Raw genomic sequence first — 57,671 nt, forward strand, 5'->3', positions numbered from 1 at the left:
CCTGGCGGCCGTAGGGGTCGAGCAAACGCCAGCTGACCCAGCCCGAGTTGGCCGGGCTCAACGTCTGGCGGTCGAAGAACAGCCGGTCGCCGGCGTTGGCGGTGAAGTGGTAAACATCGGTTTCGTTGCTCGGGTCGAGGCTCGCGGTGAGCGGCGTGCCGGGTGTCACCGCCACGCCGTCGGCGAGGTTCAGGACGCGGAAGCTGTAGTTGCCGGTGGTGTTGCCATTGCCCCGGACGCGCAGCTGATAGCTTCCGGCCAGCGGCACGTCGATCACCGGGTTGGCGTTGCCGAACTCGTAGGAATCCGAGTAATAGGTGCTGCGATCGGCGATCTCGGTACCGCGCGGGCCGAGCAGCGACCAGTGAAACTCGCCACTGTTGCTGGGCGCAAAGCTGTCGAAGTAGAGTCGCGTCGGACCGCCGACGGCAAAGACGTAGTCGTCCACCTCGCCCGCGGCGCTCAGCGTGCCGCTGACCGCGGCGCCCAGCGTGATGGCCGTTCCGGTCAGCGCGGCGACTGGAGTATTGCCCGCGAGGGCAATCTTGAAGCTGTAATCGATAGCGCTGCTTTCCCAGCTACGGCCTTCGACCAGCAGGGTGTAGGTGCCGCCAAGGCGCAGGCTGATACTCTCCCGGTCGGCGAAAGGCTCCGGCCCGAAGACCTGCAAGCCGGTCTCGTCGAGCAGCCGCCAGTACGGGTTGCCGGCGCTGAGCGCGATACGGTCGAACAGCACCTGGTCGCCTGCGCTGGCGGTGAACTGGTAGACCCGAGTCATGCTGCCCGGGCTGAGGGTGCCGCTGACGTCGCTGTCGTAAGCGACGACACTGCTCGCAGTGGCCAGGTTCAGCAGACGGAAAGCGTAGGCACCAAGGCTATCGAGATTGCCGTCGACGGTCAGGGTATAGGCCCCGGCGGCCAGGCTCAGGAGCGGATTGCCGCCGAATTCGGCGGCGTCCGAATACACGAAGCTGCGCCCGGCGACCTCGCTGCCGCGTGGCCCGACCAGGCTCCAGTTGAAATCGTTATCGTAAGTAAGCGAGTCGACGAGCAACTGCGCCGGCGCCGCCAGCGTGAAAGTGTAGGCCTGGCGCTGACCGGGATGGTCGAGAGTGCCGTCGACGCGAGAATCCAGCGCCAGCGACGCGCTGCCATCGACGACGCGCTGCAGTTTGAACTGGTAGTCGCTGGAACGGGTGTTGTAGATGCGGCCTTCCAGCGCCAGAACATAATCGCCCGCGTCGGCCGCGGTGAACACATCGACGTCACTCGTGAAAGCCTGCGGCCCGTAGACCAGGCCACCTTTCGGATCGAAAATGCGCAGCGAGAAATTGTCGCCGGACAGTCCCAGGCTATCGACGAAGAAGCGCTCCCCGGCAAGCGCAGCGAAGCTGTAAAGCCGCGTCTCCGTGGCCGGTGCGCTGCCCGGTGTACCACCGCTGGCACCGGCATCGCCGAGCGTGCCAGTGACCGTCGCGTCTAACGCGACTTCCTCCGCCGCGGCCAGGTCAAGCACGCGAAACGCGTAATCCCCAACGCGGTCGCCCTCGCCATCGACGCTCAGCGTGTAGCTGCCGGCGCGCAGCAGGATGCTGGTATTGCCCGCCAGCTCGTAGGAGTCCGAATACTGGAATCGCCGGTCGGCAAGCACCGTGCCGTTGGGACCGGTAAGCGACCACAGCAGCCTGTCATCGGCGGTCAGCGAGTCGAAGACGACCCGGGTGTCCGCGGCCAGCGTGAAGCTGTGGATGTCGCGTTGGCCGGCCTGCGCGATGCGCCCGGCGACCAGCGCCCCCGGGGCCATCGGCTGCGGCACGGCTTCGTCGAGCAGGGCGACGTTGAAGCTGTAACTCGCGCTGTCCGTGGTATAGGCACGCCCCTCGATGAGCAGCGTGTAGCTGCCGTCCACAGTGAGCGTCCTCTCACCGAGGTCATTGTTCATGGACGTGCGATCGACCACCGTACGACCGTAGGGATCGAGCAGGCGCCAGTAGATGTCGCCGGTGTTCGCAAAGCGGTCAATGAAGAAGCGCTGGCCAGCCGCGACACTGAAGCGGTAGGCGTTGGTCTTGTTGCCTGGATCGAGCTGTGCGTCGACCGTCGTTCCCGGTGTCAACTCCTGCGCCTGCGCGATATCGATCAAGCGGAAACTGTAGGCGCCGATCTTGTCGGCGACACCATCGACGCTCAAGGTGTAGTCGCCCGCCCCCAGATCGAGGGCGACGTCGCCGCTCCGCTCGTAGGAATCCGAAGCGTTGAAGCCACGCTCGCTGACCACCGTGCCGCGCGGTCCTTCGAGCGACCAGCGCATGCTGGCATCGTTGGTCAGCGAATCGAACACCACGCGAACCGTTTCGTTCAGCGTGAAAGCGTAGCGATCGGTCTCGCCGGCGACGTCGATCGAGCCATCGATCTGGGTGACCGGTATGCTCGGCGCGCCGTCGAGCAGGATGCGCGGTTCGAGCGCCTCGAAGTTCAGGCGCCCGGCGCTTGCCGGCAGCTCGCCGGCCGCTGGCCTGAATGCCTTGGCCAGAAACCCGCTCAGCCACGCCAAACCACGACCACGATGACTGCGCTGTGGTTTCCTCGCTGCCGACCCGCAGGTCGGCGACGGCAAAATCTCCGGGCGCGCTTTGCCATCCATCAGCAGTACGACCGTAGTGCGATCTCGGTATCCATTGTTCCACTCCTCCAGGCCAGCTGGCACGAACACGGCTTGGGGCATCGCGTCCCTGGCCACGCTTCGGCCTTGGCGCGCGATGCTTGAGCCTACGGTTCCAACACTCAATCTTGACGTCAGCAACACGGCTCTCGCAGCAGGAAGCAAGACTGCTTATCGCGGACGACAGGTTTTAGAACTATAAGCAATTCCTATACCTGAGTGTGTGCGAAATTGCACACTCTTGTTTAATCAACGGTTCACCCGAATCGCGCAGACATCCCGGCGCAGCAGATGTAAGGAACTCCGACAGATCGCGGGCGCCTGCCCGAGCCTCAACGGCAGACGATACAGCGCCCGAAGTGCCAGCAATGGCTTGCGCGGCGCCTCGACTTGCCGCCTGTCCCCCGCTTACCGCGAGCCCTTCCCGGCCCCCTTGAACAGGCAGCCGAGCAGCCATGCAATCAGTGCGAAGGAAAGACCGCTGACCAGCAGGAACACCAGCACGGCGAGCGGAGCGGCGAGCAGCCAGGGCAGCGCCGTATCGTGGTTGTTGGCACGCGAGAAAACGCGATCAAAGGCGAGCGCTGCCGCCTGGTAGCCGAGAGGCAGCGCGCAAAAGGCAGCGACCACGCCTTGCAGCAGCGGACGAGCAAGCTCAGAGCCCACCTCACCAGTCGACCGATCCTTGCGGGTCGCACGCCACCCGCGCACGAGGCGCAGGATGAGCACGCACAGACCGACAAGCAGAAGGCCGCCTACCGCCAACAGCAGCGGCAAAAGCCAGCGCTCGGCCCGCCCGACCCACGCCAGATCGCGAAGCGGGGCCGGCGACGCGGCTGCGCCAGGTGATGTTGGCGCTGGTGCCACGACGGTGTACGCTGCAGCCGCTTGCGCTGCAGGCATTCGCGCCGGGGACGGCTGTCCGCTGCGGGTATCGGTCCGCCCAGCTTCGCCGCACTGCTCGCTACCCGGCGGCCGGATCGTCCGCGCCGGCGGCGGGCAAGCTCCGTCAACCATGAACGGCACGCCGTTCAACTCGCAGATCGCCGCGTTGCGTAGGCGGCATTCCTGCTCGGGAGTCGGCACGTCGGCACGGCCAATGCCGACGGCCAGCCAGGACAAGACGACCGCCAGCGAGAGGCTGGCAAGCGGCCCGGCGAGACGATCGGCATTGACGTTCATCAGCTTCACCTGGCAAGTCTCAGTAGTGTTCAGCTTCCGCGCCGCGAAAGGACGAAAGGACGAAAGGACGAAATGGCCTCAGCCTATATCACTTCATCATCAAGCGAAACGCAGGCCGGCGGCCAGCGCCGGCTCGCAAAGGGCGCGCCCGTTCGCGTCGTAAAAAACCGTGGTGCATCCCCTGTTTCGTTCGCGTACCATCGCTGTATGAGCATCGAACAAGACCCACCGTTGCCAGAGCCGGATCGCGTATCGAAAGCGATGCTGTGGGAGTTTGTCAAGCTCGCCGACTATCGTGTTCCCAGCCCCGCCGGCGCGAGCGCGGCGCTGGAGAAATGGACATCACTGAGACAGCTTTTCCGGCGCGACGAACAGAACCAACAGGACGAACAGGCGCCGGTCAAGTCCGAGGACGAATTGCGCCACTTGTCGCAGTCGCGCTTGCACCGTCTGGCACGGCCGATCGACTGGCGCGGCGCGGCGGCAGCGCTGGACGCTGCACTGGCCGATTGGCTGCAGGCCAGCAATCCCGCCACGGCGGTCAGGTTCGTCATCGGGCAGCCGCATTGCGGCCACCCGGAAATCCTTGCGCATTGGGCCACCCGCCACGACGCGATCCGGATCGAGGCGCCCAGCAGCGAGCAGATTCTTGGCGACGACAGTGCCTGGCTGGAAGCCTGGCCAGCGATTGATCGCCTGTGGGTGCTGGCGAATCTGGAGCATTGCTATCTGCGTCACGCCAACGGCCTGGGACTCGTTCGGCGCCTCCTGGAACAGGCGGCGAGTGGTGCTCTGGGACGCGGTGTGATTGCTTGCGACAGTTGGGCCTGGGAATATTTGCAGGAAGTCTGGCCGCTCCCGCAGCCGGGCGCGCTGACCCTGCAGGCTTTCGATGGGCAGCGCCTGTCGCACTTTCTCGCCGAGTTGATGCCGTGCCCGGTGCGTGATCGCCTGCGCTTCTGTAACGCCAGGACGGGCAATGAAGTGCACCTGGAACTCGGTGAGAACAACGCTGCGGTGAGCCCGGAAATCAATCAGCTTGCCATTTATAGCCGCGGCAATATCGGCTGTGCCTGGAACTCCTGGCGGGCGTCATTGCGGGCAACCCCGGATCAGGGTGAGGACGGCACCGAACAGGCCGGCGAGACCCAAGCCGGCGCGGATTGGGGTGCCGAAACCGTCTGGGTGTCCGCGGTCCGCCAAGAACCCGTCCTGCCGGCCGAAAAAGGGGAAGGCCTGGTCTTCATCCTGCACGCGCTGCTGTTGCACAACGGCTTGCCGGCAACACTGCTGCCCGAGTTGCTGCCGCAACCCGGGCACCGCATCGCGTCCAGCGTGCTGCAGTTGCAGACCCAGGGCGTCATCGCCCTGGCCAATGGTCGCTGGCAGATCAGCGCGTCGGCCTACGCCGTGGTGCGCGAATTCTTGCGTCGGCGTGGTTTTCTGCGCGATAACTTCTGAGGTCTCGAGCATGGAAGTGCCACCACTGCAACAACTCTTCAAAGACCTCGGTACCGGTACGCTGCTGGAATTGCTGCTGATCGTTGTTCTCACGACGACGCTGATCGTCAGCGTGCAGAGACTGCTGCCATGGCTTGCCGAGCAAATGCATGGAAAGCACCGTCTCTACTTGCTGGCCATCGTGCCGCTGCTACGACTGGGCATCCTGGTGGTCGCTTTCCTGTGGATCGTGCCGCTGATCGTCAAACCGTCGCTGCAGAACATGGTGGCCCTGTTCGGCACCATCGGACTGGCGCTCGGTTTCGCGATGAAGGACTACGCCAGCAGCCTGATCGCCGGCATCGTCGCCGTTGGCGAAATGCCCTATCGCAACGGCGACTGGATCGAAGTCAACGGAATCTACGGCGAGGTGACGCATATCGGCATGCGTACGGTGCAGATCGTCACCGCGGACGATACCCTGGTCAGCATCCCCCACCTGCGCCTCTGGAGCGATCCGATTTTCAATGCCAACTGCGGTCGCCCGCAGCTCCAGTGTGCTGCCGATTTCTATCTCCATCCCGCGCACGACGCGGCGGCGGCCAAAGCGGTACTTCAGGACGTCGCGCTGACCAGCCCCTATCTCTATTTCGACGACCCGATCATGGTCGTCGTGCACGAAAAACCCTGGGGCACCCACTACCGCTTGAAAGCTTATCCGATCGATGCGCGCCAGCAGTTTCGCTTCATCAGCGACCTCACCGTTCGCGGCAAGGCCGCCCTGCTGCGACTCGGTGTCAGCTTCGCCACTGTCCCGGCGGTTGCCGGCAAGCAGGCCTGACTTTCACTCACCCGCACAGCGCTTACGCCGGCGCATGAAATAGGCGCCATCGGGCGGGCCTGCCGATCGGGAAAGCGAGGCCACATGGGCGCCGGCTGAATGGGCTGCTTGCGCCGTGCGCCAGTTCCCCCGCCGGGTTGAGGTGGGCGAAGCACTCCCCGATCTGGCTGATCGAGTTTTTTCGGAGGTGCGCTTTCTCTTCGGCCAGTTTCTGGCAGCCAGTCCGCTTGCGGGGCCGACGCGACAGCAGCGAGTACAAGCCGCCGGCAGCCATTCCGGCCGGTGACGGTTGCGACAATAAACTGGATGGTGGTTCAGCGCCGAACCCGAAGCCCACCAACCGGCCCAAGATTGCTCAGCTCCCAGGGCGGAGCCCGTCACACCGGCGGCTTGCCAGCCACTGCTTTCGACTAACGGTCATGACAGTCGAGATACCCCGGATGATGGAAGTCATGACCGTCCCCCCTCTCACTTGCAGTGCGCATTCCGGCATGCACGCCGGAATCGTTCGCCGGGCAGCGAGCATGCTCCCTGAATTCCCCGCCTCACCCCCGGCCCTTCTCCGGCAGGGGGAGAAGGGAGGTTCGTGAGTCGCATATGCGACTTGCACATTAACCGAGCACCGTGCCAAGGCCCGCCCTCGCCGATGCGGCGGCCACCTCGCACTGCCCCCCCATCGCGGAAGCGATAAGCTACACTTCCAGCTAGCAGCCCTCCGCCTCAACCGGCACCGAATTCACCGAACTCACCGCATTCACCGGACTCATGCTGGCGCAAGGAGACACCGATGAGCACCAGTAGCGACGGCAACGGCAACGGCTTCGATTACGACGTCTTCATCAGCTACGCCCGCAAGGACAACGAGACCGCGAGTGCAGCGGAGGGTGGCTGGATCAGCATGCTGCACCGTGCGCTGGAGGTGCGGCTGAATCAGCTGCTGAGCGAAGACTCACGGGTCTGGCGCGACCCACGCCTGAGCGGCAACGACGTGCTCCAGGCTGAGCTGATCTCGACCGTGGCCAGGACCGCGGTACTGGTCGCCATCCTGTCCCCCCGCTACCTGGGCTCCAGCTGGTGTCGCGACGAACTGAGCACATTCACCGAGGCCGCCAACGACAACTCGTCGGCAAGGGGTAGCAAATCGCGCATCTTCAAGGTCATCAAGACCCCCGTCGAACTGGATCAGCAGCCCAGACCCCTGCGGGAATTACTCGGCTACCCGTTCTTCAGCGAAGACCCGGAAAAGAAGCGGGCGCGTGAATTCTACCCGGACTGGGGTCCACAGGCGCGGGAAGAAGCCGCCGCCCGTATCGACGACCTGGCCCACGAGATCCGTGACCTGTTGACGCTGCTCAAGCCGGGTGGAGCGGCACCTCGCTCCGCTCCCAGGGGCAAGGTCTATCTGGCCCTGACCACCTCGGACAAAACTGACCAGCGCGACCAGCTGATGCGCGAACTCAAAGACCGCGGTTACGAAGTCGTCCCCGACCGTCAACTGCCACAGACCGATAGCGAGTTTGCAAGCACAGTGAGCGAGGCGCTGCAAGGCGCCGTGTTGTCGCTGCACCTGATCGGAAAACCCTACGGCCTGGTGCCGGAGGGCAGCGAACGTTCCATCGCCGAGCTGCAAGTCGAACTGGCCGCACGCCACAGTACCGCCAACCCGGAGTTTGGCCAGTTTATCTGGTTGCCGTCCGACATTGCGGCCGGCGAATCGCGTCAGCAGGCATTCATCGACCGCCTACGCAATGACATCGACCTGCAGGACGGCGATGACCTGTTGGAAACCCCCTTCAGCGAGTTCCAGACCGAGCTCAACAGCCGCCTCGACGCCATCGAACAGGGCCAACGCACCGCCAGCGGCGCCGGCGCACAGCCCGCCACCGCGGCCGACGATGGTCTGACCCGCATCTACCTGCTCTACGAGCAGCGCGATCGGGAGGCCATCAAGCCGATCCGGAAGCACCTCTTCGAACTCGGCTACGAAATCGAGAAACCGGTTTTTGACGGCGATGAGGCCGACATCGCCCACGCCCACAGCGAGCGCCTGAAATGCAGCGACGCCGTGCTGCTGTACTGGGACGCGGGCAGCGAAGCCTGGCTGGACAGCAAGCGCAGAGACTTGAAGAAGGCCCGCGGTGACCGTGCTGGACGAGGGTTCGCCAGCACCGCCGTCTATATCGGTGATCCGCAAACCGATGCCAAGGAAGACTTCGAGACCCGCGAGCTCCTGACCATTACCGCCGGCGGCGAGTTCTCACCCGCCAGCCTGAGCGACTTCCTGCGCCCGATAGCGCTCGGCAGCAACGCCGACGGCGGCATTGGTGAGCCGCATGACTGACCACCGCGACAACCCATTCCCGGGTCTGCGCCCCTTCGAACCCGAAGAAGACTACCTGTTCTTCGGCCGCGAGACCCAGACCCGCGAACTGCTGCGCCGTCTGCGCCGAACCCGCTTCCTGGCCGTGGTCGGCACCTCCGGCAGCGGCAAGTCCTCGCTGGTCAAGGCCGGCATGCTGCCGGCCCTGCACGGCGGCATGATGAGCGGTGCAGGTGGCCACTGGCGTGTCGCCGTGATGCGCCCCGGCGGCGACCCCATCGCCGCACTGGCCACGGCCCTGGCCTCACCGCAAGTACTCGGAAGCTCCCAAGAAGGGGCCCGCGGCGGCGCCGATGCCGACCCGGGCGATCAGCAGGCGATCGCCATTCAAACCAGCATCCTGCGCACCACCCTGCGCCGCGGCACCCGCGGTCTGGTCGACGCAGTGACCGAACAACACCTGCCGTCGACCGACCGGCTGCTGCTGGTAGTCGACCAGTTCGAGGAGCTGTTCCGCTTTCGCGATGATGGCGCTAGCGATTCCGACGCCGTGGTGGGCGAGAACGCCACCGCCTTCGTGCGCCTGCTTCTCGCCGCGGCGCGCGCCCCGGCGACCAGCACAGAGCAGGGAGGCGGCGCGTCGATCTACATCGTCATCACCATGCGCTCCGATTTTCTCGGCGACTGCGCCCAGTTCCGTGACCTGCCGGAGGCGATCAACGAAGGCCAATACCTGATCCCGCGCCTGACCCGCGACGAGCGCCGCAAGGCCATCACCGGCCCGATCGCGATCGCCGGCGCCAGCATCGAAGCCCGCCTGGTGCGCCGCCTGCTCAACGACGTCGGCGACAACCCTGACCAACTGCCGATCCTGCAACACGCGCTGATGCGAACCTGGGACCAGGCCATCGTCGAACAGCAGGCCGCCACCCTCGACCTGGCGGACTATGAGGCCATCGGAGGCATGGCCGACGCCCTGAACCGGCACGCCGAGAAGGTCTATGCGGAGCTGGCCGACGACCACGCCCGCGAGCTAACCGCACGCCTGTTCAAGGCGCTGACCGAGCTGGACGAGCACAATCGCAGCCGCCGACGCCCGTGCCGCATGGATGAGCTGTGCCGGGTCACCGATGAGACGCCGGAGGATCAGCTCTCCGCACTGCGCGAAGGCCTGAAGGCGGTCGCCGGACAGCTCAGCCCCGCCGAGACCGGGCCATTTTCCCAGTCCCTGCTGCTGGCCATTCAGGGGACCACCAATGCCGGTCAGCTCTACGCACTGCGCGAAGGTCTGGAAGTGGTCGCCGGACAGTTCAGCCCCACCGAGGCCGGGCCATTTGCCAAGTCCCTGCTGCTGGCCATTCAGGGGACTACCCAATCTTGGCAGCTCTCCGTACTAGGCGAAGGCCTAAAGGCGGTCGCCCGCCAGCTCAGCCCCGCCGAGGCCAAGTCTGCTACGCAAGCAATGACTCAAGCCATAGGCTGGGCCAAAGACTCTATGCAACGCTGGCAATTTCGCCAGAGCCTGATGATTCTCGTTGATAAACTGCAGGCCTCGGCAGAAACCACCCTGCTGTTGTTTGAGATTCTGAAGAACCCGGTACTGGACCCGGATTTGGAAACAAGCTCGCTGGCAACACTACGCAAACACCTCGCCGACCCGGCATCACCGGAACCGGGTGTCTGGGCTCTGGTCGCCCTGGCCAAAAAGCGCTATCCCGAGATCGACCTGTCCAGCCGCGCTTATCTCGCACCGTCCATCGCCCTGCGCGGCATCAGCGAGGCGGACAAGGGCCACATGGACCAGGCTCTGGCACTCCTGGCCGAAGCACAGGACCTCGACCCGGACCTGGCCGTCCCTGCTGACGTTTTGGACGCCCTGTGTCACTCCGGCGCCCTGCATCGCCGCGCCTCCGACGTACTGGCCTTCTGCAATAAAGCGGTGGAGCTTTCCCCGGAGAATGGCAGCTTCCGTGACCATCGCGGTCTCGCCCGCGCCCTGACCGGCAAGACCGAAAAAGCGATACTAGACTTCAGCGCCTACCTGGATTGGGGAAAGAAGACCGGCCAACCCGAGCAGGCCCTGGACCAGCGCCGGGAATGGATTGCGGAACTTGCGGCCGACCGGAACCCGTTTACCCCGCCCGTGCTGGCCGGCCTGAGGGAGCAGCAGGATTGACCATGACACCGGCAATGACTGAGGCCTCCATGAGCCAGCCCCCGCGCCAGCCTCCCTTGAGCATTCACGCCCTGTGGCTGCCCGAAGATGAGCCGACCAAGACCGACGGCACGCGCTCGCCCTGCGCGGTGACGCAACTGGCGGAATCGCTGTTCAGCAACTTCACCCGCGCCCTCGGCGCCCCGCTTGATCGCGGCCTGAATATCCCGGTGCGCTTTCATCAGGGCAAACCGCCGCCGGAAACGGTGCTGGACGGCAGTGATCACAGCGTGCTGGTGGTGCTGGTCACCGATCGCATGGTCATCGACCGCGACTGGCAGTTGGGGCTGGAGACTCTGGCCAGGGCCGTCGCCAGGCACGGCTCGCGTCACCGCATGTATATGGTCGCGCTGAGCCCGTTCTCCTTCAATCTGCTCCCCGGGGTGGCGGTCAGCAATTTCATCCGCCTGCAGGGACTGCCGCAAGCCAAACGTGCCGTGCGCCTGTGCACTACGCTGACCCATGAGCTATGCCGACTGTTGCAGGGCTGTGATGAGAAGAAGAACGTCACTGGCGACACCCAGCGACTCGCACCGGCACCGCTGAAGCTGTTCCTGAGTCACGCCAAGGCCGATGGCGAGGCGCTCGCGCAGGCCCTGCGCGACCATATCGAGTCCAGCGGCGCGATCGAGAGTTTCTTCGACACCAATGACATCGACCCCGGCTTCGACTTCCGCGTCTATCTGGAAGAGCACGTCGCCCGCAGCGTGCTGGTGGTACTGCAAACGGACCACTACGCCTCGCGTACCTGGTGCCGGCGGGAGCTGTTGTGGGCGAAGAGCAAGGACTGCCCGGTGGTGTTGATCAACGCGGTGAAGGAGCGTGAAGAACGGGCCTTTCCCTACCTCGGCAATGCCCCACTGCTGCGGGTTGATGGCGACCAGCCGGATTGGCCGGAGCGGGTGGTGGCCCTGGCCCTGCGCGAGGCGCTTCGACGACTGTGGTTCAAGGCCCAGCTCGCGCGTCTGGTCGAGCTGAACATGGTGCCAGCGGGACTTCATCCCAGCCTCGGGCCACCGGAAGTGCTCAATCTGATCACCGGCGCGTCACCAGGGAGGCTGCCGGCCGGAACCCGTGGCCTGATCTACCCCGATCCACCGCTGGGCAGCGAGGAGCGCGCGCTGCTGTCGCTGGCGGCACCGGGCCTGATCTTCACGACGCCGACCTCTTGCATGAATGCCCTGCTGGAACCCGGCTCCCCTCCCCAACTCCAGGGGATGCGGGTCGCGCTGTCGATCTCCGACAGCCCCGACCTGGCCGACTACGCGATGGGACCCGCGCATCTGCAGGATGCGATGACCGAACTGGCGCGCTATTTGCTCAATCAGGGCGCCCACCTGGTCTACGGCGGCGACTTGCGAGCGGAGGGATTTACCCAGCAATTGCTGGAGCTGGTGGCGGCCTATAACGATGAGTCCGACGGCGAGGCACTGCCCTCACCGACCCACAGCGTGGACTTCGCCAGCCAGCGCCTGAGCAACTATGTCGCCTGGCCCATCTCGCTCAACTACAGCCATGCACAGCTTGCGCAACACTATCTCAAGGGGGTGTTCGAGTTCATCGATCCGGCCGGCGACCTCGACCTGAGCGCAGACCAGCGTGGGCAATTCGTGCCGCCCGACACCAGCGAGCACCGCTATTGGTGGTTCCGCTGCCTGACCGTCATGCGCGCGGCGATGGCGGACGCCACCGACGCCCGTGTCTTGCTCGGTGGCCAGACACGTGGCTTCGCCGGCGGCATGCCGGGTCTGCTCGAAGAGACCCTGCTGGCACTGGAGCGCAAGCAGCCGGTATTCTTGATTGGCGGCATGGGCGGCTGCAGCCGGGTCATCATCGATGCCATCCAGGGAGCGCAACCGCCGGAACTGAGCGTCGAATATCAGACCGACGGAGCGAAATTCGCCGGCTACAAGAAGTTTCTGGACGAACAGCAGACGCAGCGACATGCCGTCCGAGTGGACTACCCGGCAATGGTCGCCCGGCTCAACGCCGTCGGCATCGGCGGTCTCAACAACAGCCTCAGCGACGAAGAAAACCAGGAACTGTTCACCACCCCGCACGTCCTGCTGATGGTTTCATTGGTGCTGAAAGGACTGGCGGCCTGTCGGGCCCGCAGCGCCGCCCATGGTGCATGACCAGCGCATCACTTCAAACCGATCTGAAAGTGCGACCAGCGACCGGCTGATCATTATCACCGCCCGGGAAGCAGCCGGCGACGAATTTCAGGAGGTTTGCAGCTTGGGCAGCAACTCGGACGCGCTAGGCGATGGCGTCCGGTGGGCAATGGTTCATTTCGTCGAAATGGCAAAGGCCCTTGTCGACACCGTCGTCAATGCTCAGATGGAGAACCGCGCAAGGCGGGCGAACGTCTGCGCGATGCACTGGCGCGAACTGCAGCTGCGCGCCGGCGTCCCCTACGGCCGCAACGAGCCGAACGGCGTAACCCTGCACGATCTGCGACGCACTCTGGGAAGTTGGCAGGCACGAACCGGCGCATCGCTCGCCATCATCGGCAAGAGCCTGAACCACAAGAGCCAACAGGCAACGGCGATCTATGCCCGTCTCGACCTTGACCCGGTGCGGGCATCCGTCAACACGGCAACCGCGGCTATGATGGAGGCTGGCGGAATGAAAGAGGCGGTGGAGGTGGTGACCATGCCGAAGCGGGGCGCTGCATAGTCATGCCTGAAATCTCCCGTTTTTTCGGCATCGTCATTTTTCATGAACTGGCGAGAGCATCCGCCAATGCACTTTCATGCCGTCTACGGCGAACACGAAGCACTGATGACCTTGGATGGCAAGGTGTACGCCGGTTCGCTACCGGGCCGGGCGCTGTCGATGGTTCGCGAATGGATGGCGCTACATCGGAACGAGATTGAAGCGGACTGGAATCTTGCGCAGCAGAGAAAGCCGCTGAATCCAATTGATCCTCTGGAGTAACGAGATGATCCTGCACACCACGGAAGTAGCCCCGCTGCCCGACTATCGCCTTTTCCTGCGCTTCAACAATGGCGAAGCCGGCGAAGTGGATTTATCCGCTGAAATGGACGGCGAAGTGTTCGAGGCGCTACGCGACCCCAACGTGTTCGCCACGGCAAGCCAGCACCCGCTGATGCGCACGGCGGCATGGGCAAACGGCGTCGACCTTGCGCCCGAATTCCTGCTCGATCTGATGCGCGCGCAGCAAGGCGACCGGGCCGCGTGATCGAAGATTAGCCGACCGATAAGCGCTACCCAGCCTATGGCTGGCGGACCTGGCCACGAGGAAAAACCCATGAAATGCCCTATCTGCCGACACGGCGAAACCCGCCCCGGTGCCGTGACTGTTCCACTTGAACGCGGTGATGTGGTGATCGTTTTCCGCGATGTTCCCGCGCTGGTGTGCGAGAACTGCGACGAAGCCTTCCATGACGAGGCCTTTACTGCTGCCTTGCTGAAGCAAGCCGAGCAGACAGCGGCTGCGGGCGTGGAAATCGACGTGCGGCGCTTTGCGGTGGCGGTGCTTGGTTGCCACTACAGAGGCATTGGAGGCCAGCGCCCAGGATTGGGCGAAGGCTCAGCCGGCGACCGGCGGGATTGGCCGATCGGAAGGGCAAGACATGCTGCAAATCCAAGAAAAACCGGCGAGTGCTAGCCCGGTGATAGCCCAACAAAAAGCCCGACCTTGTGAGCCGGGCTAAGTGTCTGCTTTACTGGTGCCGCTGGGCGGAATCGAACTGCCGACCTTCGCATTACGAATGCGCAAAAAACGGCGTTTCTTCATGTTGATTTAGATTCACGAATAGGCTTGTTTTTCCATTTTTTCAGATACATGCGTAACATTTGCGTTGCTTTGCGTTGAAGTGGGTTGCTATAATTTGCCTACTGTCTGCCTACTGCACGTCCTTGGTAGGCATCAACGGAGGGCGAACCATGAGCGAGAGAGTCAAATTCACAGCCGGGAAAATCTCGGCCTTCAACTGCCCGGCAGGCTCGAATGCCGCCTTCCTCTGGGACACCGACACAAAGGGACTCGGGCTGAAGGCTTCAGTGGGTGGTTCGGGACGGTACGTGCTCGAAAGCCGCCTCAAATCTGGGGCAAGTATCCGGCTGACCATCGGCGACCCGAAGACGTGGACGATTCAAGCCGCCCGTGACGAAGCCCGCCGGCTACAAACCCTGATTGACCAAGGCACAGACCCGCGCCAAGAGAAGGCCGAACGCGTCGCAGCATCTGAGGCCAAGCGGGAACAAGCGAAACGCGTACGAGCACTGGCAATGGAAGCGTGGCAAGCCTACCTTGGCGCACGCGCCACGCGATGGAGTCCCCGTAGCCTGCTCGACCATCAGCGCCTTTCGGACCCTGGCGGAAGACCCAAGACCCGAGGGCGCAAACCAGGCGAGGGCGACACGACGCTACCGGGAATCCTGCTTCCCCTGTTAAGCCTTCCTCTGGCGAAGATCGACGCTGACGCCGTACGCGCATGGTTGAAGGGAGAAGCCGCACACAGGCCGACGCAAGCCAACAACGCCTTCGTTCGCCTGCGCGCCTTCCTCAACTGGTGCGCCGATCGACCCGAGTACCGCGACCAAGCACGCACTGACGCCTGTCTTACCCGCCTGTCTCGCGACGAACTGCCGAAGAAATCCGCCAAGGACGACTGCCTGCAGCGCGAACAGTTGCCGGCGTGGTTCGCAGCCGTTCGCCAGATACAAAACCCCGTCATTGCTGCCTATCTGCAAACGACGCTGCTAGCTGGCGCGCGCCGGGAAGAGGTGGCCGGCTTGGCCTGGAACGATGTCGACTTCCAGTGGAAGGCGATGACCATCAAGGACAAGGTGGACGGCACCCGCACCATTCCGCTGACTCCCTACGTTGCCGCGTTGCTGGCCGCCCTGCCCCGCCGCAATGAGTGGGTATTCAGTAGCCCCGCCGCCGCGTCGGGAAGGCTTCAGGAGCCGCGCATTCAACACAACAAAGCACTGACCGCCGCCGGCTTGCCGAACGTCACTATCCACGGCCTGCGCCGCTCGTTCGGCACGCTTGCGGAATGGGTAGAGTGCCCCGCCGGGGTATCGGCGCAAATCATGGGACACAAGCCGAGCGCGACCGCCGAGAAGCATTACCGGGTTCGGCCGCTCGACTTGCTGCGGATGTGGCACACGAAGATTGAGACTTGGATTCTGAACGAAGCGGGTATCGAACAATCGACGGACGAGCAAACCGCTCCGCGCTTGGTGAAGGGCGGCCGGAAGTAACCGCCGGCTGCGACTCCGCGCCGCGCAAGTCCATTGCTCCCACTACAGAACTTCTGTAACCTTTACGTTACTAACCCATGTTCGACATTCTCGACTATCAGGCGGAAGACGACCGCGACCCGTTCAAGGAGTGGCTGGCAGGTTTGGCAGACCGGCAGGCACGCGCACGGGTGGCCGTTCGGGTGCAACGCATGGCCGCCGGCAACTTCGGCGACCACAAGCCGCCGAGTGCTGTTGCTGCTGGTCGGTGGTGACAAGCGCCGGCAGCAAGCCGACATTGCAACCGCCGTCCGCTACTGGCAAGACTGGCAAAGGAGAAACGCACAATGAAAGCCGCCCGCCCCCACGATGACGCAATGGTGGAACTGCTCCGCGAAGACCCGGCCTTTGCCGACGAGTACCTGGCCACCGCGCTGGAAGAAGCCGACGAACCCGGCGGGCGGCAAGCCCTGTTGCGCGCCTTGCGCCATGTCGCCCAAGCGCAAGGCATGGAGGAAGTTGCGGAACGCGCCGGCCTGCGCCGTGAAAGCCTTTACCGCGCGCTGTCTCCCAAGGGGAACCCGACGCTTGAAACGCTGCTGGCGGTCCTCTCCGCCGCTGGTCTGCGCCTGGCAGTTGCCCGCCGGGAGGAACACCCAGCCTGACTGAGTTTTGCCGCGCCTATCCCGAGGCTGATCCCCGAGGGTGAACACAGAAACCCCTTCATTCTGCTGGCGCGGCACCCCATTTGAAGGGGCGCAGCGAAGGAGCGCCATTATGAACGTAGTAGTCATCATTGCCGGCCGGGAAGCCATTCCGGTGCGGGCTATTCCGCACGTGACACGAAGGACGATTACTCCGGACACGCTATGCAAATTCTTGGGACACGAGGATGTCCTTAAGAGGCTGCTAGAGGTATCTGTCTATAGCATTCAACCACCTGATGGCTTTGCGCCATACCCACCGACTGCGTGGGACGCCATTTCCGACAGTCTGCAAGACCTCTCGACGAATCTCAAGGCCAAGGAGAACAGCGGCCGCACGACCCGCCAGGACTGGCGCCAGCAATCCCCGCTGAAACTGCCCGCTGGCGTGTTCGTATGGCGTGACGAGTTTGAGCCGGTCTATCGGCGCCAATGGAAGGGCGTTTTTGACGACCGCGCGAGGGAACGTCTCGACGAAGGGCTGGCCGAACGGGCGGGAGAACGGGACCTCTATTTAGACTGCACCAGTGCAGAGCGCGACGTGTTCGTCGAAGGTTTTGAATCCGTATTGCTCACTTCTAGCCCCGATTCCGAAACAGGCGCATCCACCACGGAGAAGGAGCAACCGGAAGCGCTCCCCGCCGACGAGGCCGACCAGCAAGAGCCGGCCGGCGCTGCTCATTCTGTAGTGATCGAGAATGCGGACCTGCCAGCAAGGGGTGCTGATGACACAAAGCAAGCCGACAATCTGGTGGTAAGGGAAACGGTGTCCAAGCCACCATTGCAACAGCGCTTTCAGGAAGAGGAAATCTTGCGGGTAATCTCGGAGCTGGACCATACAGCTACCAAACTGCCAAGGTACACGCCAGGCAAGCCAGGGGTAAAGGCTGGCGTCCGGGAGAAGCTGGGTTTTACCGTGACGGTGTTCGACAAGGCATGGGACCGACTGAGGAAAGACGGCCGGGTTAAAGAGGCTGGCTAGACCGCACTCCACCGACCCTACTCCACCAAATTGGTGGATAGGGGGACTGTTGCGGGGGAGTACATAGGGGCAAATATTCTTTCATTCGCCTACGGTGTTTCGTGTTGAAGCACCGAGGTTTTCCACCTTGGAGAACCAGCGAATGGAAAGCAACAAGACTGAAAGGTACGACCGGAGCGCCGAGCAATTCGCCGCTTTGAATCAAGTCAAGGCGCAAACGGTGCGCGCCCGGCTTTGCCGCACTGGAAGCTACTTCGGAGTAGTTCCGCTGAAGCTGGCAAACGGCAGACTTGCTTGGCCCGCTGTTCAGGTGGCGAAATGAAAACGCTCCCGAACCAAACCGCATCCGAGAGCGCCCCACGCAAGCGCGATCATAACCCTAATCACCCCTCTTCTGACACTTCGCCGCCGCTCGTCACCGGGCAATGCGCGCAGGTGCACAAAATCATTCGCGAACAAGGCCCGGTCCCGAGCTTCACCATGACGGCCGACTACGCAATTCCCGAGGCGGCCGCCCGAGTCCACGACCTACGGGCCAAGGGATTTCACGTCATCACGACGATCTTGCCAGAGTTTGAATTCCGCGGCACCGTCCGGCGCAACGTCGCCGTGTACTCGCTTGGCACGCCGGAATGGCCGGCGCCTGGCTTCCTCGCAGCACCGCAAGCGGCGCGCCAAAGGGGGCTGTTCGATGAACATTAACTCGACGAAGCCCTTGCAGTGGATGAAATTCTGGATCGACGAGAATTTGCGCACGACGGCCAGGCTTTCTACCACCGAATACGGCGCTTACATGCTGCTGGCGCGCGACTACTGGACGGCCGGGCCACCCGGCGACGACGACAATCTGCTCGCGCGAATCACTGGCCTGCCGGTTGTCGAGTGGCGCAAGATTCGGCCTGTAATTGAGCCTCTATTTGTCGTCGGCGGCGGACAGTGGGTTAATCCGAAGATTGACGCAGACATAGAGGCTACGTATGCGGCGATACGGACGAGCCGAGCGCGCTCCGCCGCTGCGACCAAGGCTAGATGGTCGAAGAAGGCGAACCGTAACGGTATCCGTCAAGGAGAACGTGACGGTATCCGTAACGGAGAACGCGACGGTATCCGTAACGGAGAACGCGACGTAATCCTTGACGTATCCGCCGACGGATACCAAGACTTTAAGGGCGCACCCCAAAAGCCCCTAGCCAAGAGAGAGCCTGTTTTTGTGCCCGTCGCCACTGACTCCGACGGAGACAATGCGGCCGGCGATTCTTTGCCTGGTTGGGAGGGTTGCCATGTCTATTGACCTGCGTCCCTACCAGTCCGCCCTGGTCGACAACACCCGCCTTTCCTTGGCTGGGGGAAATCGCCGCGTAGTTGCCTATCTGCCCACGGGCGGGGGCAAGACGCGCACCGCCGCCGCGATCATCTGCATGGCGCTGGCCAAGTCCCGCAAGGTTGTGTTCATCGCCAACCGCAAGCAGCTCGTTCTGCAAACATCTGCAGTGCTCGACGGCCTGTGTATCAAGCACGGCATCCTGCAGGCGGATAACACGCGCAATCTGGACGCTCGCGTGCTGGTGGCGTCGATCGACACGGTGCACCTGCGTGGTCTGCCCGACGACATCGGTCTGATCATCATCGACGAGTGTCATTCTGTCGCCGGGAGCGCGAAGCTCAAGCAGATCATGTTCTCGCGAAACCTGGTGCCGGTGATCGGCCTGACGGCAACGCCGTTCGCCGCCGGCATGGCCGTGTGCTTTCGGCAACGCTGCAAAACCCCCGGAGCCCTACGCAAGCCACCGCAACACGGAGGCGATCTAGCTTCTGGAGGATGCTCGGGCGAGCAAGAAGAGCGGCGAGACCCTGCCGCTGTGCGACTCAGTCGGGCGGCGCTTCAGCCTCGTTGGCGGCGGCAGCCTCGGCGCGGGCCAGCGCCTCGGTATAGTTCCAAGGCATCCACGAGGACGGATCGAGCGCAACGGTCGCCACATGGCGCTGTAGAGTGACGAGGTAGTCGAACGGCTCGATCTGGTGCAGTTCCGCGGTATGAATCAGGCTCATGAACAGGTCGCCGACCCGCGCACCGTTCAAGGTGCGATAGAACAACGCGTTCTTCCGATGCAGGATCGCCTTCTTGAGGATTCTCTCGCAAACATTGTTGTCAATCGGGGCGCCCGGCACGCGCAGGAAGAGCGTCAGCTTCTGCCAGTGGTTCTGCATGTACGAGATCGCCTGCCCGAGCCCCGAGTGAGGCTCCACGAGGTGCTCCGCGAACTGCCTGGCCATCCAGTCCTCGAGCGCCTTCATGCGCGGGGCGCTCTCCTGCTGGTGGAGGAGCAGGCGATCCGGTGGCGAGAGACCTTTCTGCCGCGCCTGCTGATCGGTGCGAAAGACCTCGCGTAGCGTCTTGAGGACGAAGGCGACTTCGTCGGGAAAGGCGTTGGCCACGTCGACGTACTTGCGTCGCGCATGCGGAAGACAAGAAGCGGCCAGGGTCGGATGATCGCCCGGCTTGTTGCGAGACAAGCCATCGGACATCTGGATCGGCGGGTCCGGCGCCTCACGGCGGTCGAGCACCTCGGCGAGGTGTTCGCCGGCATGGCAGGGCCCGGTCTTGAACAGCGCGATTGGACCGTGCGCCGTCTCGGCGACCAGCCCGGAAGTGAACACCCCGGTACGATCCGCGCGGGCGCCCGGCGGCAGCGCCTCGGTGCGCGCCTCCTGGGTGAAGTGGAGAATACGCATCGTCGTATCGTCGTTGTAGAGCACCGACCCCTCGGCCGCCTGCTCGGCCAGTTCCGCAAAGGCCGGCGTCAGGCGTGCCGCCGCTTGCTGCACGACCTCCCACTGGGTCGCCGCCGGCAGCGGGATGGCCAGCGCCTTCTCGAGCCGCTGAATGCGGTGGAACGGCAAGCCGCAGCCGTACTTCAGGAGCGCGATCATCGCCGCGGCGGTCTCGTCGTATTTCGTCTCGCCGACCCCTGCTGGTGGCTCGGCAGTGAACACCGTGCCACAGAGTCCGCAGCGCAACCGTTCCAGTTCATAGACCTGCGCCGCCAGGGGCGCCACCCCGGTCACGCGAACCAGCAGCGCCGGCTCGCGTCGTTGCCCGTACAAGCGGCCCTCACAACCCGACTCGGGGCAGGGATCGCCGTGCTTCAAGCTCGCATGGGCGACCGCGATGCGCGGCGCGCGGGGATAGTCGTCGGCCCCGTTGCGCCCGTGCCCGGGGCGCTTCTTCTTCTCGCGCCGCGGGTCCGTATCGGCCGTCCCTGTCGCCGCACCACCGGGGTCCGTTTCGCCGGCCGCTGCCGGCGGACTCGTCGGGGCGTCCTCCGGCGGACGCTCACCCGTCTTCTCTTCCCCGAGAACCGCGGCCGTGCGCTCGCTCGGCGAGCCGAAGACGATCCGCTGCACCCGCGCCAGCGTGGTCTGCGTCGACTCGAGCTCGGCGGTCACCCGCGCGAGGGTGTCCACCGCCGCCTTGAGGGTGGCCTGCTCCGCCTCGGGCAATGCGCCGTCGCGGGTGCGCTCGACAATGGCGTTGAGCTCCTGAATCGGGATCTGTATCCGCCGAGGCGGCTTCTGCCGGCGCCGGGTCATGCCAGCCCCCCGAGGCGGCGACGGAAGTCCGCGTGCAGCGGGTAACCGAGGACCTGCTTGCGGGAACGGTTCGGGCGATGGCTCAGGTCGTCCTTGCCGCGACCGGTGGTCAGGCCCAGCTCCTGCCAGTTGGCGGCCCGGTAGCAGGTGCCCGCGTAGCGCTCGGGATCGACGAAGGTCTCCAGATAATGCACCGGGTGGCCATAGCGCGTCTGCCAGTCGGCGCCAATCCGGCGCGCGACGCGGCCGAGGAGATGCGAGGCCAGATGCGGAACACGCACCCAGGGCAAGATCAGGAAGCGGCTCTGGTAGGCGATCTCATGCACATGCGCCCGACGCCCTTGTGGCGACCAGCCGATGAAGCGGTCACGCGGAGCGAGGTGGCGCGGCGCCGAGGTGAAGCCCAGACAGGCGAGCGGTCGCCCTTGGCTAAAAGCCACGTACTTGATCTGCTCGCCGACACCCTGCATCGGGCCGAGGTAATGCGCCTCGGCGATCAGGTGATCGAAGAGTCCTTCCAGCGGCGTGCGGCGAACCGCCACCAGTTCGACGGGGCGCAACGCGCCGAGAGGCTGTTCCAGCGGCGAGCGGTCCACTGCCACCAGCGGCGGCCGGCGGCGAGCGATGGCATTATTCGGCGGGCGCTGGCGGACCGCTGGCAAGCAGATGTGCTCGGCCCGGTGCAGGACGAGCAGCAGGCTGCGGCAGACCATGTCGCGCAGTGCGCCATTGGGCTGACGCCAGTCCCAGTGTTCGCACAGGCGTTGCGAGAACGCCCGGCGGCTGGCGTCGGGATGCGCCTTGAGTAGCGCGCGGATGGTTTCGAGGTCGCCGGTAGTAACCGTGCGGCCACGGTAGGAAAGGATCGTGGGCACGCAGACCGTTATACCGGTTCTGCATCTGGAACGCAAGCGTCAGGCGAGCGCGCGCCACTGCGGCATCCCCCCGGCCGCCGCGTAATCGCCTCCCGAGAGCAGCACCGCCAGGGCGTGCGGGGCGAGCACCTGCCCCGGCGAGTCCCGGGGCCAGCAGCGGAAGCGGCCCTGCGACAGGCGCTTCTGACACAACCAGAAGCCTTGACCGTCATAGACCAGGACCTTGACCGCCGTGTGCCGGCGGTTGCGAAAGACGAACAGGGCACCGCTGAAGGGGTCTTCGGCCAGGACCTGGCGCACGCGCCGGGCCAGCCCGTCGATGCCGCAGCGAAAGTCGGCCGGCTCGGCGGCGACCCAGACGCGCAGGCGCGGGGTCAGCGCGATCACGGCCTTGTCTGCCACAGGCTGCGCGCGACCTCGGCGATGTCGCCGCTGGCCGCACGCGGCAGTTCGATGCGCAGCGCTCGACCGTGCCGGTCAGAGAGAACCAGGATGCAGGGAGACGGGGCCAGTGGCAGGCCGAAGTCGAGTTCGACGAAGTCCGCTGAGGGCACCGATGACCGCGAGCCGGCGGCGGGTCGCTTGGCTGTGGCGGTGGCGCTGGCTGTTGTGGTGGCCAGCCGGCGCTTCAGGCTGGTGTAGTCGAGTTTCAGGGCAACGGCGACTTTGGCGATGCCGTGCCGCTCGGCCAGTTCGATTGCTCGCGACCAGAGGTCTTCCGGGATACGCGAACTGCGCGGGCGGGTGCTCCGCCATTTGGCAAGGGCGGCCGCGGCAGCGGCCAGCTGGGGGTCGGACAAGGGAATGGAGGGCGGCATCGGGAGGCCTCTGGATCAGTGAATACGGGCCTACCACGCTACCAGACCGCCCCGGCGATTTCATGCAGCGTTGCCGAAAGGACACTGTCTATTGACCTGCGCCCCTACCAGTCCGACCTGGTCGACAACACCCGCCTTTCCTTGGCTGGGGGAAATCGCCGCGTGGTCGCCTATCTGCCCACGGGCGGGGGCAAGACGCGCACCGCCGCCGCGATCATCTGCATGGCGCTGGCCAAGTCCCGCAAGGTCGTGTTCATCGCCAACCGCAAGCAGCTCGTTCTGCAAACATCTGCAGTGCTCGACGGCCTGGGTATCAAGCACGGCATCCTGCAGGCGGATAACACGCGCAATCTGGACGCTCGCGTGCTGGTGGCGTCGATCGACACGGTGCACCTGCGTGGTCTGCCCGACGACATCGGTCTGATCATCATCGACGAGTGTCATTCTGTCGCCGGGAGCGCGAAGCTCAAGCAGATCATGTTCTCGCGAAACCTGGTGCCGGTGATCGGCCTGACGGCAACGCCGTTCGCCGCCGGCATGGCCAAGCACTACGAAGGAGCTTGGCGGCGCGTTGTTCGAGGATCTGGTGATCGGCGCGACAGTGGCCGATTTGATCGCTGACGACTATCTGGTCGATTGCGACATTTACGCGCCAAGCGAGCCCGACATGAAAGGCGTGCGCAGCTCGAAAAGCATCGACGGCGAAACAGACTTTCGCCAGAGCGATCTGGCCAAAGCAGTCGACAAGCCGAGCCTGATCGGCGACATCCGAGACCATTGGTTCAGGCTGGCCAGGGGTAAGCAAACGGCCGTCTTCGCCACCGACATTGCGCACAGCAAGCACATCGTCGAGACCTTTCAAGCCGCTGATGTCACCGCCGAGCACATCGACTACCGGATGACCGATGACGAGCGCGCGGCAATTCTTGAGCGCTTCGCCAACGGCGCCACAACGGTGCTGAGCAACTGCGCCTTGTTGTCGGAAGGCTGGGACTGCCCGACTGCCGAGGTGATGGTGCTGGCGCGCCCGACGCGCTCCTTGATTCGCTACATTCAAATGGCTGGGCGAGTGCTCCGGCCGGCGCCCGGCAAAGAGCGTGCGCTGCTGCTCGACCACAGCGGCAGCACTGCCCGTCTTGGGCATCCGTGCGATGACTTGCCGCTGGCGCTTGACGACGGGAAGCCCAGAACATCCGGCAGCAAGAGCACCGAGCGCCGGGAATCACTGCCGACGAAAGTGCGCGAAATGCAGCCTCATGAAGCCAGCGAAAATCCACAAGTGCCCGGCTTGCGGATTCGCTCCCGAGCGGCAGAACGAAGTCCAAACCATCGCCGGCAAGCTGGTCAAGCAGGTGCGCAAGAAGCCGGCGACCAAGGACGTCAAGCAGCTCGTCTATTCGCAGCTCCTGTTTCTTCAGCAAAGGCGGGGCTATCGTCAAGGCTGGGCGGCGAACCAGTACCGGACCTTCTTTGATGTTTGGCCGAAGGGATTGGCGGAGGTCGCGGCAACGCCGACGCAGGAGGTCATCAACAAGGTCCGCGCGAACGCGATCGCCTTCGCGAAGCGCAAGGAGGCGGGCAATGCAGCGGCATAGCGTGCGGGAGGCGGCCGCCGGCAAGTGGCCGGGCATCCTCGCCGGCATGGGCTTGAGTGACCGTGCGCTGTCGGGGAAGCATGGACCGTGTCCGATGTGCGGGGGAAAAGACCGGTTCCGCTTTGACGACAAGGAAGGCCGCGGCACGTGGTTCTGCTCGCAGTGCGGTGCCGGCGATGGCGTCAAGCTGGCGATGCTGGTGACGGGCCAGGATTTCCCGGCCGCTGCTCTGGAGATCGAGCGCGCTGCAGGCGTCGTGCAGCCGTTCGTGCGACAGCCGGAGCAGGATGAAGCGGCGAAGGTCCGCAAGTTGCGTCAGACCTGGGCGGAAGGCAGCAAGCTGACGCACGGCGACGAGGCCATGACCTACTTGGCTGGGAGAGACTTAGAGATCAAGACGGTGCCCGATTGCCTGCGCCTGCACCCCGCGCTGCCCTACTACGAAACTCGCGCGCTCGCGGGCAGGTTCCCGGCAATGCTCGCACGCGTCGTTGCTGCTGACGGCACGGGCGTCACCCTGCATCGGACATACCTGCAGCGCGGGCACAAGGCGCCGGTCAGTTCGCCAAAGAAGCTGATGGCCGGCAAGCCTGTTTCCGGGGCCGCTGTGCGCCTTTTCCCGGTGGCGGAATGCCTGGGTATAGCCGAGGGAATAGAAACGGCGCTGGCAGCGGCGCAGATCTTCGGCGTTCCGGTCTGGTCCTGTATCAGCGCGGCAGGCATCCAGAGCTTCGAGCCTCCCGCTGGCGTGCGTGAGCTGATCGTCTTCGGCGACCACGATAGCAACTTCGTCGGCCAGGCGGCGGCGTACACGGCCGCACATCGGCTGAAGCGGAGAGGCTTGGTCGTGACGGTAAAGATTCCGTCGACGGTCGGTGACTGGCTTGACCAGCTCAGCGCGGACGCTGGGCCGCGAGACGCTGGAAATTGCCGGTACGTGCTGCGGGCGCTGCCAGTTATCGGCGAGGGCTCGACACTGCGCCGCGATGCACCGGATACGCTACGCTCCGACGCAAAAACAGGCGCCGGGAAGTCGGTCGACGTGCCATGATGAGAACGGCAAAAACTGCAGCGCACAATGCCGCCGGCAACAGCAAGCATGAAGTGTGCCCCTCTTTGTGCTGTCTGGCATATGACGGGTATAGAGTGCTCGTGGCTCGCAACTTGCTTACAGTGCATCGCACAATGCCTACGGCAAGTCGCCCGCCGCGGGCCACTGGCGTGATTTTCTGCCGCCGTGGTGCGATGAATGCCGGGGCGCAATGAACCAACTTCCAACGATTTGACAAACAGGCGCAGCAACTGCGCGAAAGGCAAGAGGCAACAAGATGAGCATGACGAATCAGTATGAACTAACTCCGCAGCAAGAGAATTTCGCACAGGAAGTCGTAAGCGGCGAGACGCTTTCCGACGCCTATCGGGCCTCGTACAAAACTGCCCGCATGACAGCGAAGCAGATTCACGAAGAGGCGAGCAGGCTGGCTGCGAACCCCAAGGTAGCCACAAGGATTCGAGCGATGCAGGCGGCGGCGGCAGAGATCGCCACGCTAAAGGCAGCGGACATTCTTCGGGAGGTCAAAGCACTGGCCCTGGCCGACATTGGCGGGATTATGAACGAGGACGGGCAGCTCAAGCTGCTGCACGAACTGCCGCCGGAGCTTCGTCGCGCGGTGGCTTCGTTCGAGGTCGACAAGGATGGCGTCGTCAAGTATCGCTTCTGGAACAAGCTCGACGCGCTGGAAAAGGCGATGAAGCACCTTGGCCTGTACGAGAAGGACAACGATCAGCAAGCAAATCCGCTGCGGGAACTGCTCGACTCCCTCGGCGGGGCGGTAATCGGAGTGTCGAGCGGGAAGTCACGGAGGAAGCAATGAAGTCAGCGGCGAGAAGGAAAAGCGATTCAACCTTTCAAACATCAGGCGATCATCCTACCTTGGTTGATGCCACATTGCGCAGCGAGAACGACATGAAGAATAGAAAGAAGTGCATGGCCAACGGCGGGGTTTATCCGAAAGAGCGCTCGACGCAGGAGGCTCAAGAGCCGGAATGGCAAAAGAGCCTCAAGACGGCATGGGACGCCATAACGGGCAACGAAGCGCCGCCGGCAGCCCGCACGAAAAATCTGGCCGCCTTGTCAGGGCCGCGAGACGCGATTGTCGAGCGCAAAAAGAAGAACCTCGACGCGCTGAACTACGCCAAGGGCGGGGTAATTCCCGTGAAGGGGCGCGGAACGACCACCTCAGACAGCATCCCGGTCGTGGTCGCGGGCCGGGAAGTTGGCCTGTCGGACGGAGAGGGAATTGCCACGCTGCCAGCCAAGACCATGAAGACGCCGGGCGCCATCGACGCTATCGAGTCGATCATCCAGGCGACCAACGACGGCAAGCCGCCGGTTCCGACAAAGGCTGGCGGGCGCGCTGCGGGCGGCGTGGATGACCTGGAGAAAAAGAAGGTGGTGCCGGCCGGGGACAAGGGCGCAATCAAGCGCGATGGCAATTCGTTTTCGATGGCGCCAGCGCCCGCCGCGGCAGCAAAGCCGCAAACCGCATCCATTGCCGACAACTCATACGACTATGCGTCAAGAGGGCAGATGGCCCCAGGGCCTAGCGTTGGGTCTGTATGGCCGAAGCTCAAAGACGCTTTTTTGTACAACAGCGACGTGGCGGCAGGGAAGCAAGATCCTGCGGGAATTGCGGCAGGCCTGCCAAAGACGCCCGTTTATTCCGCTGCGGCAGACCGCAAGATGGGCGTGCCGAACTATCCCGTGCAGCAGGCTGACCAGACAATCGCCAGAAACACCGGCAACGCGGGCGACGCCAAGCACAACCCGGATGCCGGAATGTTGAGCTTCACAGATCCGAACTTCGACGTGTCGCAACAGCAAAACTCGGCGAAGTTCTCTGACGGCCGGTCGATCGTTCTGACGGGCCAGGGCATTGATGGCGGACTTCCCGCGGCCGGCGGCAACGTCGACGCGAACGGCAACAGCATGGCGCTGACGCAGGACTACCAGCGGCAGCTAAACAACCAGCGCGCCGAGCAGGCGCGAGTCGATGCGCGAAACGCCGTTCCGGCCGGGCCAAGCTACGCCGAGCAGCAGCGCGCCAAGGCGGACCGCTTCACGCAGTTCGTGAACGAGTCGAATACGGCGCGCCTGGCGCATGACCTTGGCACGGGCGGCGGCACGGCGAAGACCAACGCCGGGCGCATTGCGGCGCTCAATGACATGCGCGAAAGGGATGCCGGAGTGCGCAACAACCTGACGGCAAGGGCCAACGAGGCGACGCGCGCGCAGGGCCGCATCGACGAAGCGGGAATCGAAGGTCAAAATAGGCTGGCCGGAATCGACCAGATCGGAATCAACCAGCTCGATGTTGAGCAGCTTCGCCAGCAAAGCCCGGCCTCGCAAGCCCAGGTGGCCGCGGCGCAGCTTCAGCAGCAGCAGGCCCGAGGCAGCATCACCGACGCGGATCAGATTCGCAATGCGCGCATGGGTATTGCTGCGGCGTACCAGTCGGGCGACCCGGCACAGATCGAGGCGGCCAAGCGGCAAGGTATCGCGTATGGGCTGTTCAAGCCTGATGCGCCGCCGGAATACAAAACAACGACCAATCCTAACGGGTGGGTGGTCACGACGGACGAGCGCACTGGCGCCGGACGCTACATTGATGCCAGCGGGAAAGTAACCAGTCTCCCGGCAATTGGCAGCTCCGCGGCACCGGGCGAGCCCGCAATGAAGGACCGCAAAGTCGGTCAGATTTACCCCTCTCCGAAAGGCCCGGTAAGGTGGACCGGCAAAGGGTGGGAACTGGTGGAAGCCGCATAGCGCAGTGGCGGCACGCCGTGACGAAAGGCCCCCTGCAGCTCAATGGGTTGGCGAGATAGCCGAAGCCGATGACATCGACCCTAGAACAACCCGCTATGCAGGGGAGTTTGTCAATCTAGCAGGGGGATAACAAGCTGGGCCAAGAGGTGTCTATTGCTTTGCTGCGGCTGTCCCGAAGACTTCTTCGTCAGATAACCCGCGACCGCTAGGCGCAGCCCCAAAAAACTCTTCATCGGAAAGCCCTCTGCGAGTCGGGGTGCCGTGCAATTGGTCAAGAATACTTGTTGCCGCCCTAAACTCCTGCTTGAAGGCCTGCTTGCTCAATGTTGCGAGAAGCAGAGTACCCACCAGCAGCGCGACGCTCACCGAGGCTCCCGCCAAGAACCTGAACGAGCCGACGCTGCCTTGCGTAACCGCCGTTCCAGCTCTTTTGTCCCACGGGGTGCTACCAGTTGCTTTCAGAAGTCTGTAACCCCGCCACCAGAAGAAAACTGACGCGGTTGGGAAGGCAAGATAACACCCATTGCCGCTGACCCACACCCAAAAAGCTCTGCGGAAAGCGCTCGCGGTATCCAAGACCCCGCCTCGTTCGGTCCTGATGCGAAGTCCGAACGCAGCCTTGCCTATCGTGGTGCCGAATTCGGAGAGGGCAATTGCTTCGTATGCGAGCAAAGCAATCCCGAAGACCAGAAAGCCCAACAGCACTGCTTGCAATGGTCCAAGCGACCAAGTTGGCAGCGACATTTCCATAGCCACTCCCGCAACGAACACCAATACCGTGACGACACCAAGATCGATGGTTCGGGCAAAGAATCTGGCCCACGGGGCAACTTGGACGGTCGCGCCTACAGGCGGCACTGCCTTTCGTTGGTGGGCGACTTCGGGAACGGCATGAGTATCCGGCGAAGTCGATTCATCTTGGCCCCTGCCGGGGTTCCGGCTGCGCTTGAGAAAGTCCACACGCTCGCGAATGTACCGCGCCTTTGTCGCTCGCTCGTCGCCGTTTTCGAGAGCAAAAGCCTTGGTCCAAAGCCCTTCCTCCCGGCGATTGATGGACAACTCCTTGGCAACAATCGCATACAACTTGGTGTCATCATCGCTATTCATTAGTCATGCACCCCTCTACATCCATCCAGCGATTACGAAGGCGCCGACGCGGCAGATACTGTGCGGAGGCAGAAGCGTGGTTACAACGACGGAGCGCGCGAGCCGGTCTTAACCATCTCGATGGCCTCGTCGCTGCACATCAGCGATGCGGGTTTGGCGTCCGGAGAAAAGGCGGACGACCGCCACCAGTGCGGTATTTTTTCGTCCGTCGCATGGCTTCCAAGTTTTGGGCGGCCGTGTGGGGAGCTTCGTGCTCGCCGGTTCCTATTCCCGGTACGCCAACCCGCACGGTCTTGCCCTCCTCGATTGGCGTCGGGGAAGGCGGGACATGCCACCGCCCGAAAAGGAGTCACACCATGCCCAAGAACCCCGGCGCCGATGCGCGCCAATCCCGCACGCTGCAAAGTCTCGACCGCTTCACCCCTGACGGCATCACCGCCCTGGCCGCTGTCGGGTTGGTTCTGCTCGACGCCATCAACAAGGCGCGTCTTGTCGTCAATGAGGCGCACCTATCGCACGACATGGCCATCGCGCTCTGGCGCGTGGTCGATGACCTGTACGACGTTCAGGACGCGCTACACGGCGACGCAAGCAAACTGCCTGCAGCCCTGGCTTCGTTCCTTGATGCTGCGGAGGCGTGCCATGAATGAGCAGATACCGACCAATCGCCCGGCTATCGACTCGTCCGTCTACGACTTTGCCCCTGGCGCGACGGCTGACGACGTTCAAGAACTGATCGAGAAGAAGCTGGAGCGCCTTGACGCCATGCTGCTGATGACATGGGGCGTTGGCGGCGAGACGTTCGGGCGCGTGCTCGACGCGTCGGCCCGAGACAGCTACCTATGGGCGTGCAGCGAACTGGTCACCGAGATACGAGAACTGTTTGGCTTGCAGGGGGGACTGCAATGAGAGCCGACGCCCACGCACAAGCCGAATTCGAGCCGAAGCCATACTTCGCCACTGCCGGCAACGCTGCGCAGTTCTTCGTCGTCAGCGAGGACATTACGACCGAATGCGCGCTCGAAGGGGCTTCGATGTTTCTGTCGTCAGCCGCCAGCCTGGGCAGCAACTCGGACGCGCTAGACGATGGCGCCCGGTGGGCAATCGTTCACCTCGTTGAAATGGCCAAGGCCCTTGTCGACACCGTCGTCAATGCTCAGATGGAAAGCGGCAGGGAGTAGCGGCCCGGCGCCAGGCAATGCGCCGACCCGGCCGCGCGCCGGGTTTTTCTTTGGTGCGACGGATGCGGGCTGAAAAAACTTGCCTACCATCTGCCTACCAGGTGCGCAGACAACAAAAAGCCCGACCTTGTGAGCCGGGCTAAGTGTCTGCTTTACTGGTGCCGCTGGGCGGAATCGAACTGCCGACCTTCGCATTACGAATGCGCTGCTCTACCGACTGAGCTACAGCGGCACGGTGATTCTTGAAGCATGTGCAGGGTCGGCATTTTAGCAGCGCCGACGGATATTTGGAACCGCTATTTGCGGCCCGAAACACTGTCGCCTGCTCGTCGGCGCACTCGCCGCGAGCGCAAGCGAGAAAGTTAATCGAGCCTGGCCAGGGTCGACTTGGCCAGGGGCGGATTCAGGGCCAGGTACTTTTTTATCCCCGAAAAGATGGCCGAGGCCAGTTTGTCCTGGTAGGCGTCGTCGTTCAGGCGCTTCTCCTCCTCCGGATTGGAGATGAAGGCGGTTTCGATCAGGATCGACGGAATGTCGGGCGCCTTGAGAACGGCAAAACCGGCCTGTTCGACGTGCGCCTTGTGCAGGCGGTTGATACCGCCAATCTCGCCGAGGACCGCTTTGCCGAGCTTCAGGCTATCGCTGATCGTTGCCGTCTGCGAGAGATCGAGCAGCGTACGCGCCAGGACCGGGTCGTTGACGGCGATATTGACGCCACCAATCAGGTCGGAGGCGTTCTCTTTCTGGGCCAGATAACGCGCCGCCGAACTCGTGGCCCCGCTCTCGGAAAGAACGAAAACCGACGACCCATTGGCGTCCGGCCTGACAAAGGCGTCGGCATGGATCGAAACGAAGAGGTCGGACTGGATTCGACGCGCTTTATCCACGCGTGCGCGCAGGGGCACGAAGAAGTCCGAGTCACGAGTCAGGACTACACGCATGTTCGGGTCGGCCGCAATTTTCGCGCGCAAGCGCTTGGCCACCGCCAGCGTGACGTGTTTTTCGTAGCTGCCACCGCTCCCGATCGCACCAGGATCCTCGCCTCCGTGCCCCGGATCGAGGGTGATCGTCACCAGACGATCGATGACCGACCGGCCCCGCTGTTTGCTCACTGGCCGGTGCTCGGCGAGTTGCTCGGGCTTGGCGTCGATCTTGGCATCGGTGCCTGCTTCGGGCCGGCTTTCGGCGATGATCTCAGGCCGGCTCTCGACGGGTGCGACTTTCCAGTCCTTGCTGTCGAGCAGCGAGAGCAGTGGATCCGGTGGCATTGACGGATAGACGTCGAGAACCAGGCGATGCCCGTAACTACCCACCGGTGCCAGTTCAAAAACCTGCGGTGCGACCTCGGTCTTGAGCTCCATCACCAGACGAACGACGCCCGGCTTGTGACGCCCGGCGCGCAGCAGCTTGATATTGGGATCGTCGGGAAGCACCTTGCTGGAAAGGCTGTCGAGTACGCTGGTCAGCTCGATGCCTTCCAGGTCCACGACCAGGCGGTCTGGATCTTTGACCGTGAATTGAGTGTATTTCAATGGTGCGCTGAGTTCGATCGTCACGCGCGTGTACTCTGCTGCCGGCCAGACGCGAACGGCAAGAACAGCCGGACTTCTCCTGGCAGACGCTTGCGATACCTGGCTGACTGTTAGAAACAGCGAAGCACCGGCAAACTTGATCAGTCTCCGGCGTCCTGCCAACCGCTCTTCAGCGCGTTCAGACATTTTTGTCCCTCCTCGGTACTCGCAACCACGTCCAGCGTCCGACCGTTCCCGCAAATATGGAACATAAGGACGATGTCCGCCGCAGGCACCTGCCCGGCAGCCTTTTGGGGCCACTCGACCAAGCAAACGGCATCGTCTCGGAAATATTCGCCAAGCCCTGCATCAACAAACTCTTCTGGAAAGTTGAACCGATAGAAATCAAAGTGATACCAGTATATCCTCGAAATCACATAAATTTCAACCAATGCGTAGGTGGGGCTTTTTACGGGGCCGACATGGCCGCGCGCGCGCAACATGGCGCGCACCAGGGAGGTCTTCCCGGCGCCGAGGTCGCCGTCGAGCCAGACCACCATCCCCGCAGCGAGCAGGGGCGCCAGTTGGCGGCCAAGCTCGGCGGTCGCGGCGTCGTCGGAGAGATGCAGACGGACTGCCGACTGGTTATCATCGCTGCTATGCAAGAAGTGAACTCCCAAACAGGCGCCGCCAGCGGCCTGGCCGATGGCCAAGGCGCTTACGCCGCAGTAGCGAAAAAAATCAAGAACTGGGGTCAGGAACTGGGCTTTGCCGCGATCGGCATCGCCAGGGCCGATGTATCAGCCGCAGCACCGTGGCTGATGCGCTGGCTTGCGCTGGGCCGGCACGGCGAAATGGATTATATGGCCAAACATGCGGCGCTGCGCGCGGCGCCGCCGTTGCTCCTGCCGGGCGCCCTGTCGGTCATTTCGGTACGGCTGGCTTACTGGCCCGCGGCTGTCGATGCGCAAAAGGTGCTCGACGATGCCGAGCTGGCCTACGTCTCGCGCTACGCGCTCGGGCGCGACTATCACAAGACCGTCCGCCAGCGGCTGCAGAAACTCGCCGATCGTCTGCGCCAGGAGGTGGCGACGCTGGACTTGGCAGAGCCCTTTGCCTGCCGCGTGTTTTCCGATTCGGCACCGGTCATGGAAACCGACTTCGCCCGTCAGGCGGGTATCGCCTGGCGCGGCAAACACACGCTATCGCTGACACGCGAGGGTTCCTGGCACTTCCTGGGCGAGATCTACAGCACCCTGCCGCTGCCCCCCGACTCTCCGATTACCGAGCATTGCGGCGACTGCCGTCGCTGCCTCGACGCCTGCCCGACCGCGGCCATCGTCGCGCCCTACGAAGTAGACGCCCGGCTATGCATTTCGTATCTGACCATCGAGCTGCACGGCACCATTCCGGTCGCCCTGCGGCCGCTGATCGGCACGCGCATCTACGGCTGCGACGACTGCCAGCTGTGCTGCCCCTGGAACCGCTTCGCCCAGATCGGCGACCCCGACTTCGCGGTGCGCAACGGCCTTGACGCGACGCCATTGACGACCCTCTTCGCCTGGAGCGAGGAGGACTTCAACAACCGCCTGGCCGGCAGCCCGATCCGCCGCATCGGCCACCTGCGCTGGCTGCGCAATATCGCCGTCGCCCTTGGCAACGCACCCCGCTCGCCGGCCATCATCGAAGCACTGTGCTCGCGACAGGACGACCCCTCGCCGCTGCTGCGTGAGCATGTTGCCTGGGCACTCGCGCAGCAGCACTCATCAGCCGGCTGATCGTCAGCAGCCAGCCCTCCCGCAAGCACCGTCATTGTGCGGAGCGCTTACATGTTCGGATAGTTCGGCCCACCGCCTCCCTCGGGCGCTACCCAGCGGATGTTCTGAGTCGGATCCTTGATGTCGCAGGTCTTGCAGTGAACGCAGTTCGAGGCATTGATCTGCAGACGCGGGCCGGCGGCCTCTTCGACGATTTCATAGACTCCCGCCGGGCAATAGCGCTGCTCGGGTGAAGCGTATTCCTTGAAGTTGACAGAAATCGCCTTGCTGCTGTCGAGCAACTGCAGATGGACCGGTTGCTCCTCCTCGTGCGCCGTATTGGAGATGAATACCGACGACAGGCGATCAAAGCTCAAGACGCCGTCTGGCCGCGCGTACTGGATCGGCTGATGGCTCGCCGCGGGCTGTAATGCTTCGTGGTCGCTGCTTTCGTCCTTGAGGGTGAAGAACATGCGACCGCCGCAAAGATTCTGCTGAATCCAGTTGAAGGCGCCGCCCGCAAACGTGCCGAACTTGTGCAGCGCCGGCCCGAAATTGCGTGCCTGGTGGAGTTCGGCGTACAACCAGGAAGCCTTGAAGTTCTGCTCATAGGCGACCAGGTCGCTGCGCCCTGCAGGGTCCGCCTGCAGCGCGGTGTGCACGGTTTCGGCGGCCAGCATCGCCGACTTCATGGCCGTATGAATACCCTTGATCTTGGCGAAATTCAGGGTCCCGGCGTCACAGCCGATCAACAGCCCGCCAGGGAAACTCTGCTTGGGCAGGCTGTTGAGCCCCCCCTTGGTGATGGCGCGCGCCCCGTAGCACAGGCGTTTGCCGCCTTCCAGATACTTCCTGATCTGAGCCTGCGACTTGAAACGCTGAAATTCCTCGAACGGCGATAGATAGGGATTGGCGTAGTTGAGATCGGCGATCAGCCCCACGGCGACCTGATTGTCGGCCAGGTGATAGAGGAAGGAGCCGCCGCTGGCGCCATGTTCGCTAAGCGGCCAGCCAGCGCCATGCACGACCAGGCCAGCCTGGTGTTTTGCCGGCTCGATCTCCCACAGTTCCTTGATCCCGAGACCGTAGTGCTGTGCGGTCGCAGCGGCCGCCAGATCGAATCTGGCGATCAGTTCCTTGCCCAGCTGTCCGCGCGCCCCTTCGGCGAACAGCGTGTACTTGGCGTGCAGCTCGAGGCCCGGCTGGAAATTGTCCTTTGGCTCGCCGTGCTTGTCACGTCCCAGATCACCGGTCGCCACGCCCTTCACCGAGGCGTCGTCGTGATAGAGCAACTCGGCAGCCGCGAAGCCCGGAAAAATCTCGACGCCCAGAGCTTCCGCCTGTTCGCCCAGCCAACGGCACAGGCTGCCCAGGCTGATGATGTAATTGCCGGTGTTGTGCATCGGTGCCGGCACGGCAAAAGCGGGCAGCTTGACGGCCGCGGTTTCACTGCGATACAGATACACCTGATCTTCGCTGACCAAGGTCTGCAGCGGCGCACCCAGGGCCTGCCAGTCGGGTAGCAATTCGTCCAGCGCGCGGCTCTCGAACAGGGCCCCGGAGAGGATGTGCGCACCGACTTCCGAACCCTTCTCGAGCACCATGACCGACAGCTCGGAATTGAGCTGCTTGAGACGAATCGCCGCACTCAAGCCTGCCGGCCCCGCACCGACAATCACTACGTCATACTCCATCGCTTCACGTTCCATGGCCGCTCCCCAAGGTAGCTCAGTTTTCACAGGTGGCCGACCGTCGGCACACCGACAAATGGAGGGTGTTCTCGCTGAACGCCCATCGGTCGACACAGTTTGAGGGATATACCGCAGCCGGAAAGCGGGGTCAAGTTCGGACCGCTTCTTCGCCGCAATCATCTTCGCCAACCGGGCACTGTCAAGGCCAACGCCGATCTGCCCGGGAGGAAAGCCAGCACCACGGATCCTGCGGCTGCATGCCGAAAATCCTGGCGGCTTGCACCGTCATCAAATTCACGCCGGACCTCATTGACCGCCGTGATGCCAGCTTGTAGAATGCGCGCTTCCTCGGGGCGTAGCGCAGCCTGGTAGCGCATCTGCTTTGGGAGCAGAGGGTCGTGAGTTCGAATCCCACCGCCCCGACCAGTGGTACAAGTAGCACCAAGGCAGTACCCGCGGGAAGTCCTGCAAAGGAACCCTCGTACAGGCGCCCGTAGCTCAACCGGATAGAGCACCGGCCTTCTAAGCCGGGGGTCGTGAGTTCGAGTCTCGCCGGGCGCGCCAGATCATCAGTGGCGGTGTTAGCTCAGTTGGTAGAGCACTGGATTGTGATTCCAGTGGTCACGGGTTCGAGCCCCGTACATCGCCCCAATCACTCGAAAAGTCGAAACCAGCAGGGAGTCGTTACTTGTCGCCAGCTCTCGTCTCCTGTCGCGGCACCGCTTCGGCTCAGCGACCAACAGAAGGCGCTGCGCTCAACCGCGGACAACTCCTCTCCCCCCGGGACTGGCTTCCGGTTTCGTGCCGCACGCGCATGCCGGAAATCATGGCGCTAACGCTCATGGCCGGACTTCCGACTCGGCCCGGACGCGCCACACGCCCGCATCGCTTGCGCCCTTCCTCCGCTCACCGCGAGCGTATGGCGCTTCTGCCGGCAAGCCGGGCGTGTAAAGCTCGCCAGCACTGACCGTCCCCACCCCAATTCTCGGAGCGGCCAGAATGGGCACTTCGGGAATCGCTGACAGCAACGGAGAAGAGACCACTAATGACCGGGCGCGTGGCCATCACCGGCTATTCCTTCCGAATGCCGGGAACAAGTACCAGCCAGTACTGGCAAGACCTGCTCGACTGTCGAGATCTCGTGACTCAGGTCGATCCCGGGCGCTGGGCGCAGGACAGCTTCCTGCATCCGCGCCGCAACCATCCGGGAACCAGCTACACTTTCGCCGCAGGATCACTTGGCGACATCGCGACCTTCGATGCGGCCTTCTTCGGAATTTCGCCGCGCGAAGCTGCACTGATGGACCCGCAGCAACGCTTGCTGCTCGAAATGAGCTGGGAAGCGATCGAAAACTCGGGAATCAAGCCGTCCTCCCTGCGCGCTAGCCGTTGCGGCGTCTACATCGGTATCGCCAGCGCCGACTACTCCTATCGCCTGGCCGACGATCTCGCCGTCATCGACTCGACGACGGCTACCGGCAACACCGCCAGCATTGCCGCCAACCGTATCTCCTACGTCTTCGATCTGCGCGGGCCGAGCATGGCCATCGACACCGCCTGCTCGTCGTCGATGGTTGCCTTCCACCAGGCCTGTCGCTCGATTCTTTCCGGGGAAAGCACGCACGCGCTTGCTGGCGGCATCAGCCTGCATCTCCATCCCTACGGCTTCCTGGTTTTTGCCAAGGCCACGATGCTTTCCCCGCGCGGCCGCTGCAACGTCTTCGATGCTTCCGGCGACGGTTACGTGCGTTCGGAAGGCGGCGGCGTCTTCTTGCTCAAGGACTATGCTCAGGCGCTCGCCGACGGCGACCCGATCCTGGCCGTCGTGGCCGGCTCGGCGGTCAATACCGATGGCCGCAAATCGGGCCTGACGGTTCCAAACCCACGCGTACAGGCGGCGCTGCTCGAACAGACCTACGCGCAGGCCGGGATTGATCCGCAGGCGATCGACTACCTCGAAGCGCATGGCACCGGCACGGCGGTCGGCGACCCGATCGAAACCCTGGCCATCGGCGAGGCCCTGGGCAAGCGCCGCGCGCTCGGCAAGCCGCTGCCGATCGGCTCGGTGAAAAGCAATCTGGGCCATCTTGAAACCGCCTCCGGCGTCGCCGGCCTGGTCAAAGCCCTGCACTGCATGAAGCATCGAGTGGTCCCGGCGACCATCGGCGTCGAAACCCCCAATCCGCACATCAAGCTTGACGAGTGGAACATCGAAGTGGTCACCCGGCCGCTGGAGCTGAAGAAGACCGGCCAGCTGATCATCGGCATCAACTCCTTCGGTTTTGGTGGATCGAACGCCCACGTCATTCTCGAAAGCCCTCCGCCAGCCGACGCCAAGGCCCCGCAAACATCGGCCGCAGGCTTGCTACCGCTGATCGTCTCGGCGCGTGACAGCGCGGCGCTGCAGGCAGCGGCAGGTGAGCTCGCCGCTTTCCTGACAGAACAGCCGGAAAACGCGCTCTACGACGTCGCCTATAGCGCGGCGTTCCGTCGTGAGCGGCACCCGCAGCAGGCCATCGTTTTCGGCCAGGATGCGACGACCATCGCCGCGGCTTTGCTCGACTTCGCCGAGGGAGACGAACAGGCAAGAGCGGCGAGCCGGGCAGCGACGGTGGCGACCGGCAGCGGCTTGGCAAAGCCGGCGGGCCTGGCCTTCATCTACACGGGAAACGGCTCGCAGTGGGCGGGTATGGGCAAGCGCCTGCTCAGCGAAGAACCCGTGTTCCGCGCCGCGGTCCGCGAGGTCGACGCCCTCTTCCGTGGTCATGCGGCCTATTCGCTGGAAGACGAACTTGCCGGCGGCGACAGCGAAGAAAACCGTTACGAGCGGACTGAAATCGCCCAGCCAGCGCTGTTCGCCATGCAGGTGGGAATCACGCGCATGCTCGCGCAGCGCGGGCTCGCGCCGACCGTCGTCGCCGGCCACAGTGTCGGTGAGGTGGCGGCCGCCTGGGCATCAGGCGTGCTAAGCCTCGCCGAAGCCGTGCACGTCATCTACCAGCGCAGCCGCCTGCAGGGAACGACCAAGGGCCAGGGACAGATGTGCGCCATCGCCCTGGGGCAAGAGGCCGCCCAGGCCCTGCTCGCCGAATTGGGCCTCGAAGCGCTGCTCGCCATTGCCAGTGTCAACAGCGCGCGCGGCGTGACCATCGCCGGTGACCCCGAGCAGCTCGCCATTCTGGAAGCTGCCCTGGAAGCGCGAAACGTCTTTCACAAACGGCTGGACCTCGATTACGCGTTTCACAGCGCGGCCATGGACGGCATTGAAGTCGAGCTCAAGGCGGTGCTGGCGGAACTTGCGCCGCGCGACAGTGCGCGTGAAAGTGAACCAGCCTTCTACTCTACGGTCAGCGGCAAGCGGCTCAGTGGCCGCCGGCTCGACGCCGAATACTGGTGGCAGAATATCCGCAAACCGGTGCTCTTCGAGTCGGCGATCAACGCCATCCTGGATGACGGCGCAAACATCTTCGTCGAAATCGGCCCCAATCCGATCCTGCGCAGCTACCTCAGCGACTGCCTGAACGAGCGGGCGATCGAGGGCCGCGTGATCGGCACCCTCCGCCTTGCCGACGACTCGCCACAAAGCGTCTGGGGTGCGGCCAGCCAGGCGATCATCGCCGGAGCGGACCCTGATTGGCAGCAATTCTTCCCGCAACCGGGTCGCTTCGTGCTGCTACCCAGCTATCCCTGGCAGCGAGAACGCCACTGGCATCCGGTGACGGCGGCATCGGCAGGACTGATTTATCGGCGCAAGCTGCACCCGCTGCTCGGCTATCCGCTGCCCCAGCACGAGCTGACCTGGGAAAACGAGCTCGATACGCAACTGTATCCGGTGCTCGCCGACCATGTCGTTGGTGAGGCCACTGTTTTCCCGGGTTCGGCTTTCGCCGAGATCGCTCTGGCGGCCGCTGCGGCCTGGCATCCGGAGGCGGTCGCGGCCATCGAAGATCTCGAAATCCGTACGCCGCTGGTGCTCAGCGACGAGCGCTCGACAAGTGTGCGCACGACGATCAATCCGCAGGACGGCAGCCTGACAATTACCAGCCGGGAGCAACTCGCCAGCGATCCCTGGACCTTGCACACAACGGCGCGCCTGCTGCACGACACCGGCGACATCCTGCTGCGCGAGAGAGGGCCTGCTCTGCCCAACCGGGCCCCGGATTTTGATGGCCGCAGCCACGCGGCACTGACGCGCGCCGTTGGCATCGCCTATGGCCCGGCCTTCCAATGCCTCGAACATGGCTGGGTACAGGGAAACTCGGTCCTCGCGGTGTATCGGATCGCGACCAGCGTCGACAACCAACTGGCCTCGCACCACCTCCATCCGGCGCTGCTGGATTGCGCTTTCCAACTCATTTTTCAGCTGCTGAAAAACGCCCTCGAAACGCACGCCGGACTGGCTTTCGTGCCCGTGCGCATGGGCCGCATCGCACTGCGCAGCGGCTTGGCCAGGCCGAGCCATGTGCGGGCAACATTGCTCAGGCGAAGCTCACGTTCGCTGCAAGCGGAGTTCGCGATTTTCGCGGCCGATGGGAGCACCATCGCCGTCGTCAGCGACGTCCGCTTCCGCAGTGTGCGTCTGAGCCGCAATGCCGCCGACCAACTGCGCTGCCTCGCCTACCACGCCACCCCCAGGCCGCACCGGCTGACGCCCGCTGCCAGCCCGAGCATCGCCTACGCCAGCGTCGGAGCTGCGCTCTCTGACCTGGTCAGACGGGCGGCGCTGAAGGGAAGCCATCGCCGCTATTCGGAAGAGGTCGATCCGCTGCTCGACACTCTGTGCAGCCGCTTCGGCCGGTTGGCCCTGCAAGGACTTTCGCCCGATGGGCACAGCCTGCCGCTGCATGCCGTCCGCGCCTGCCAGGCCGCCACCCCCGAGCTCGAACCGTATCTGGCGCAACTGCTGTCGCTGGCCGAGGACGATCGCTCTCTGGCCACTACCGCCGATGGCTGGGAGATCGTCCCGGATCAGCGCGACCAGTCCTCAGCACAGGATATCTGGAACAGCCTGGTCGCCGACGATCCGGATTATTTTCAGATCGTGCATTCGGTCGGGCTCGTCGGCATGCATCTCGGCGAGCTCCTCGCCGGCCAGCGGACGCTGCGCGACGTCTGCCCGCAGGAGTCGTCGCTGGCAACGCTGTTGCGACAGGTGCTCGGGACCAATGGCAAGCAGCAGATCGGCCACGCGCTGCGCGAACTGATTGGCCGGGGATTGCAGGATTTGCCCGCCGGGCGGCGCCTGGGCATCGTCGAGATCAGCGCAGGCGCGCCAGCATTCGTCATGGACGCGTGCACCGCCCTCGACTTCAACCGCGCCGACTATTGCTTCGCCACGACTTCGGCGAGCACTCTGGACGAGGTGGCCGGCAAACTGAAGGAGTGCTCGCCAGCCATCGCAACGCAGCTCATTGGTGGCTCCTCGGAAGCCGCTGGCCATGGCACAGGAGGTGCCGAAAGCTGCGCACTGGCCATCGTCGTGCTTGATTTCGGCAGCGTCGAGCAGGCCCTCCAGGCTATTGATCACGCGCGTAGCCGCCTCGCTGCGGGCGCTTCGCTGATCGTCGTCGGCCAGCACCCGTCGCGCTGGATCGACTTCGTATTTGGCGCGCAACGGGCGGGCTGGTCGCAACCGGAAAGCGGTCGCTGGCTGTCGAGTCAACGGCCGAGCCACTTCTGGCAACAGCAACTGCAGACAGCTGGTTTTTCGGCGAGCGAGCCTTTCGAGTTCTCGCCAGACACCTTGTCCGGTCCCTACCTGCTGCTCGGCCAGCGCAGCGCAAGCGACGCGTCGCCAAGCGACACGCCACGGTCGACCCTGCGTAGCTGGATCCTGTTTGCCGATGCGGATGGTTTTTCGGCGCAACTTTCCGACCAGCTGACCAAGAAGCTGCAAGCGCGCGGCGATCTGGTCATCGAGGCCCGCGCCGGCGGAAGCACGCGGATCGAAGCCCTGCTCCGTGAAACCACGGCCAACTACGGCGAACTCGACGGCATCGTCCACCTCGCCGGCATCCTTGCCGAGCCAGACGACGCGCTTGCCGACGCCGCCGACAAGGTTTTCGAGCGTCAGCTTGCCCGCTGCGCGACAGCCGCGGACATCTTCCAGGCCTGTGCAAGCACGCAAACCAAAACCACCTGCTGGCTGATTACGGCCAATGCTGCCGGCTGCCTGCTGCCCACCACCGGCGCGACGCCCGCGGCACACCTCGCCGCGGACAGCGCGCTGTGGGGATTTGGCCGGACGATGCTCAACGAGACCGACCACTGTGCCATCCGCCTGATTGACCTGCAAACGCCGCTGAGCGTCGAAACGGCAGTGACGGCGCTGGACAAGGAATTCGAGCAGCCGGATGACGAGCAGGAGGTGGTGCTGAGCTCCAGTGGTGAGCGCTACGCCTTGCGCCTGCGTATCGAGGAGCGCCCTGACGGGCAGGTACACGAAGCCCTGGAGCAGCCCAGCGTGTCACTCGGCTTCCAGCTTCCCGGACAACTGCGGAATCTGCGCTGGGAAGCGCACCCGCGCCGTGAGCTCGCACCCGGCGAGATCGAAGTCGATGTGCGCGCCACCGGTCTGAACTTCCGCGACGTCATGTATGCACTCGGGCTGCTTTCCGACGAAGCCATCGAAAACGGCTTTGCTGGGCCAACGCTTGGTTTCGAATTTGCCGGCGTCGTCAGCCGTACCGGCAGCGAGGACAGCATTTTCAATGCCGGCGACGAGGTCGTCGGCTTCGGCCCGTCCAGCTTCGGCAACCGGGTGGTCACCCAGGCCGCGGCCATTTCCCATCTGCCCCCCGACATCTCCTTCGAAGCTGCGGCAACGATCCCCAGCACCTTCTTCACCGTCTATTACGCTCTGCATCATCTGGCACGCCTGCAGCCCGACGAAAAGGTGCTGATCCATGGCGCCGCCGGCGGCGTCGGCATTGCCGCCGTCCAGGTCGCCAAGTGGCTCGGCGCCGAAATCTACGCCACCGCCGGCTCCGACGAGAAGCGTGATTTCCTGCGCCTGCTCGGCGTCGATCATATTTTCGACTCGCGTTCGCTGACTTTCGCCGACCAGATCATGGCCCAAACCGGCGGGCAAGGCGTCGATGTCGTCCTCAACTCACTGGCCGGCGAAGCCATCAACCGAAACTTTCAGGTCCTGAAACCTTTCGGTCGCTTTCTTGAACTGGGCAAACGCGACTTCTACGAAAACACCAGGATTGGCCTGCGTCCCTTCCGCAACAACATCAGCTATTTCGGCATCGATGCCGACCAGTTGATGCTGGTCCACCCCGATCTGACGCGCCGCCTTTTCGCCGAGATCATGGCGCTGTTTGCCGATGGCGTTCTCCACCCCCTGCCCTATCGCGCCTTCGAAGCCGAAGACGTGGTCGACGCTTTCCGCTATATGCAACAGGCACGCCAGATCGGCAAAATCGTCATCACCTATCGTCACGGCATCAACGACGTGTATCTGCCGAAAGCGGCAACGCGTCGGCACCTGCAGCTGGCGGCCGACGGCTCGTATCTGGTTTCCGGCGGCCTGCAGGGTTTCGGTCTGCGAACGGCCGAGTGGCTGGCCAGCAAAGGCGCCCGCCAGCTGATCCTGATCAGCCGTACTGGTCCGCAATCCGAACAATCCGACGAAGCCCGCAGCGCCATTGCACGCCTCGAAATGCAAGGGGTACGCGTGTACGCCGCGGCCTGCGACGTCAGCAAGCGCGCCGAACTGGCGGCCTTGCTGACGGAAACGGCGCGCAGCCTGCCGCCGCTGAAAGGAGTGGTCCATGCCGCGGCGGTCATCGATGATGGGCTGGTGCGCAATCTCGATGCCGCGCAGATGCGCCGCGTGCTCGCCCCCAAGATCCTCGGTGCCCGCCACCTCGACGAGCTGACGCGCGCCTACCCGCTCGACCTGTTCGTTCTCTTTTCATCGGCGACCACCGTCTTCGGAAATCCTGGACAAGCCAGCTACGTAGCGGCGAACGCCTTCCTCGAAGCGCTTGCAGAACATCGCCGCGCGCTCGGTCTGTGCGCCACCAGTGTCGGCTGGGGCCCGATCGACGACGTCGGCTTCCTGGCCCGCAATGAAAAAATCAAGGACGCCCTGCAAAGCCGCATGGGTGGCGGCGCCCTCCACTCGGCAACCGCTTTCGACGCCCTGGAAGGCATGCTGCTCGCCGATCGCTCCGGACTGGCGGTGCTCGAATTTGACTGGCATGCGCTCAGCCGCCTGCTGCCGAGCGCCGGCAGTCCAAAATTCCAGGAACTGGCCTGGCACGCCGAAGACAGCGACGGACAGGAGGATCACTCGGAAGACATTCAGCGGCTGCTCCTCGAACTCTCGGATGAGGAGCTTCTGGCGGCTTTTTCGGACATCCTGCGCAACGAAATCGGTGAGATCCTGCGCGTTGCCGCAGACAGGATCGACCCCGAGCGTTCGCTCTACGACATGGGCCTGGACTCGCTGATGGGCGTCGAACTGATGATCGCCCTGGAATCTCGTTTCGGCATTCGCCTGCCGGTAATGGCCTTGAGCCAGAGTCCGACGATCAGCAAACTGGCGGCGCGAGTGATCCAGCAGTTGCGTGGAGCCGACGACGCGGGCGAGTCGGATCAGCAAGCGGTGCTGCTTGCACAGACGCAAGAGGTCGCCAGGCAGCAGGGCGCCGACGCTTCGCCCGAAGTGATCGCCGGGGTGGCCAGGGGCCTGCAGACCGCGCGGGCTGCTGCGACCGCCGCTGCGACTGTCAAGGCGATCGACTAGGATGGTACGCAAAGGATTGCCAGGGCTCACCGCCCAGATCAAGGACAAGCTCATCCAGCAGGCGCTCGAGCGCCGGCTCCGCCAGGCCGATCAAGGGAAGAACTTCGACGCCCCGACGCGGACGCCCAGCGGTGCCACCACCCCAGAGCAGCACTATCGCTTTCACCTGCATCCCGGCTATCAGCAGATTCGTATCATCAGCGAAGGCGCGACGCGCCTCGGCATCGACAGCCCCTTCTTCAAACTCCACGAAGGCATCGCTGGGGCCAGCACACGCATCGATGGCCGCGACTACATCAACTTCGCGAGCTACAACTATCTCGCGCTCTCGGGAAAGGCCGAGGTTTCCGACGCCGCCAAGCAGGCGATCGATCGTTACGGGACCTCGGTTTCAGCCAGCCGCCTGGTCTCTGGTGAGCGAGCGGTGCACCGCGAGCTGGAAGAAGCCATCGCCCGCGCTTACGGGACCGACGATGCGATCACCTTCGTCAGCGGCCACGCCGCCAACGTCACCACCATCGGCCATCTCTTCGCCGCTCCGGATCTGATTGTTCACGACGAGCTGATCCATAACAGCGTCGTGCAGGGAATCAGCCTCTCCGGCGCCCGCCGCCTGTCGTTTCCGCACAATGACCCGCAGGCACTGGATACCATTCTCAACCAGGAACGCCAGCACTTCCAGAGAGTGCTGATCGTCCTGGAAGGGATCTACAGCATGGATGGCGACTATCCCGACCTGCCCCGCTTCGTGGCCATCAAGAACAAGCATCGCGCCTTTCTGATGGTCGACGAAGCCCACTCCTTCGGCGTCATGGGCGCCACGGGACTCGGCATCAGGGAGCACTTCGGCCTGCAGAGCGCCGACGTCGACATCTGGATGGGGACTCTGAGCAAGGCCCTGGCCGGATGCGGCGGCTATATCGCCGGCGAAGCCGCGCTGGTCGAACACCTCAAATTCCTGGCGCCCGGCTTTCTCTATAGCGTCGGCATGCCGCCACCGGTTGCCGCGGCCTCGCTTGCCGCGCTGCAGGTAATGCAAGCCGAGCCCGAGCGCGTCGCCGCACTGCAGGCACGCGGTCGCTTCTTCCTGGCGCAAGCCAAAGCAGCCGGCATTGATACCGGGACTTGCGCCGGCTTCGCGGTGATTCCGGCAATTACCGGCAGTTCGATCAAGGCCGCACGCCTGGCAGCCGCCCTCTTCGCGCGCGGCATCAATGTGCAGCCGATCCTTTACCCGGCAGTGCCGGAGAAGTCCGCCCGCTTACGCTTCTTCATCTCCTGCGAGCATAGCGAGCTGCAGCTTCAGCAGACCGTCGATGCCCTGGCCGAGGAGCTCGGCAGGCTCTGAGCAGTAAACAAGCCCGTTTCCTGCAGAAACAGGCTGCCCAGGTCCTCGACCTTCAAATCGCGGCGTATCCCCGGCTTCGGCTGACCGTTTTTCCGCCAGATGAAGTAATCGGTCTGCCCGGCGGGCGCGCCCAGGGTCCGGTAGACATCCGGCATGATCGGCACGTGATCGCCGTACCAGCACAGGCCACTGCGGCCCGGCAAAGCCTCGAGCCCGGCGCGCAGCATGCCCGCCATGCGGTCCGCATTGCGCAGATGACGCAGGTAGATGGTCAGCTCGTCGCAGCCAGCCGGTGGCGGCCTTGAATAGAAGCGCTCCGCCTCATCAGGCCGCACTTTCTCGAGATGCAGGGGCCCGTGGTTCTCCATGCTGATGACAAAGACGAAAAGTGGCTGCTCGCCAGCACTCTTCAGCAATGAGCAGACTTTCTCGGCGACGGCCAGATCCCCGACGTAGGGCCCACTCCTTGCTGCGCCCGCGAAGCTGCGGATATCGATGAACTCATCGAAGCCAAGGCGTGGAAAGACCTTGTGACGGTCGTAGAAGCTCGCCGCGTAGGGATGGACGCAGAGGGTCCGGTAACCGCGGGCTTGCAGAAAGCTGGCCAGTGTCGCCACCCCCTGCCGCGCCAGCCGGCGATAGGGATTGAAGCGATGCACCCCCAGTGCCTCGCCGGCGAGTCCGGAAAGAAAAGCAAACTCGGTGCGCACGGTATTGGCGCCCCAGGCAGCGACCTCGAGTTGTCCGCTGCAAGCTGCCTCAGCCTGCAAAGCGTCAAACTCTCGCAGGACCTCGTCGCAACGGATTCCCGCGTCGAGCCGGCGCGGATCGAAGAATGATTCGCTCTGCACGACAACCAGGTGCGCGGCTCCGCCGCTGCTTGGGTTCGTGGCATTCGTCGAGCCTGCACTCCCGCCGTCAAACGGCGAACGCAACGGGCAAGGCAGCAACTCCTCCTCTCCGTATCGCCACATGGCGCAGAGCAGGCCCAGCCGGCACAGGTCGTTTGCCGCTTCGAATGTCACCACCAGCTTGCTTCGCGCTGCCCACCACAGCACGAGGCCCGCAGCAAGCGCGAGCATTGCCGACCCGGTCAGAAAATCGCCGACCGACAGTGCCAGCAACAGGGATTCCTCCAAGGCCAATCCCGCATAGACAGCGCCGCCAAACGCCAGCACGGCAAGGGCCGCCTTCCCTGCGCCGAGAAAGGGCAGGTAGAGGCGGGGATGCTTGAAGACATCGCTGAAGTACTCGAAATCCTGAAAAATGAAGGGTTCGCGCAAGGCGTGGTATTTGGCGTTGCTGACCAGCACCAGAAACAGCATCCCGGCGAGCAGCGCGCTGGCGGCAAAAAGCGGTCGCTGGAGAACCAGCAAGAGGCAGGTAAACAAGCTCAGCCAAACGCCAAGGTGGATCGCCAGCGCTGCCAGAGGCCGCTTCCAGAAGGGCAGCACAGGTGGCCTCAATAAGCGTTCAAGCAGCAGGCAAAGGCCTGCGCCAGCGAGCGCCGACGGGGCTACCGCCGACCAGAAGGAATCAGCCACCGTAATCGAGCAGGCGCAGAATGCGTTGCGAGACCGCCGACGGCAGGACCGACAGCCACCAGGTCCCGAAGTTGAGGGGAAACGGAAAGCTGATGCGCGCCTGATTGCGTGCCAGACCGCGCCGGATGGTGCGCGCCGCTCGTTCCGGGGTCCACAGAAAAGGCTTCGGCCCCGGCATCGCGCGGCACATTTTTGATTCGACATAGCCCGGCATGACCACGCTCACCCGCACCCCTTCCCTGGCGAGCCAGCCGCGTAGCGCTTCACCATAGGTCTTGATCGCCGCCTTGCTGGCGCAGTAGCTGGGCGTCACCGGCAGCCCGTAATAGGCGGCCAGCGAACTGATCAGGGCGATCTGCCCTTGCCCGCGGGCGCGCATCGCCGGCAGTAGCGCATCGACCGTGGCCATGGCTGCGAGGACGTTCACCTCGATGAGTTCCTCGACATCCGGCCAGTGTTCGCCCGCGCCGGCTGGCCCGATGTTGGTGTTTACGCCGGCGTTGACGATCACCAGATCGAGCTCTTCTGATCGACAAAGGTCGCGCAGCCAGTTCGCCAGTGCCTGGCGATCACGCAGGTCGAGCACCTGTGTCAGCAGCCGAGCACCGCGCGACTCACAAGCCGCCGCCAACTCTGCCAGTCGCGCAGCATTGCGCCCCTGCAGGATCAGCGTACTGCCCGCCTCGGCATAAACCATCGCCAGTGCGCCGCCGATGCCGCCGGTGGCACCGGTGATGAGCACCGTTTGCGGTCGTGTTGCGGCGCTCACAACAACTCGTCCAGGGGCGAGCGCTCTGCTTCAAGAAAGCGGCGGCAGTTGGCGACGGCCATGCGGATTGCCTGGGCGGAATAGAAGCCGCCATTGACCTGGGTGGCGTGAATTACCGTGTTGCGAAAGCGACGGAAAAGCTCACGCTCGGGCTTGAAGGCATAGCTCCAGAACTCGTCAAACGGCCCCTGAAAAGTGAGCCCGGGGAGATTGTAGATCGGGTCGCTCAGGGTCACGGTCGGACATCCCGCGGCCAGAGAGAGGAAACCGACGGTGCTATTCACGGTGACCACGCCTTGCGCGTGCTGCAGCAAGGGACCCAGATCGCCGCTCTCCAGGTAGGCGATGCGTCCGGCCAGTGCGAAGCGCTTTTCCAGAGCGGCGATCACGCGACGGAAGTTCACCAGGCCGGCGTCGAGTGGATGGTTCTTGATCACCAGGCGTGCGCCATCCGCCGCGTGCGCAGCGAAGGACTCCATCACGAATTCCATGACGCCGTTCATGTCATTGAATCGGCAATGGTCGCGAATCTGTGCGTCGCTGTTCAGTTGCAGGGGCAAAAGGTAGTACGGCACCCCGCTGCTGACGAGTTTGTCGATCAAGGCCCGGTCTTTGGGCTGGCGAAAGTGCAGCATCGAAAAGCGCCCGGCGTAGCCGGCATATTCGACAGCCGCATTGAGCGGCGCATGCCTTTGGTAGCGCGGAAAGACGACTGCATTGACTGATCCGGCGAAATGGTAGGCCACATCATGTGCCGCACGTACTCGGAACGGCGAATGAAACGGCTCGCCGTCACCGTAATCCGGCAACTTCGCGCCAACGCGGCGAAACCAGTCGGGATCACGCGGCAGCAGCGAGTGACCATTGACCCCCTCGCGCTCAAGCGTCACCCAGTAAGGCCGCAAGTAGCCTTCTTCGAAAACGTGCGTGCGAATGCCCAGAGCCGAGCCATGATCGACGGCAGGTCTATGCACTGGACGCCGGTCGCCAAACAGAACCTGGTCGGTGATCCCGAAGCGGCGGTATTTCTCGTCGAGAAAGTCGCGCAGGCCGGACAACTCGCCACGGAAGTGCCACGCCGGTCGCAAACCCCAATAGGCGACGTCGCCAGCATTGAAATTGATCTTGAAGACGCGGTGTCCGTCAGCGACCAACTGATCAGCGAGCCTGGCAAAAAATGGCGAACAAACAGCCTGCAGAAACAAAAAAGAACGTCTCAATCGACTGCAACCCCTCTGCTTTCCACCGCCCCCTCTTCCCCGACCCTTCCCCCACGAGAGGAGAATGGAGATTCGTGAGGCGCTTGCGCGACTTTCAAATTAACGCCGCCCTGGTAGGCCACCAGACCAGCCGCTATCGCCCGCCAAGAAACGCAGCGTGGTCGCCGGCAGATCGGCGCAGAGGCCCACCAGGTCGGCAGTCGACAGATGAGCGCCGACAGCGCGGGAATCCGCCCAGGCCCATGGGCGCCGCAGGAGGCCTTGTAGAAACTGGGTCGCGCCGTGGCGGACGAGGACGCTATCCATCGTCATCTGCTCGGAAACATCGGCGGCAACCCCGGACAGCGTCAGCAAGGCCTTGCGAAAGAGCGCGATCTCTTGCGGAAAGCGCACCGCCGAGCTTGCTGCCAGACTATCCAGCAGCGACGTCATCCAGTCGAAGCCGGGAAAGCAACCAGTACGCACCTGCTGAATCCCTGCACCTACCGCGAGTCGTACGCGGGCTTCGTCGACCACCTGGCCGAGCGCCGCGACTGCCCTGCGCACCCGCGTCTCGTTGAGCGTCACTGCGCCCAGACCGAGTTGCACGACTGCCTCGCACTGCGCTTTCGTCAGCCGCGTGGTGAGTGCCCAGTCGATAATCGCCAGACGTCCATCGGGCATCGCCAAGAGGTTTCCGGCGTGCGGGTCGGCATGAAACAGGGCTCCCGCCTCATCACTATCACTGCCCCAGAAGGGCTGGGCCAGCAAGGCCCTGATCATCCGCTCGGCACGCTGACGCATTTCCGCGGCGGGCAAATCCTGGTGGGTCACCTTGCAGCCATCGATCCGTTCCATCGCCGTGACCAAGCGCGTGCAGAAGGGAAACAGGCGGGGGATGAGGATATCCGGTGAAGCGGCATAGAAATCGGCTGCCTGCCGCAGGTGTTCCTGTTCCTGGTCCAGACGAACTTCGTTGGCGAGCAGATGGGCGACCGTTTCCAGCGTATTGCCGTAGTCGAGCACCGGCAGGCCGTGGTACGCGCAGCGTTCTTCCAGGAATATGCCGAGCAAGGGCCAGATGGCGAGTTCTTCCTCCAGGCGCTCCTGCACACCCGGTCGCAGCACTTTGAAGACGCCGCGCTGCGGCGCTGCATCCTTCGCCTGCTGCCAGACAAAAGGCACGACCACGGCGACGCTGCCCTCGGCGATTGTCTCTTGCCCCAGCTGCAGACCGGCGACAGGGCCTACTTCACGATCGAGCAGCGGCCGCACCGCCGCCAGTGAGTCGGTCGGCGCCAGCGTTTCGAGTTCCTGCAAACGCTGGCGCAAATCGGCCGACAGGCGCCGGTCGTGGGCCACCACCTGCCCCAGCTTGTGCAGGGTCGGGCAGAGACGAAACAGGCTGATTACACGCTGCTCACGACTGGCAGAGATCGGCAGTTGAATTTGTGCGGCAACAATGGCTTGCTGACGGAGCGGCGAAAGGCGCTGCAGGAAGAAAACCAGGCCGTCCGCGAGCAGTGGACGATATTGCGCGTAATTTTCGGGCAACAACTCGGTGAGCGGCAGCAGGAGTGCCAGCGGGCCGCTGTACTGATCGATGTTCGGGTGGAGAGTCATGATAGGGAATGGTCGATAGCCAGCGCACTGGCGAAACAGGGGCTGATGAGCAAGGGGATGAGCGCATTGTAGACCGGATCGACCACAGCGTCGGCTTACGCCCCCGCGCGGCACCATCCGGTGCGCATTTGCACGAATGTACTAGCGTAGTGCTGCATCTAAGTCCCCTCGTCCAGCGCGAGCTTCACCGCATCGACGATGCGTCGCCTGCCGCGTGCGCGGCCGACCAGATTGGCGTCCTCGCCGGTCGAGTCGAGCCATTCGACCAGGCGCGTCAGGGCATGGCGGGTGGCGGTGGCGTCGCGGCAGTTGGCCAGGAAGACCATCTGGATCTTCTGCACCTTGTCGGTAACGTAGATGCCGAAAGGCGCGGCGACGATGGTCGCATCGGGGAAGCCCAGTTGCCGCATGGCCTGCGACTCGCTGACCGTTTTCAGGCAGGCGACCAGATGCACCGGCCCGGCCAGCGACGGAGTATCACCACCCGGGACGTAGCTGTGATCCTTCAGGAAAGGCTGGCCGACGAGTTCGCGCGCGGCGGCGACGCCAAAAGCGGCCGGCAGGCCGTGCACGATGGTGAGCAGCGCTTCACCCGCCAGCGGCCAGTCCCAGCCGCCGGCGACGGAGAACAGCGTATTCGCGCCGAGGTCGCGCAGTGCTTCGCCGAGCGCTTCTTCCATGGCCTGCTTGCGGGTGCCGAAATCGAGCCGGCTCCAGTCCAGGGCCGTGCCGTAGGCGAAGCGCCCCTTGCGTGCTTCGCGACCGCCCAGTTTGACCAGACTGGCAACGGCCTCGCGCAGGGCTTCCAGGCTGCGCGCGACGATCTCGTCGGCGCTACGCGCTTCCGGCGAAGTCGGGTTGAGGGTCAGGAAGTACTCCTGGAAGATCTTGTCGGCCTTCTTCTCGGCGACCGATTTTCTGGCGGGAAACCTGACCTCCAGGACGCGCACGACTTTCAGCCGCGCCGGGCCATTGTTCCAGACTTCCTGAAACTCGGCGTGGTAGATACCGATCTCGCCGCTTTTCGGTGCCCAGCCGGCTTCACCGGTGTACAGGGCGAGAACGACGTCGGCCTTGCGCACCTCTTCGAGCGAGCGGTTCCAGGCGGTATCGAGGTCGCCCTGCGACTGGTCCGGGGCATTGTCCGAGATCCACACTTCGAACAAGGCTTCGCCGAGCAGCGGCTCGGCACACAGCTTGTCGTGCAGGCGCTTGCGGACAACGGTCATGCTCACTTGCTGCTCGCCGTCGGCAACCAGCGAGGAGCAGCGGCTGGAGATCATGATGCGGATCTTCTTGAAGTCGGCCATGGCGGAGTCGTCGATGAGCGCCAGCTGCTATGAACGGCGACATTCGCCGGTCGGTCGGCGCGCTGGCGTGATCACCCGCGTTGCGCCGCGTTCCAGCTCGACGATCAGCTGCCAGCCCCCCGCTGATGCACATGCACATCCCGCTGCGGGAAGGGGATGTTCAACCCGGCAGCATCGAAGCGTTTCTTGACCTGTTCGTGCAGATGGAAGTGCACCGCCCAGTAGTCGCCTGAATTGACCCAGGGGCGGACGACAAAATTGACGCTGCTGTCAGCCAGCGCGACCACTTCGACCGTCGGCGCGGGCTCCTTGAGGATCCGCTCGTCGCTGGCGACGAGCTCGTTGAGCAGCTTGCGAACCTCGTCCAGATTGTCGCCATAGCTGCAACCAACAATCATGTCCAGGCGCCGCGTGTCATTGGCCGAATAGTTGATGATCGTCCCGGCCATGATCTGGCTGTTGGGCACCAGGATCTTCTTGTTGTCGGACGAGTGGATGATGGTCGTGAGAATCTGCACTTCCTTGACCGTGCCGGCGACTCCGGCGGCTTCGATGAAGTCGCCGACCTTGTACGGGCGGAAGGCGACGATCAGCACGCCGGACGCGAAATTGGACAGCGAGCCTTGCAACGCCAGACCGACGGCCAGGCCGGCAGCACCGAGCACGGCGAGCAGCGAAGTCGTCTGCACGCCGAGAGCGCCAATCGCGGCGATGATCACCACCACCAGCAGCACGGCACTGAGCATGTTGCCGAGGAATTTTTCGAGCGTGTCCTCCATGCCCGTCTTCTGGAAACCCTTGCGCGCAAGATTCGTCACCAGTTTGGCCAGCCATCGGCCAATAACGAAGATCAGGATCGCGGCGACGACTTTCATGACGATTGACATCCCCTGTTCCGTCGCCAGCACGACCAACTGATCGATGTTGCTGTAATCGAGGACTTGCGTAGCGGCTTTCTCGACTGCGGCGAGCGTGCTTTCTTCCATACTTGTTTCCTCTGCCTTGCTTGTGTTTTAGCGACGCACCCTGCGCTCGCCTTCTGGTGCTACCTCGTTTTCCGCCATGCGGCAGCGAGGCCGGCTGCCCGGCCTCCTGGCCACGCCGTTCGTCAGCCCGTCACCGCATCGAGCGCAGCAGCCAGGCTGCTTACTGTCCGGTCTGGATTGTGCAGTTTCTCGAGGCCGAACAGTCCGATGCGGAAACTGCGGAAATCCGCCGGCTCGTCGCATTGCATGGGCACCCCGGCGGCGATCTGCACGCCGCTGGCGACGAACTTCCTGCCGGACTGAATATCGGCATCGTCGGTATAGCTGACGACGACGCCGGGCGCCTGGAACCCTTCCGCGGCGACGCTCTTGAAGCCCTTGCTGCTGAGCAGTTCGCGAACCCGGCGACCGAGTTCCTGCTGCTCCTTGCAGACGCGCTCAAAACCGTACTCCTCGGTTTCGAGCATCACCTCACGCAAGCCTGCCAGAGCGTCGGTAGGCATCGTCGCGTGGTAGGCAAAGCCGCCTTTCTCGTAGGCCTCCATGATCTGTAGCCACTTCTTGAGGTCGCAGGCAAAACTGCTGCTGGTACTTGCGTCGATGCGGTCACGCGCGCGCTCGCCAAGCGCCACCAGCGCGCAGCACGGGGAGCCGCTCCAGCCTTTCTGCGGCGCGCTGATCAGTACGTCGACGTCGTTGGCGACCATATCCACCCAGACGGTCCCGGACGCGATGCAATCAAGAATGAAAAGGCCATTAACGGCACGAACGGCGGCGCCGATGGCACGCAGGTAATCGTCGGGGAGCATCAAGCCGGAGGCGGTTTCGACGTGCGGTGCGAAGACGATTTCCGGCTTCTCGGCGTGGATGCTGGCCACGACGTCTTCGATCGGCGGCGGCGCGAATGCTGCCTGCGGCTGCTGATCGACCGGCCGGGCGACCATGGCCACGCTTTCGGAAGCTATCCGTCCCATGTCGAGGATCTGCGTCCAGCGAAAGCTGAACCAGCCGTTGCGGATGATCAGGCATTTCTTGTCGGTTGCAAACTGGCGGGCGACAGCTTCCATGCCGAAAGTGCCGCTGCCGGGAACGACGATGGCAGCCCTGGCGTTGTAGACCGTCTTGACGATCCGCGAGATGTCCTTCATCACGCCCTGGAAGCGCCGCGACATGTGGTTCAGCGCGCGGTCGGTATAGACCACCGAGTATTCGAGCAGACCATCGGGATCGGGTTGGGGAAGGAGTGCAGGCACGATTGTCTCCATTGGGTGATTGGGCAAGCGGAGTTCAGTGAGAGTGAGTACACGGCGCGTCCGTGCGCCACAAGGCATGCAGGATACCGCCAACAAGTCCGGACGCCGCGCTAGTCAAGCCAGGCAGCGTAGCGGCGCCGGCCTGCTTGCCCTGATCGATGACATTGCCTTGGCGGCGTGCTCAAGACACTGCGCTCACTGTCCCTGGAAATGCTGGTGCGTGTCGTTGGCGGCAGCCTGGCCTTGCTCGCTGGCCAGGCGCCTACGCCGCCAGCCGCCAACCGGCTTCGGTTTCTTCGAAAACCTGCCGCGCTTCGTCTTTCTGGCGATCGGTGTCATTCCACTGGGTGATCAGCTCGGTCACGCGGGTCGTGCCGTGGATATGCTCGAGGTACATCAGGCGCAGCATCCGCTCGGCAGCCACTGTTGGCCGGCGCTTGCCGCGCTCCCAGAGCGCAGTGCTCTGTTCGTCGACACCCAGGCAGTCACCCAGCCGCTTCTGCGACATGCCCATTTCGAGGCGAAGGAAGCGAATTTCGACGCCGGTCAGGCGCCGCTTGTAGTCGACCAGGTGATGACCGATGCTCCGGTGCAAGCCATCAATATCGTAAATCTCGAGGCATGGGCCCAGCCCGTCAACATCCTCGTAGCGGAAACCACTCGCCAGCCAGATGTTTTTCAGACCGCAGTCTTCATATTTCAGCATGTCGCTCATCTCAGCCCTCGATTACCATCGCCACCACGGCCAACTCGCCACCCTCAACACGGTCTGGGCCGTTTTGGCCGTCTGCGCTTGCTCCTCTGGCGTCGCCAAGCTTGAAGATCACGCCGACGGTCAAGCGAGCGCCAGCATGGAACCAGCTCAGGTTACAGCACCAATCGTCCCGCGCATCCTTGTGCAGCGGCTCGCTGACCAGGCCGTTCTTCAAGGTTTCCAGCACCTGTCGGCGACCGATGTGCCGAAGCTTCATCCGCGCCTCGGCATTCTCGCTGAAAACGAGGCGGCGCTTGCCGTTACCGACTTCCTTGACCCATTCCATGGCCTGCCTGGGGGTCGGTTTGATGCCGGTGATCTTGCTCATGGCGATCCATCCTAGGTCGCAACAGTCGACCGTTTTGAATAATGGCCCAGGCAGAGCGCGGCTCGACGTGCCACTCCTGCGCTTCCTGCGCTTCCTGCGCTTCTCTCCGTCACCTTCGACGTCTTCTTGTGGTGCCAGGAAGGGCATCGAACCCGGCCAGGAAACCCCGTGCCATCGCGAAGATTACAAGCGCCTGCTTTGAGCAATAGCCGCAAATCGAGCCCCAGAGCGGTGATGCAGCCCGGGGCAGGCCAAGATTCTGGCCGAAAAATAAGCAGCTGTGAAGCGCTTTCGCTTCGTCGCCAGGCGGTAATTGGCGAAGCGCCGCGATCGCCAGATTCTCGAGGCGATGCGGGGTGTCTCCCAGAAGAGGATGTCGAACTATACTGACCCCCTGGCGCGAACCCCCGTTGATGCGCCGCTGCGCCAGTTTGCGTGGCGCCAGGCGGCCTGATTCGTCCATCGCTCGGGGCGTGTAGCCATCTACCGTTCTGACTCCTCCCACTTCTCAATCTGCCCTGTCGAAATGCTCTGTCCGGAAGCTGGCATTGCCGATGATGCGACAGGCAACACCGAAAAAAGGATGCCCCATGGCCCACGACACCGCTGCTTCGATCATCGTTTTCGACGTCAATGAGACGCTGCTCGACATCACCACGCTCGAACCCTTGTTTGAGCGCGTCTTTGGCGATCCGTCCGTGTTGCGCGAGTGGTTTGCGCAATTGATTCTCTACTCCCAAACCATGACCCTCTCGGGCCTGTACACACCGTTCGGAGGACTGGGCGTCGGGAGCCTGCGCATGCTGGCGTCAATCCACGGCGTCAGCATCGCCGACGGCGACATCGAGGAGCTGAAGACGCGCATGAATACCATGCCGGCCCATGCCGACGTCGTTCCCGCGCTCAGCCGCTTACGCGCTGAGGGATTCAGGCTCGTCACCCTGACCAACTCGGCGAGCGCCGCTTCGCCGACGCCGCTTGAACGCGCCGGCATTGGCGAATTCTTCGAACGCTCCTTCAGTGTCGAGTCGGTTCGCAAATTCAAGCCCGCCCCCGAGACCTACCGTCAAGTAGCCGAAGAACTGCGCGTTGAGACGTCGGCGCTGTGCCTTGTCGCCTGTCACTTATGGGATACGATTGGTGCCCAGGCTGCCGGCTGCCGCGGCGCACTCGTCACACGTCCGCACAACGCGATCCTGCCCGCCGCAGAAGTACCTGTCCCGGACGTGGTGGCAGCGGAACTCACCGACCTCGCTGAGCAGATCGTCCAGCGCTGGAAATCGCCGCAGCAGCCTTCGTCAGGGTAAGACCTTCCTTGACGATCATCATCGCCGCGGCGACCGCGCCACCGCTCCTGATCTGCGCTGTTTTCGCCTCGCCCTTCCTCGAACGAGCGACCGAGTGGAGGCTTGCATTCTTGAGGAGACTTTCGGCAAGCCTCTCCTACCCGCCGTCATGGCGAGGAGGCGAAGCCGACGCGGCAATCCAGAGCTTCGGCTTTTCGCGTGTCCAGTGTTCGCTATGTCAATGCGCAGGGAAAGAGTGAGAGGATGGAACGGGATTGCTGAGTCGCGAGACCGCCCGCCCGCGCGCCCGAACTCGTTCTTGCAGCCAACGGCCAAAAACGTCTTGCCCGAACCGTATTCGCCACCGCTAGCCTTGCCGGCACCGCGTCCGCAAGCCGCGGCGTCCAGCTCTCCGTCGAGCGTTCCCGGAAGGCGGCCATCAGCCCATCTCGTTATACACAACTCACTCAGCATAACTTGGCCGCCCGATGTGCCCCTGGCTGGCGAATAGCTGACTGCTTTTGTCTGGTATACCCCTTGCTTTCCCTTGCCCATTTTCATAGGGATCGGGCGATGGCAAACTGGGCGGGAGACGAATTTGGCGGGGCTGAACTGGGGGACGGACGTCTGAGGCTGAGGCTGATCAAACTGGCGACACGCTTTGCAGAACAGCCGACGGCGAGCATACCGGGCGCCTGTGGGGATTGGGCGGATACGTTGGCGGCGTACCGTTTCTTCGATCAGGCGCGTGCTCGCAAGCGCGGGTTGAACTGGCAGTCGATCCTGCAACCGCACATGGATTGCAGCCAAGGGCGCATGGCACAACACCCGGTGGTGTTGTGCCTTCAGGACACCACCGAACTGGACTTCAACGGTCAACAGATCGAAGGGCTCGGGCCGCTCTCGTACGAAGCCCAGCGCGGCATGTATCTGCACCCGACCTATGCGGTGACCCCCGAACGCGAACCGCTCGGGGTGATCGACGCCTGGATGTGGGC

General features: G+C 63.6%; 46 protein-coding genes, 4 tRNA genes and 3 pseudogenes (1 of these 53 running past the window's edge). 33 read left to right on the forward strand and 20 right to left on the reverse strand.

Annotated features, from left to right (window positions below; translation table 11 throughout):
* Positions 1 to 2,725 (reverse strand): LEPR-XLL domain-containing protein (locus V5B40_RS23695; RefSeq protein WP_332356864.1); only part of this gene is annotated, 2,725 nt, incomplete at its 3' end.
* 345 nt (positions 2,726 to 3,070) lie between these two features.
* Positions 3,071 to 3,844 (reverse strand): hypothetical protein, encoded by a 774-nt coding sequence (locus V5B40_RS23700; protein ID WP_332356865.1) that lies wholly within the window; start codon positions 3,842 to 3,844, stop codon positions 3,071 to 3,073.
* Between the two features lie 207 nt (positions 3,845 to 4,051).
* On the opposite strand from V5B40_RS23700, the gene V5B40_RS23705 reads away from it, so the two are divergent.
* The 17 genes and pseudogenes from V5B40_RS23705 to V5B40_RS23785 all read left to right on the forward strand — a co-directional run bounded on the left by V5B40_RS23705 (position 4,052) and on the right by V5B40_RS23785 (position 19,557).
* A complete protein-coding gene (locus tag V5B40_RS23705; RefSeq protein ID WP_332356866.1) occupies positions 4,052 to 5,305 on the forward strand; it encodes a hypothetical protein in 1,254 nt (417 codons plus the stop codon).
* A gap of 10 nt (positions 5,306 to 5,315) precedes the next feature.
* Positions 5,316 to 6,125 carry a mechanosensitive ion channel family protein gene (locus tag V5B40_RS23710; protein WP_332356867.1) on the forward strand — a complete coding sequence of 270 codons (810 nt, stop codon included), beginning with the start codon at positions 5,316 to 5,318 and terminating at the stop codon, positions 6,123 to 6,125.
* Between the two features lie 787 nt (positions 6,126 to 6,912).
* Entirely contained in the window at positions 6,913 to 8,466 is a 1,554-nt protein-coding gene (locus V5B40_RS23715) for a toll/interleukin-1 receptor domain-containing protein (RefSeq protein WP_332356868.1), read from the forward strand.
* Entirely contained in the window at positions 8,459 to 10,621 is a 2,163-nt protein-coding gene (locus V5B40_RS23720) for an AAA family ATPase (RefSeq protein ID WP_332356869.1), read from the forward strand. The genes V5B40_RS23715 and V5B40_RS23720 overlap by 8 nt, the downstream gene beginning before the upstream one ends.
* 29 nt (positions 10,622 to 10,650) lie before the next feature.
* Positions 10,651 to 12,795, forward strand: coding sequence for a TIR domain-containing protein (locus tag V5B40_RS23725; RefSeq protein ID WP_332356870.1), 2,145 nt, complete (start codon positions 10,651 to 10,653; stop codon positions 12,793 to 12,795).
* A gap of 247 nt (positions 12,796 to 13,042) precedes the next feature.
* A pseudogene (locus tag V5B40_RS23730) lies at positions 13,043 to 13,339 on the forward strand (tyrosine-type recombinase/integrase); the annotation flags it as partial.
* A 66-nt stretch (positions 13,340 to 13,405) separates the two neighbouring features.
* Complete coding sequence (locus V5B40_RS23735; RefSeq protein WP_332356871.1) at positions 13,406 to 13,600, forward strand: DUF4160 domain-containing protein; 195 nt, start codon at positions 13,406 to 13,408, stop codon at positions 13,598 to 13,600.
* Between the two features lie 4 nt (positions 13,601 to 13,604).
* Complete coding sequence (locus tag V5B40_RS23740) at positions 13,605 to 13,865, forward strand: DUF2442 domain-containing protein (protein WP_332356872.1); 261 nt, start codon at positions 13,605 to 13,607, stop codon at positions 13,863 to 13,865.
* A gap of 69 nt (positions 13,866 to 13,934) precedes the next feature.
* Entirely contained in the window at positions 13,935 to 14,294 is a 360-nt protein-coding gene (locus tag V5B40_RS23745) for a type II toxin-antitoxin system MqsA family antitoxin (protein ID WP_332356873.1), read from the forward strand.
* Between the two features lie 278 nt (positions 14,295 to 14,572).
* Complete coding sequence (locus V5B40_RS23750; protein ID WP_332356874.1) at positions 14,573 to 15,898, forward strand: tyrosine-type recombinase/integrase; 1,326 nt, start codon at positions 14,573 to 14,575, stop codon at positions 15,896 to 15,898.
* A gap of 77 nt (positions 15,899 to 15,975) precedes the next feature.
* Positions 15,976 to 16,228 (forward strand): annotated as a pseudogene (locus tag V5B40_RS23755) (type II toxin-antitoxin system RelE/ParE family toxin).
* Positions 16,225 to 16,542, forward strand: coding sequence for an addiction module antidote protein (locus V5B40_RS23760; RefSeq protein WP_169067785.1), 318 nt, complete (start codon positions 16,225 to 16,227; stop codon positions 16,540 to 16,542). Before V5B40_RS23755 ends, V5B40_RS23760 begins: the two are co-directional and overlap by 4 nt.
* A 112-nt stretch (positions 16,543 to 16,654) precedes the next feature.
* The gene (locus V5B40_RS23765) at positions 16,655 to 17,563 is read left to right on the forward strand and encodes a hypothetical protein (RefSeq protein ID WP_332356875.1); all 909 of its coding nucleotides are present in this window, start codon (positions 16,655 to 16,657) and stop codon (positions 17,561 to 17,563) included.
* 142 nt (positions 17,564 to 17,705) lie between these two features.
* Positions 17,706 to 17,885, forward strand: a complete 180-nt coding sequence (locus V5B40_RS23770; RefSeq protein ID WP_332356876.1) for a hypothetical protein — start codon at positions 17,706 to 17,708, stop codon at positions 17,883 to 17,885.
* A complete protein-coding gene (locus tag V5B40_RS23775) occupies positions 17,882 to 18,265 on the forward strand; it encodes a helix-turn-helix domain-containing protein (protein WP_332356877.1) in 384 nt (127 codons plus the stop codon). Before V5B40_RS23770 ends, V5B40_RS23775 begins: the two co-directional genes overlap by 4 nt.
* Complete coding sequence (locus V5B40_RS23780; protein WP_332356878.1) at positions 18,255 to 18,854, forward strand: DUF1376 domain-containing protein; 600 nt, start codon at positions 18,255 to 18,257, stop codon at positions 18,852 to 18,854. Before V5B40_RS23775 ends, V5B40_RS23780 begins: the two co-directional genes overlap by 11 nt.
* Positions 18,805 to 19,557: a DEAD/DEAH box helicase gene (locus V5B40_RS23785; protein ID WP_332356879.1), complete on the forward strand. Its 753-nt coding sequence runs from the start codon at positions 18,805 to 18,807 to the stop codon at positions 19,555 to 19,557. The genes V5B40_RS23780 and V5B40_RS23785 overlap by 50 nt, the downstream gene beginning before the upstream one ends.
* 52 nt (positions 19,558 to 19,609) lie before the next feature.
* On the opposite strand, the pseudogene tnpC reads toward V5B40_RS23785, so the two are convergent.
* The 4 genes and pseudogenes from tnpC to V5B40_RS23805 form a co-directional block, all read right to left on the reverse strand.
* Positions 19,610 to 21,154: pseudogene (gene tnpC, locus V5B40_RS23790) on the reverse strand (IS66 family transposase); the annotation flags it as partial.
* The gene (locus V5B40_RS23795; RefSeq protein ID WP_332354890.1) at positions 21,151 to 22,029 is read right to left on the reverse strand and encodes a DUF4338 domain-containing protein; all 879 of its coding nucleotides are present in this window, start codon (positions 22,027 to 22,029) and stop codon (positions 21,151 to 21,153) included. The pseudogene tnpC and the gene V5B40_RS23795, both read right to left, overlap by 4 nt.
* A 39-nt stretch (positions 22,030 to 22,068) precedes the next feature.
* Positions 22,069 to 22,431 carry an IS66 family insertion sequence element accessory protein TnpB gene (tnpB, locus tag V5B40_RS23800; RefSeq protein WP_332356598.1) on the reverse strand — a complete coding sequence of 121 codons (363 nt, stop codon included), beginning with the start codon at positions 22,429 to 22,431 and terminating at the stop codon, positions 22,069 to 22,071.
* A complete protein-coding gene (locus tag V5B40_RS23805; RefSeq protein WP_332356599.1) occupies positions 22,413 to 22,847 on the reverse strand; it encodes a hypothetical protein in 435 nt (144 codons plus the stop codon). Before V5B40_RS23805 ends, tnpB begins: the two co-directional genes overlap by 19 nt.
* 18 nt (positions 22,848 to 22,865) lie before the next feature.
* On the opposite strand from V5B40_RS23805, the gene V5B40_RS23810 reads away from it, so the two are divergent.
* From V5B40_RS23810 to V5B40_RS23830, 5 genes are all read left to right on the forward strand, one after another.
* On the forward strand, positions 22,866 to 23,468 hold the full coding sequence (locus tag V5B40_RS23810) for a DEAD/DEAH box helicase (RefSeq protein ID WP_332356880.1): 603 nt from the start codon (positions 22,866 to 22,868) through the stop codon (positions 23,466 to 23,468).
* Positions 23,419 to 24,321, forward strand: coding sequence for a DEAD/DEAH box helicase (locus V5B40_RS23815; RefSeq protein ID WP_332356881.1), 903 nt, complete (start codon positions 23,419 to 23,421; stop codon positions 24,319 to 24,321). Before V5B40_RS23810 ends, V5B40_RS23815 begins: the two co-directional genes overlap by 50 nt.
* Before the next feature lie 107 nt (positions 24,322 to 24,428).
* Positions 24,429 to 25,493, forward strand: coding sequence for a DUF7146 domain-containing protein (locus V5B40_RS23820; RefSeq protein WP_332356882.1), 1,065 nt, complete (start codon positions 24,429 to 24,431; stop codon positions 25,491 to 25,493).
* Between the two features lie 277 nt (positions 25,494 to 25,770).
* Positions 25,771 to 26,316, forward strand: a complete 546-nt coding sequence (locus V5B40_RS23825) for a terminase small subunit (RefSeq protein ID WP_332356883.1) — start codon at positions 25,771 to 25,773, stop codon at positions 26,314 to 26,316.
* On the forward strand, positions 26,313 to 28,268 hold the full coding sequence (locus tag V5B40_RS23830; protein WP_332356884.1) for a hypothetical protein: 1,956 nt from the start codon (positions 26,313 to 26,315) through the stop codon (positions 28,266 to 28,268). The genes V5B40_RS23825 and V5B40_RS23830 overlap by 4 nt, the downstream gene beginning before the upstream one ends.
* Positions 28,269 to 28,418: 150 nt before the next feature.
* Here V5B40_RS23830 and V5B40_RS23835 read toward each other — a convergent pair whose 3' ends face one another.
* Positions 28,419 to 29,375 (reverse strand): RDD family protein, encoded by a 957-nt coding sequence (locus tag V5B40_RS23835; RefSeq protein WP_332356885.1) that lies wholly within the window; start codon positions 29,373 to 29,375, stop codon positions 28,419 to 28,421.
* Between the two features lie 356 nt (positions 29,376 to 29,731).
* Here V5B40_RS23835 and V5B40_RS23840 point away from each other — a divergent pair, with 356 nt between their 5' ends.
* Genes V5B40_RS23840 through V5B40_RS23850 form a run of 3 tightly spaced genes read left to right on the forward strand, consistent with a single transcriptional unit; the run spans position 29,732 to position 30,556 of the window.
* Complete coding sequence (locus V5B40_RS23840) at positions 29,732 to 30,025, forward strand: hypothetical protein (protein ID WP_332356886.1); 294 nt, start codon at positions 29,732 to 29,734, stop codon at positions 30,023 to 30,025.
* Complete coding sequence (locus tag V5B40_RS23845; RefSeq protein WP_332356887.1) at positions 30,018 to 30,284, forward strand: hypothetical protein; 267 nt, start codon at positions 30,018 to 30,020, stop codon at positions 30,282 to 30,284. Before V5B40_RS23840 ends, V5B40_RS23845 begins: the two co-directional genes overlap by 8 nt.
* Positions 30,281 to 30,556: a DUF3077 domain-containing protein gene (locus V5B40_RS23850; protein WP_332356888.1), complete on the forward strand. Its 276-nt coding sequence runs from the start codon at positions 30,281 to 30,283 to the stop codon at positions 30,554 to 30,556. The genes V5B40_RS23845 and V5B40_RS23850 overlap by 4 nt, the downstream gene beginning before the upstream one ends.
* A 156-nt stretch (positions 30,557 to 30,712) precedes the next feature.
* Here V5B40_RS23850 and V5B40_RS23855 read toward each other — a convergent pair.
* The 3 genes from V5B40_RS23855 to tsaE form a co-directional block, all read right to left on the reverse strand.
* A tRNA-Thr gene (locus V5B40_RS23855) sits at positions 30,713 to 30,788 on the reverse strand.
* Positions 30,789 to 30,918: 130 nt separating this feature from the next.
* Positions 30,919 to 32,274 carry an N-acetylmuramoyl-L-alanine amidase gene (locus V5B40_RS23860; RefSeq protein ID WP_332356889.1) on the reverse strand — a complete coding sequence of 452 codons (1,356 nt, stop codon included), beginning with the start codon at positions 32,272 to 32,274 and terminating at the stop codon, positions 30,919 to 30,921.
* Entirely contained in the window at positions 32,229 to 32,732 is a 504-nt protein-coding gene (tsaE, locus tag V5B40_RS23865) for a tRNA (adenosine(37)-N6)-threonylcarbamoyltransferase complex ATPase subunit type 1 TsaE (protein ID WP_332356890.1), read from the reverse strand. The genes V5B40_RS23860 and tsaE overlap by 46 nt, the downstream gene beginning before the upstream one ends.
* Here tsaE and queG point away from each other — a divergent pair.
* Positions 32,727 to 33,845, forward strand: a complete 1,119-nt coding sequence (gene queG, locus V5B40_RS23870) for a tRNA epoxyqueuosine(34) reductase QueG (RefSeq protein ID WP_332356891.1) — start codon at positions 32,727 to 32,729, stop codon at positions 33,843 to 33,845. The genes tsaE and queG overlap by 6 nt on opposite strands.
* 47 nt (positions 33,846 to 33,892) lie before the next feature.
* Here the strand turns inward: queG and V5B40_RS23875 are convergent, their stop codons facing one another.
* On the reverse strand, positions 33,893 to 35,533 hold the full coding sequence (locus V5B40_RS23875; protein ID WP_332356892.1) for an electron transfer flavoprotein-ubiquinone oxidoreductase: 1,641 nt from the start codon (positions 35,531 to 35,533) through the stop codon (positions 33,893 to 33,895).
* 331 nt (positions 35,534 to 35,864) lie between these two features.
* Here V5B40_RS23875 and V5B40_RS23880 point away from each other — a divergent pair.
* The 5 genes from V5B40_RS23880 (at position 35,865) to V5B40_RS23900 (ending at position 45,621) form a co-directional block, all read left to right on the forward strand.
* Positions 35,865 to 35,941: transfer RNA gene (locus V5B40_RS23880), tRNA-Pro, on the forward strand.
* 61 nt (positions 35,942 to 36,002) lie between these two features.
* A tRNA-Arg gene (locus V5B40_RS23885) sits at positions 36,003 to 36,079 on the forward strand.
* 11 nt (positions 36,080 to 36,090) lie between these two features.
* Positions 36,091 to 36,166, forward strand: a tRNA-His gene (locus V5B40_RS23890).
* 394 nt (positions 36,167 to 36,560) lie between these two features.
* Entirely contained in the window at positions 36,561 to 44,273 is a 7,713-nt protein-coding gene (locus V5B40_RS23895; protein ID WP_332356893.1) for a type I polyketide synthase, read from the forward strand.
* Position 44,274: 1 nt separating this feature from the next.
* Positions 44,275 to 45,621 carry an aminotransferase class I/II-fold pyridoxal phosphate-dependent enzyme gene (locus V5B40_RS23900; protein ID WP_332356894.1) on the forward strand — a complete coding sequence of 449 codons (1,347 nt, stop codon included), beginning with the start codon at positions 44,275 to 44,277 and terminating at the stop codon, positions 45,619 to 45,621.
* On the opposite strand, the gene V5B40_RS23905 is transcribed toward V5B40_RS23900, so the two are convergent.
* From V5B40_RS23905 to V5B40_RS23945, 9 genes are all read right to left on the reverse strand, one after another.
* Positions 45,576 to 47,075 (reverse strand): LTA synthase family protein, encoded by a 1,500-nt coding sequence (locus V5B40_RS23905; protein ID WP_332356895.1) that lies wholly within the window; start codon positions 47,073 to 47,075, stop codon positions 45,576 to 45,578. The genes V5B40_RS23900 and V5B40_RS23905 overlap by 46 nt on opposite strands.
* Positions 47,076 to 47,157: 82 nt before the next feature.
* Positions 47,158 to 47,862: an SDR family NAD(P)-dependent oxidoreductase gene (locus V5B40_RS23910; RefSeq protein ID WP_434735909.1), complete on the reverse strand. Its 705-nt coding sequence runs from the start codon at positions 47,860 to 47,862 to the stop codon at positions 47,158 to 47,160.
* 68 nt (positions 47,863 to 47,930) lie between these two features.
* A complete protein-coding gene (locus V5B40_RS23915; protein ID WP_332356897.1) occupies positions 47,931 to 49,088 on the reverse strand; it encodes a capsule biosynthesis protein in 1,158 nt (385 codons plus the stop codon).
* A gap of 165 nt (positions 49,089 to 49,253) precedes the next feature.
* Positions 49,254 to 50,756: an AarF/UbiB family protein gene (locus V5B40_RS23920; protein ID WP_332356898.1), complete on the reverse strand. Its 1,503-nt coding sequence runs from the start codon at positions 50,754 to 50,756 to the stop codon at positions 49,254 to 49,256.
* Positions 50,757 to 50,914: 158 nt separating this feature from the next.
* Complete coding sequence (locus tag V5B40_RS23925; RefSeq protein WP_332356899.1) at positions 50,915 to 52,066, reverse strand: hypothetical protein; 1,152 nt, start codon at positions 52,064 to 52,066, stop codon at positions 50,915 to 50,917.
* A 104-nt stretch (positions 52,067 to 52,170) separates the two neighbouring features.
* A complete protein-coding gene (locus V5B40_RS23930) occupies positions 52,171 to 53,052 on the reverse strand; it encodes a mechanosensitive ion channel family protein (protein WP_332356900.1) in 882 nt (293 codons plus the stop codon).
* Positions 53,053 to 53,174: 122 nt separating this feature from the next.
* Positions 53,175 to 54,305, reverse strand: coding sequence for an aminotransferase class V-fold PLP-dependent enzyme (locus V5B40_RS23935; protein ID WP_332356901.1), 1,131 nt, complete (start codon positions 54,303 to 54,305; stop codon positions 53,175 to 53,177).
* A gap of 262 nt (positions 54,306 to 54,567) precedes the next feature.
* Positions 54,568 to 55,020, reverse strand: coding sequence for a helix-turn-helix domain-containing protein (locus V5B40_RS23940; RefSeq protein WP_332356902.1), 453 nt, complete (start codon positions 55,018 to 55,020; stop codon positions 54,568 to 54,570).
* A gap of 1 nt (position 55,021) precedes the next feature.
* Positions 55,022 to 55,387, reverse strand: a complete 366-nt coding sequence (locus V5B40_RS23945; RefSeq protein WP_332356903.1) for a DUF4258 domain-containing protein — start codon at positions 55,385 to 55,387, stop codon at positions 55,022 to 55,024.
* Positions 55,388 to 55,977: 590 nt separating this feature from the next.
* Between V5B40_RS23945 and V5B40_RS23950 the strand changes: the two genes are divergently transcribed.
* Positions 55,978 to 56,694: a haloacid dehalogenase type II gene (locus V5B40_RS23950; protein ID WP_332356904.1), complete on the forward strand. Its 717-nt coding sequence runs from the start codon at positions 55,978 to 55,980 to the stop codon at positions 56,692 to 56,694.
* 552 nt (positions 56,695 to 57,246) lie between these two features.
* A protein-coding gene (locus tag V5B40_RS23955; RefSeq protein WP_332356905.1) for an IS4 family transposase crosses the window boundary here: on the forward strand, positions 57,247 to 57,671 show its start. The gene runs 928 nt beyond the window's last position; 425 of the gene's 1,353 nt are visible here — the first part of the coding sequence; the start codon lies at positions 57,247 to 57,249; its stop codon lies beyond the right edge, outside the window.

It is taken from the genome of Candidatus Accumulibacter meliphilus (assembly GCF_036625345.1).
GTDB lineage: Bacteria > Pseudomonadota > Gammaproteobacteria > Burkholderiales > Rhodocyclaceae > Accumulibacter > Accumulibacter meliphilus.

Bases quoted from the DNA above. Each gene is read 5' to 3' on its own strand.
- V5B40_RS23850 (WP_332356888.1), top strand. From the start codon at position 30,281: ATGAGAGCCGACGCCCACGCACAAGCCGAATTCGAGCCGAAGCCATAC.
- V5B40_RS23775 (WP_332356877.1), top strand. From the start codon at position 17,882: ATGAAAACGCTCCCGAACCAAACCGCATCCGAGAGCGCCCCACGCAAG.
- V5B40_RS23760 (WP_169067785.1), top strand. From the start codon at position 16,225: ATGAAAGCCGCCCGCCCCCACGATGACGCAATGGTGGAACTGCTCCGC.
- V5B40_RS23830 (WP_332356884.1), top strand. From the start codon at position 26,313: ATGAAGTCAGCGGCGAGAAGGAAAAGCGATTCAACCTTTCAAACATCA.
- V5B40_RS23945 (WP_332356903.1), bottom strand. From the start codon at position 55,387: ATGAGCAAGATCACCGGCATCAAACCGACCCCCAGGCAGGCCATGGAA.
- V5B40_RS23900 (WP_332356894.1), top strand. From the start codon at position 44,275: ATGGTACGCAAAGGATTGCCAGGGCTCACCGCCCAGATCAAGGACAAG.
- V5B40_RS23845 (WP_332356887.1), top strand. From the start codon at position 30,018: ATGAATGAGCAGATACCGACCAATCGCCCGGCTATCGACTCGTCCGTC.
- V5B40_RS23860 (WP_332356889.1), bottom strand. From the start codon at position 32,274: ATGTCTGAACGCGCTGAAGAGCGGTTGGCAGGACGCCGGAGACTGATC.
- V5B40_RS23785 (WP_332356879.1), top strand. From the start codon at position 18,805: ATGCGGCCGGCGATTCTTTGCCTGGTTGGGAGGGTTGCCATGTCTATT.
- V5B40_RS23780 (WP_332356878.1), top strand. From the start codon at position 18,255: ATGAACATTAACTCGACGAAGCCCTTGCAGTGGATGAAATTCTGGATC.
- V5B40_RS23725 (WP_332356870.1), top strand. From the start codon at position 10,651: ATGAGCCAGCCCCCGCGCCAGCCTCCCTTGAGCATTCACGCCCTGTGG.
- V5B40_RS23740 (WP_332356872.1), top strand. From the start codon at position 13,605: ATGATCCTGCACACCACGGAAGTAGCCCCGCTGCCCGACTATCGCCTT.
- V5B40_RS23820 (WP_332356882.1), top strand. From the start codon at position 24,429: ATGCAGCGGCATAGCGTGCGGGAGGCGGCCGCCGGCAAGTGGCCGGGC.
- V5B40_RS23825 (WP_332356883.1), top strand. From the start codon at position 25,771: ATGAGCATGACGAATCAGTATGAACTAACTCCGCAGCAAGAGAATTTC.
- V5B40_RS23940 (WP_332356902.1), bottom strand. From the start codon at position 55,020: ATGAGCGACATGCTGAAATATGAAGACTGCGGTCTGAAAAACATCTGG.
- V5B40_RS23920 (WP_332356898.1), bottom strand. From the start codon at position 50,756: ATGACTCTCCACCCGAACATCGATCAGTACAGCGGCCCGCTGGCACTC.
- V5B40_RS23735 (WP_332356871.1), top strand. From the start codon at position 13,406: ATGCACTTTCATGCCGTCTACGGCGAACACGAAGCACTGATGACCTTG.
- V5B40_RS23910 (WP_434735909.1), bottom strand. From the start codon at position 47,862: ATGGTTTATGCCGAGGCGGGCAGTACGCTGATCCTGCAGGGGCGCAAT.
- V5B40_RS23835 (WP_332356885.1), bottom strand. From the start codon at position 29,375: ATGAATAGCGATGATGACACCAAGTTGTATGCGATTGTTGCCAAGGAG.
- V5B40_RS23750 (WP_332356874.1), top strand. From the start codon at position 14,573: ATGAGCGAGAGAGTCAAATTCACAGCCGGGAAAATCTCGGCCTTCAAC.
- queG (WP_332356891.1), top strand. From the start codon at position 32,727: ATGCAAGAAGTGAACTCCCAAACAGGCGCCGCCAGCGGCCTGGCCGAT.
- V5B40_RS23715 (WP_332356868.1), top strand. From the start codon at position 6,913: ATGAGCACCAGTAGCGACGGCAACGGCAACGGCTTCGATTACGACGTC.
- V5B40_RS23745 (WP_332356873.1), top strand. From the start codon at position 13,935: ATGAAATGCCCTATCTGCCGACACGGCGAAACCCGCCCCGGTGCCGTG.
- V5B40_RS23950 (WP_332356904.1), top strand. From the start codon at position 55,978: ATGGCCCACGACACCGCTGCTTCGATCATCGTTTTCGACGTCAATGAG.
- V5B40_RS23700 (WP_332356865.1), bottom strand. From the start codon at position 3,844: ATGAACGTCAATGCCGATCGTCTCGCCGGGCCGCTTGCCAGCCTCTCG.
- V5B40_RS23765 (WP_332356875.1), top strand. From the start codon at position 16,655: ATGAACGTAGTAGTCATCATTGCCGGCCGGGAAGCCATTCCGGTGCGG.
- V5B40_RS23925 (WP_332356899.1), bottom strand. From the start codon at position 52,066: ATGGCCGACTTCAAGAAGATCCGCATCATGATCTCCAGCCGCTGCTCC.
- V5B40_RS23840 (WP_332356886.1), top strand. From the start codon at position 29,732: ATGCCCAAGAACCCCGGCGCCGATGCGCGCCAATCCCGCACGCTGCAA.
- V5B40_RS23770 (WP_332356876.1), top strand. From the start codon at position 17,706: ATGGAAAGCAACAAGACTGAAAGGTACGACCGGAGCGCCGAGCAATTC.
- V5B40_RS23895 (WP_332356893.1), top strand. From the start codon at position 36,561: ATGACCGGGCGCGTGGCCATCACCGGCTATTCCTTCCGAATGCCGGGA.
- V5B40_RS23930 (WP_332356900.1), bottom strand. From the start codon at position 53,052: ATGGAAGAAAGCACGCTCGCCGCAGTCGAGAAAGCCGCTACGCAAGTC.
- V5B40_RS23720 (WP_332356869.1), top strand. From the start codon at position 8,459: ATGACTGACCACCGCGACAACCCATTCCCGGGTCTGCGCCCCTTCGAA.
- V5B40_RS23805 (WP_332356599.1), bottom strand. From the start codon at position 22,847: ATGCCGCCCTCCATTCCCTTGTCCGACCCCCAGCTGGCCGCTGCCGCG.
- V5B40_RS23875 (WP_332356892.1), bottom strand. From the start codon at position 35,533: ATGGAACGTGAAGCGATGGAGTATGACGTAGTGATTGTCGGTGCGGGG.
- V5B40_RS23705 (WP_332356866.1), top strand. From the start codon at position 4,052: ATGAGCATCGAACAAGACCCACCGTTGCCAGAGCCGGATCGCGTATCG.
- V5B40_RS23710 (WP_332356867.1), top strand. From the start codon at position 5,316: ATGGAAGTGCCACCACTGCAACAACTCTTCAAAGACCTCGGTACCGGT.